Origin of the sequence: Nocardia sp. NPDC056541 (assembly GCF_042794235.1) — a bacterium.
Taxonomy (GTDB): Bacteria; Actinomycetota; Actinomycetes; order Mycobacteriales; family Mycobacteriaceae; genus Nocardia.
Window position 1 is genome coordinate 55707 of sequence record NZ_JBHTUD010000017.1, and the last position, 55766, is coordinate 111472.

Below are 55766 nucleotides of genomic sequence, written 5' to 3' on the forward strand. Positions count from 1 at the left end.
CCGCGCCGAAAGCCTGAATCTGGCTGCGGCAGCGGCTATCTGCCTCTATGCGAGCGCCCGCGTCCAGCACGCGAGGTAGTTCTCACGCCGGTGCGGCGCGGCCCCGGAGATAGTCGATCTGGGTGTGGCTGAGCTGCTCGGCCTTGCGCATGTGATCGGTGATCACCGCGAGCTCGTCCTCGGTATGGGTGTCGAGTAGCGCCTCCCAGCCCTCGCCGAGGTCGTCCCAGACGGCGGTGACGCGGGCGACGCGCTCGGGTACGGGGGAGACCAGCACCCGGCGGCGATCCTCGGCGTCGGGTTCGCGCATCACATAGCCGTCGCGTTCGAGTCGATCGACCAATCGGGTGGCGGAACCGGTGGTGAGTCCGGTCAGATCGGCGATCTGTTTGACGGTGAGTGGCTGCGGCTCCGCGGTGAGCAGGCTCAGGCATTGCAGATCGGTGGGGTGGAGGCCCAGATGGTCGGCGACTGCCTGATTGAACAGGACATACGAGGCCATGTATTGCCGTGAGACGCGCGACAACTCCGCGTAGCGGGCACGTCGACTCTGCTCTGTAATCCGGATCACACTCCTTATCAGCTGCGCGACGCAGTTAAAACGGATAGATTGCTGCATGACACAGTTAATGTGCCACGCAGCAAATCATACCGGAGGAAACATCATGCTCACCATCGCCGTGACCGGTGCCACCGGCGCACAGGGCGGCGCCACCGCTCGCGTCCTGCTCACCCTGGGTCACCGCGTCCGCGCGCTCACCCGATTTCCCGACGGCCCCGCCGCGGTGGCGTTGCGCGATCTCGGCGCCGAGATCCACTACGCCGACTTCGACGACCGTGGCTCCCTCGGCGTCGCCCTGGCCGGTGTCGACTCCCTTTTCGCCGTAACCACGCCGTTCGGCACCGACACCGCCGCCGAAACCCGCCACGGCGTCACCCTCATCGATGCCGCCGGTGCCGCACATGTCGGCCACATCGTCTTCACCTCCGCCGCGCATGCCGACCGTGCCACCGGAATCCCGCACTACGACAGCAAATTCGCGATCGAAGAGCATCTGCGGGCGAGCGGCGTCCCGTGGACCGTCATCGCGCCCGCCGCCTTCATGGACAACTACGCCACCGGCTGGACCCTCGACGGCCTCCGTGACGGCACCTTCGCCTGGCCGATGCCCGCCGATCGCCCGCTCACGCTGATCTGTGCCGAGGACATCGGCGCCTTCGCCGCGCTCGCCCTCGATCGCCGCGCCGAGTTCGCGGGCCGCCGCATCGACATCGCCGCCGACGAACTCACCCCGGACCGGCTCGCCGCCGCCCTGGCTGTCGCCCTCGACCGTCCGATCGCACACCACGAAGTCCCGCTCGACTACGTTCGCGGCCATTCCGAGGATCTGGCCGCCATGTTCGACTACTTCGCCACCGTCGGCCTCGACGTCGATGTCAGCGGCCTGCGTCGTGCGTACCCCGACGTCGCCTGGCATTCGTTCACGGACTGGGCCGATGCGCAGAACTGGTCCGCGCTGCTCGCGCGCTGACCGGCCTCAGCACGAGGGGGTGGTGGCACTGCGCAGGTCGGTGAGGATTTCGGTGGCCCAGGGGAGTGTGATCGCGTCGCTGCCCGCGACCTGCATCGCGGTCATGATGGTGAGCAGCATGCCGGTGGCGACGAAGCGGCGCGATTCCAGTGTGTCGGCGCCGGTGAGTTCCCCGATCAGGCGATAGATGCGCCCGAATCGCTCCCGCATGTGGTCGCCGATCGCCGGATCCGCGCTCGCGGCGGCGCCGTGCAGCAGTACGAGGGGGAGTTCGCGTTCGGCCAGGAAGACATCGAAGCCGTGGCCGAGGGTGCGCAATGCCTCCGAGGTGTCGGCGCCGGGGGCGATCTCGGCGTCACGGAACACCTGCTCGATGCGTGTACACACCTCCAGCAGGCAGGCGATGAACAGCTGCTGCTTGGTTCCGAACAGGCGGATCACATAGGGCTGCGACACTCCCGCCAGTCGGGCGATCTCATCGGTTTTCGTTGCGGCATAGCCGGTTTCGGCAAAGGCATGGATCGCGGCTTCGAGCACCTGGGCGCTGCGCTCGGACGCGGTCATCCGGGTTCTCGTCATGGGCGTCACTGCCTCCTCGTTCGAATGCCTCTTGACATGTTATCAGTCGATGCATAACGATAAGCGAGGAAGTTATCAGTCAATAACAACTAAGGGTTTGGCATGACGCAGACACTCGAATCCGGCGGCGCGCGAGCCGCCGTGACGCCACCGAACTCCGGGGCTAAGAACAAGCCGCTCGGCGCGGTGATCGCCGCCGTCGGCATTCCGATGTTCATGGTCACGCTGGACAATCTCGTCGTGACGAACGCCCTCCCGGTGATCAAAACCGAACTGGGAGCGTCACTGTCGGACCTGCAATGGTTCATCAACGCCTACACGCTGTCCTTCGCCGCGCTGTTGCTGTCGGCGTCGGCCCTGGGCGACAGGATCGGCCGTCGCCGGGTCTTCCTGGCCGGAATCGGCATCTTCGTCGTCGCTTCCGCGGCGTGCGCGCTGGCCACCGAGCCGTGGATGCTCATCGCCGCCCGTGCGGTGCAGGGCGTCGGTGGTGCGGCCGTCATGCCGCTGTCGCTCACCTTGCTGGCCGCCGCGGTACCCGAGAAGATGCGCAGCGCCGCGATCGGGATCTGGGGCGGCATCGCCGGCTTGGGCGTCGCCGTCGGGCCGGTCGTCGGCGGTGCGGTGGTCGACGGCCTGAACTGGCAGTGGATCTTCTGGCTCAACGTCCCGATCGGTCTGCTGGCGCTGCCCTTCGCTGCCCGCATGCTGTCCGAATCACGGGGCGCCGCACGGAAACTCGACTACTTGGGCGTGCTGCTCTCAGCTGGTGGCGTGCTGGCGCTGGTCTGGGGTGTCATCCACGGTGCCGATGACGGCTGGACCGCACCGCAGGTTCTCACCGCGCTGATCGGCGGCGCCGTGCTGCTCGTCGCGTTCGTCGTCTGGGAGACCTATGCCACCGATCCGATGCTCCCGCTACGCATGTTCCGATCCCGCGGCTTGAGCCTGAGCTTCATCGTGTCCTTCGGGTTCTCGTCCGGCGTCTTCGGCTCGATCTTCCTGCTCGCCCAGTTCTTCCAGGTGGTCCAGGGCTACTCACCGCTGGAGTCGGGCATCCGCACGATGCCGTGGACGATGGTCCCGATGGTCGTCGCACCGCTGGCCGGCCTGATCGTCGACCGCGTCGGCGCCCGCACCCTCATCGCGATCGGCCAGCTCTGCCTGGCCGTCTCCCTCGGCTGGATGGCGATGATCACCACCGCCGACGTCCCCTATCTCGCCTTCGTCGCCCCGTTCGTCCTCGGCGGCATCGGCATGGGCCTCACCTTCGCGCCCTCGTCCACCATCGTCATGGCCAGCGCTTCCCCCGCCGACCAGGGCATGGCGTCGGGCATCAGCAGCACCGTTCGCGAAGTGGGCGTCGCCATGGGCATCGCCGTCCTGGCCTCGGTCTTCGCCTCCCACGGCTCCTACACCGACCCCCAGGCCTACGTGGACGGGCTCGTTCCCGCGGTGTGGGTCGGCGCCGCCCTGGTCGCCTGCGCGGCGGTGGTGGCAGCGTTCCTGCCCCGGCACACTCAGCCCGCGCGATAGCCGCTGATCGGTTCCCTGAGCAGGTGGTTGTCGCCGAACGGCACGACAACCACCTGCTCGGCATCGTCATAGATGATGGTGCCCGGTGCGGCGCAGTCCAACCGCTCCCATTCGACGCCGTGCGCGTCGAGGATCGCGAGGTATCCCTCGACCCGCTCGATCATCGACACCGCGCTCGCCTTGAACCACGAGGCGGCACCTGGATGCCGTGCGCGGTCGTACACCCCCGGGTCGACGTCACTCGGATTCGTCAGATTCTCGCTGAACCAATCGTTGCCGCCCCGGCGGAACCGCACCTCCCCGGCACTCAGGTGCCCTGCGGTCCACAGCCCGTTCACCAGGCCGAACACGCCCGGATGTCGACCGTGTCGATTGGGCTGCGCAGCCTGGAATCGAACGTAGGACAGTGCGCTCGCCGACGTGACCCGACGGCCGCTCGGCCCTGTCATCCGACACTGTCCGGGTGCTGGCCCTGCTCGGGCGCCGCCTGCTGTTCGGGCCGGTGCGCGCACAACCCCGCCGCACGCGGGAACGGACGCCGCCCCACGGGCCGAATCCCGAAGCCACACAACGCAAGCCCGCTCCCCGCAGCGGTGAGTCGAGCACGCCGCCCCCGCGCAGACGTCGGATCGCCGGTCTGTTCAGCCATCGAGTCGTCCTGTTCTCGAGTCGAACACGCTGGTGTGTTTGCTCATTTGGACGCGCCCCGATCCCATTCGGTTCCCTCGAATTCGGACTGCTTTCCGATTGCCCTGAGAAACAGCCGATTTCAGGCACAACACCCGACGCCGCGCGCAGCTCCGATATCGCGCGGTACGGAGCGCTCCGTGGGGACCGTGGGGGAATTCGTTGCCAGGTCACCGCGGTGAGCCGGTTGATCACTGGCTCGACCAGGTCGCGGTATCGTTGACCACAGCAGTCCGCACGAATGGAGCGACCGCATGACCCTTCCCGCGATGCATCCTCGGCCAGGCAACCTTCGTGAGGTCGCCGAGGAGATCGAACGCGCGACCGGTCTGCGTGTCGAGATTCTGGGAGGGGCGCTCGTGATGTCACCGACCCCACGTGGAAAACACGCGGGTTCCATCCGCCGACTGCGTCAGCAGTTGGAGGCATCGATGCCGAATGGGCTGGCCGCATATGAGGTCACCTCGATCGCGATGCCCGATGATGACGACGATTACTGCACTCCCGACCTGGTCATCCTCCCTGACACCTGGGACACCGACGATGACTGGCTCGCCGACCCCCTCGATGTCGAACTCGCCGTCGAGGTGATCTCGAAGTCGGAGCGGGCGGCGCAGATCAACGGCAAGAACGGCTGGTACGCCGCGGCGGGCGTGCGCGCCCTGCTCGTCATCGACCCTCGCGTCGGCCGCTGGGCATTGTTCGCCGGTCCCGCCGCAGGCGGCTACGCCGAACTGATCGAAGGCATATACGGCGACCCGATCAGCCTCCTCGATCCCCTGGGGTTGTCCCTCGACACTGCCTGCCTGCCCCGATACGACGAGTAGCCGCGCACGACCCCTGACCAGATCGGTCAGGCCGCGATTGCAGGATCCATACGAAGGCTGTGCGCGAGTTTGCTCGCGAGCCACTGAACTTCCCGCACAGGATGTTCGAGTGGCATCCATGTGGTTCGCGGTCGACGACAACCCGCGCCGGAACCGGGTGCGAGAATTCGCGCGACCCGCGCTGTGGATCCGCGCCCTCCAGTGCGCTGATCGGTCTGTCTCGCGACCCTGCCGACCTGCGCTGATCGCGTCGCGAGTAATCCGGATGAATCGCGTCAACCCCATCCCATAGGATTTACGCAGCACCGATGCGGGATGGCAATGACGCGCCCGCGAACCGATCCCCAGGGGAGAGTCGAGAAGATCGTGGCCGACGACAACAGTGGAGTCGAGCAAAACGCCTCTTTGACCGAGGAGGCACTCGCGGCAGCGGCGGCGGAGGCCGAGAAGGCGTTTGCCGCGGCGGCCGATCTGGATGCGCTGGCGGTCGCCAAGACCGACTTCATCGGCGGTAAGTCGCCGATCGCGCTCGCGCAGCGCGGTCTGGGCAGTGTGCCCAAGGAGGAGAAGGCCGAGGCCGGTAAGCGGGTCAACGTCGCGCGTAAGCGGGTATCGGACGCGTTCGAGGCGCGCCGTGCCGCGCTCTTGGCCGAGCGCGATCAGGCGGTGCTCATCTCCGAGAAGATCGACGTCACGCTGCCAGCCCGTCGTCGGCCCGTGGGCGCCCGGCACCCGATCACCGTGATCTCCGAGCAGATCGCCGACTTCTTCGTCGGCATGGGCTGGGAGGTCGCCGAGGGTCCCGAGGTGGAGACCGAGCACTTCAACTTCGACGCGCTGAACTTCCTGCCCGACCACCCGGCGCGCACCATGCAGGACACCTTCCACATCGCCCCGGAGGGCTCGCGCCAGGTGCTGCGCACGCACACCTCACCGGTGCAGGTGCGGTCCATGCTCGAGCGCGAGGTGCCGATCTACGTCGCGTGCCCCGGTCGCACCTTCCGCACCGACGAGCTCGACGCCACCCACACCCCGGTGTTCTCGCAGGTGGAGGGTTTGGCGATCGACAAGGGCCTGACCATGGCGCACCTGCGCGGTGTCCTCGACGCGTTCGCCCAGGCCATGTTCGGCCCCGAGACCCGTACTCGCATGCGCCCCAACTACTTCCCCTTCACCGAGCCGTCGGCCGAGGTCGACGTGTGGTTCCCGAACAAGAAGGGCGGCGCGGGCTGGATCGAGTGGGGCGGCTGCGGCATGGTCAACCCGAAGGTCCTGATCGCCAGCGGCATCGATCCCGAGGTGTATTCCGGGTTCGCGTTCGGCATGGGCATGGAGCGCACCCTGCAGTTCCAGACCACCATCGCCGACATGCGCGACATCGTCGAGGGTGATGTGCGGTTCACCCTGCCCTTCGGTATCCGGTCTTAGAGAGAGAGCGAAACGTCAAGTGCGAGTAGCACAGTCCTGGCTGACCGAGATCCTGCAGCGCACCACCCCCGAGTGGTCGGTGTCGGCGGAAGAGCTCGACGCGGGCTTCGTCCGGGTGGGTTTGGAAGTCGAAGAGGTCGACAAGCTCGAGCCGATCGGCGGCAGTATCGACAAGCCGCTGGTCGTCGGCCGCGTCGCCGAGATCACCGAACTGACCGAGTTCAAGAAGCCGATCCGCTTCTGCAAGGTCGACGTCGGCAACCCTGAGTTGCAGGAAATCGTCTGTGGCGCGCGCAATTTCGCGGTCGGCGACCTCGTTGTGGTCGTGCTGCCCGGTGGCGTGCTGCCCGGCGGGTTCACGATCTCCTCGCGCAAGACCTACGGTCACACCTCCAACGGCATGATCTGCTCGGTCGCCGAACTCGGCATCGGCAAGGATCACGACGGCATCTTGGTGCTCGAGCCCGGTTCCGCGCAGCCCGGCGACGACGCGAACGTGCTCCTCGGCACCGATGACACGATCATCGAACTCAACATCACCCCCGATCGTGGCTACTGCTTCTCGGTGCGCGGCCTGGCCCGCGAGCTGGCCTGCGGGTTCGACCTCGAATACGCCGACCCCGCCGTGCGCACGCTGCCGGAGGCCGACTCCGAGGCCTGGCCCGTTCGCCTGGACGACGATGCGGACTGCACCCGCTTCGGCGTGCGCCGCGTCACCGGGATCAACCCGAACGCGGTGAGCCCGCTGTGGTTGCAGCGCAGGCTGATGCTGTCGGGCATGCGGCCGATCTCCCCGGCTGTCGACGTCACCAACTACGTGATGCTCGAACTCGGTCAGCCCCTGCACGCCTTCGACGCCGCGAAGCTGCACGGCGGTCTGGTGGTTCGCTCGGCGCACAAGGGCGAGACCCTGCGCACCCTCGACGACACCGAGCGCACCCTCGACGCCGAGGACGTGGTGATCGTCGATGATTCCGGCGTCATCTCCCTCGCCGGTGTCATGGGTGGTGCGAGCACCGAGGTCGGCGCGGAGACCACCGACGTGGTGCTGGAAGCCGCCGTCTGGAATCCGCTGCGGGTGTACCGGACCTCGCGCAGGCACAAGCTCTCCTCGGAGGCGGGCAAGCGCTACGAACGCGTCGTCGATCCCGAGATCAACATCGTCGCGCTCGACCGCGCCGCCACCCTGCTCGCCGACATCACCGGCGGCACCATCGAATCCGCGCTCACCGACATCCGGGTGCCGCTGGAGCCGGTCGCGCCGATCGCGATGGACATCGACCTGCCCGACCGCGTCGCCGGCGTCACCTACCCGGCGGGCACCTCCGTGCGCAGGCTGGCCCAGATCGGCGCGGGCGTCGAGATCGAGGTCAACGACGCGGGCAAGACCCAGCTGCTGGTGACCCCGCCGAGCTGGCGCCCCGATCTCTCGCAGCCCGCTGACCTGGTCGAAGAAGTCCTGCGGCTGGAGGGCCTCGAGCAGATCCCGTCCGTGCTGCCGACCGCGCCCGGCGGTCGCGGTCTGACCGCGCAGCAGCAGCGTCGTCGTGCGGTGAGCCGGGCGCTGGCCTTCGCCGGTGCCGTCGAGGTGCCGCCGCCGGCCTTCCTGCCCGGTGGCGTATTCGAGGTGTGGGGGCTCGACGCCGACGACCCGCGCCGCAACACCACCCGCGTCCTGAACCCCCTCGACAGCGACCGCCCCGAACTGGCGACCACGTTGCTGCCGGGTCTGCTGGAAGTGGCCGCCCGCAACATCTCGCGCGGTGCGCGCGACCTGACGATCTACGGCATCGCCCAGGTGGTGCAGCCCGGCGCGCAGACCCACTCGGTCGAGGCGTTGCCGGTGGACCGTCGTCCCACCGACGAGCAGATCGCCGAGCTCAAAGCGTCGCTGCCCGCTCAGCCGGTGCACGTCGTCGCGGTGCTCAGCGGTAAGCACGACCCGCGCGGGCCGTGGGGCCCCGGCCGTGCGGCCGAGGCCGCCGATGCCTTCGCGCTGGTCGACGACATCGCCGACGCGGCGGGTGTGGTCATCGAACGCCGGGCCGCGGCCTACCTCCCGTGGCACCCCGGTCGCTGCGCGGAACTGCTCGTCGACGGTGTGGTCGTCGGCCACGCGGGCGAACTCCACCCCGCCGTCCTGGAGCGCGCCGGTCTGCCGCCGCGCACCTGCGCGCTGGAAGTGGACCTCGACGCCCTGCCGCTGAGTGAATCCCTGCCCGCGCCGACGATCTCGGCGTTCCCGGCAGTCCTGCAGGACGTGTCGATCAGCGTCGAGAAGACCGTCCCGGCCGCGCAGGTCGAAACCGCGCTCCGCACCGGCGGCGGCGACCTGCTCGAGAGCATCGCTCTGTTCGACGTCTACGAAGGCGCCCAAGCAGGCGAGGGCCGCAAATCCCTCACCTACGCCCTGCGCTTCCGGGCCCCCGACCGCACCCTCACCGAAGACGAGGCCAGCGCCGCCCGCGACGCCGCCGTCGCCTCGGCCACCACCGCGGTCGGCGCCGAACTGCGCGGCTGATCCTCACCCGACATCCGAAGGCCGCCCGGTTCCGCCGGGCGGCCTTCGTCGTGAGCGGTTGTCCCTCAGGTTGTTTCACGTCTGACGAACCCGAACCCGAACCCGAACCCGAACCCGGCGCTGCGACGCGAGTGCGGCCGCTGTCGCTCACCGGTGGCGCGCCGCCGATCACGACCGGCACGCGTAGTCGGCGCAAGGATCCACCTTCGCGGCACGACGCCAGAATTCGGCGGTGGTGCGCGGGGAGTGGGGGCGAGCGGTTGGGCTCGGACCGGGGGCGGGCTAGGTTGGAGGGTGTGTCGATGATGAAAGGTGCCAATGTCGCGGTGCCTGCTTCCGCGGTCCGCGTCGAATTGGGTTGGCAGTCGGGGCCGGGTGTGCCCGATGCCGACGCGTCCGCGCTGTTGCTCGCCGGGGCGAAGGTGCGCTCCGATGACGACTTCGTGTTCTACAACCAGGCCGTGCATCCCTCGGGCGCGGTGCGGCACGAAGGAAAACAGCAGGGACACACCGTTGTCGACGCGCTCTCGGTGAATCTCGGGCAGGTCGAGCCGCAGATCGAGACGATCGTGCTCGCCGCGTCCGCCGACGGGGGGACCTTCGGTCAGTTCCACGGGCTCTACATCCGGGTGATCGACACCGCGACCGGCGCCGAGGTTGCGCGGTTCGACAGCAGCGGGGCGACCACGGAAACCGCGTTCGTGCTCGGCGAGCTGTACCGCCGCCAGGGTGCGTGGAAGTTCCGTGCGGTCGGCCAGGGTTATGACAGCGGATTGGCCGGGCTCGCTACCGATTTCGGCATCTCCGTCGACGATGCTCCCGCGCCTCCCGCGCCTCCCGCGCCTCCCGCGCCTCCCGCGCCCCCGCAGCCGTTCGGCTCGGGGCAGCCGACTCCGCAACAGTCGTACGCCCCGCCGACACAGCCCTTCATCCCCGCGCCTCAGCCGAACCGGCCCCACACCCCGCCGCCGAGCCCGCCGACCCCGGTGTTCCCGCCGAATCAGCAGCAGTACGCGCCGCCGCCGAACCAGCCCGGCATCCCACCCCAGCGCAACCCCCAGTTCGCCCCGCCCCCACCACCTCCGGTCGACCTCGCCAAGGTCTCGCTCACCAAAGAAGCCCCGTCGGTCTCCCTGACGAAACACGGCGCCACCGGCGGCGTCATGCGCGTGAACCTCAATTGGACCTCGATGGCCGCCACCGGCCGCCTCTTCGGGAAACTCCGCGGCAAGAACATCGACCTCGACCTGTGCTGCTTCTTCGAATTGGTCAACGGCGCGATCGGTTCCGTGCGCGCCCTCGACCGCCGCTTCGGCGCCCTCTACGAACCGCCGTTCATCCACCTCGATCAGGACGACCGCACCGGTGCCAGCATCACCGGCGAGAACCTGTCGGTCAATCTCGACTACACCCAGTTCATCCGCCGCATCCTCGTGTTCGCCTCGATCTACGACGGTGCCAGCGATTTCCGCAATGTGCACGCCACCGTCACCCTGCACACCGTGAATTCCGCGCCCATCGAGATGACGCTCGACGGCTGCACCGACAACTCCCGCGACGCGGTGCTGTTCGCGCTCGAGAACGTCGACGGCGAGTTCGTGGTGCGCCGCGAGGGCAGCTTCGTCCGCCCGCCCGCCGGGCAACCGGGCGGCGGTGTCGTGGAGATCGCGCGCCTGTACAACTGGGACTTCGGCTTCCAGGCGGGCCGCGGCAAATGATCCGGCATCCCGCGACGCGCGTGCTCAACGCGCTGGTCTACCACCCCGACAAGCACGTCGCCCAGACCCCGGCGGCGCTCGGCCTGGACTATCGCGATCTGACCATGCGCACCGCCGATGGCGTCGATGTGCACGGCTGGTTCGTGCGGGCCGAGCGCCCCCGCGGTCACATCCTCTACGCGCACGGCAACGCGGGCACCATCGGCGACCGCGTCTCGATCATCGCGCTGCTGGTCGACGCCGGCTTCGACGTGCTCGCCTTCGACTACCGCGGTTTCGGCCACAGCACGGGCACCCCGAGCGAACAGGGCACTTACCTCGACGCCAGAGCTGCCCGCCAAGCCCTGCTCGAGCAATCCGAAGTCGATCCCGATCGGGTCTACTACCTGGGCAAATCTCTCGGTGGCGGGGTACTGCTCGAACTGGCGGGCGAATATCCGCCCGCGGGCATGATCCTCATGTCGACGTTCAGCGGCATGCGCGCCGCCGCGCGTTCGGTCTACCCGTTCCTGCCCGCGCCGCTGATCCCGAACGCGTATCCGAGCCTGCGGCACATCGCGAACCTGCGCGTCCCGGTCCTGATGATGCACGGTGACCGCGACGAACTCCTCCCGCTGCGCCACGCCGAACGCCTGTACGCGGCGGCGCGGGAACCGAAACAGCTGATCGTGGTGCCCGGCGCGGGTCACAACGATGTGATCGACACGCTCGGCGCCCAGTGGCCGAAGATCATCGCCGACTGGGCGGCTCGATAACGCCGCAGCCCGGTCGTCGTCGAGGGTCGCTGATTCTGCGTAGCCTGGCGGTATGAGCGAAACGAGCGAACTCCTCGGCCGCCTGGCTGCGCTGCCCGACGACGAGCTGGTGTCGGTGCTGCGCGCCGCGGTCGCCGGACGCCCCGGGCTCGGCGCGGTCGCCGCCGCGCTGGCCCAGGCTGAGATCGGTCATGCCGAAACCGGATCGCCTGTGACTCTGGACACGAACGTCATCGACGCGGATGTGGTGCCCGTCGCATCCGGGCAGGTCGGAGGCGCGATGCCGGTACCGCCGGTACCGTCCGGGCTACCGGTGACCGGCGCACCCACCGCCACCGGCGGATATTCCACTTCCGGAGTGCCGACATTCGACTCGGTTCGGGATAAGGTCGAGCAGCGTTTCGGCACCGCGCAGGGAATGGACGAGCTCGACCGGCAGACTCCCGCGGGTCGCAGCGTCGACGAGCAATGGGAGGCGCGGGAGAAGGCCGCGCGTGAGCGGCTGGATCAGATCCGGAAATCGGTGCAGGGCAACGATTCCGGCGAGAAGTAGCCACGCGTCCTCCCTTCCGGTAACGACGTGATGGGTGGACACACAGATGACGCAGGCGCGCCAGATCGCCGACCGACTACTCGATGCGCAGGTGGAATTCCTGCTCGCCGAGGTGACCGGTGAACGGTTCGCCGAGGTGATCGCCCGCGATGTGGCCGCCGTGCTGGCCGTCGGCGAGTCGATCAGGTTCGGTGACGTGGTTTCCCTGGAACAGGGCGAGCAGACGGTGGCCACCGTGTTCGACCGCATCGGCGGCAGCCCCGTGATCGCCGATACCGTCGGTATCTTCTCCGACGCCATCTACGACCACATCGCCTCGAACACCGAATACACCCTTGGCGACGTGGTCGACCGCGAACCGGTGGAAGCATTGCTGGAGAAGATCTTCGGCATGCACCAGGCCCAGGAGCGGATCCTGGACCGGCTCACCGAGAGCCCGCTCGTCGCCACGGTGGCCTCGCGCTTCGTCGACAAGCTGATCGGCGATTTCATGCAGGCCAATCGCGAGCGCGCCGAGAAGATTCCGGGCGTCTCCTCGCTGATGTCGCTGGGTCAGTCCGCTGCCAACCGGGCCAAGAAGGTCGCCGCCGACAGCACCTTCGTCGGTGACCTCGCGGGCAAGGGCGCGCTGTTCGCGCTCAAGCGCACCAACAACGCCATCCGCGACATGCTGCGCGACGCGCCCGTGCACTCGGCGGCGATGGAATTCTGGGACCTGCACGCCGACGAACCCGTCGCGGGCCTGCGCGAATACCTCACCCAGAAGGACCTCAACGAGCTGGTCCAGATCTGCTACGAGATCGCGGTGACGACCAGGGAGAAGGAGTACTTCGGCCTGCTCGTGCGCGAGTGCGTCGAGGTGTTCTACGCCAGGTACAGCGACCACACGCTCTCGGCGATGCTGCCCGAACTCGGTCTCGATGCCGACGACATCAGTACCGAGATCCTGCGCTACGGGCCGGCTGTCATCGAGGCGGCCAAGCGCAACGGTGTGTTGGCCGGGCTGATCCGGGAGCGGCTCGAGCCCTTCTTCTACTCCGATCAGGTGCTGGGAATTCTCGGCGGCGAGTAATTCTCTCGAATACCGTTCGGCAACGCGAATTGATCGATACGACTTTGCTTCTCGATTTGCGTGACATCGCCGCAACCGGTAGTGATGTCGAGCATTCGAATTGCCGCTTCTGATCGGTCGCATCACATGTGCTGTGTGTCACGCTCTCTGGTGACCTGTATGTATCCGGCAGTGAACCGGCCGACCAACTCGTCGCCGGTGCGGCTGTGAGCATTCGGCTACACAAAGCCCGCTGGATTTCCGGCATGTTTAGATCAGTGCACGAATTGCTGCTTTACACCGTTCCGCATTGACCGCGCACTGCGCGGAGTGCAAGTTTGCACCTGACTTTCCGTGAGCCACCGTGACCGACGTTGCGGTGGCATTGCCAAGGAGTAGGTGTGCGTGCACGTTCCCGGCCGAACCCGACCGGAACCCGATCGGATGGCGGCGCTCGAGGGCAGCGGGCCGGCGCCGGGCTGATCCGGCCGCGCACCATCTCCGGACAGCTCGCCCGGATCCTGGTGGTGTCGCTGGTGCTGGTGCTCGCACTGCTCGGGCTGACCATGTCGACACAGGTCAGCGCCTACCGCCGCAGTGGGGAGACCGTGGACGCGGTGGCGGTCGCGCTGGCCGCGCAGGACCTCGTGCATCAGGTGCAGCGCGAACGCGGTCTGAGCAACGGTCTGCTCGGCGGTGATCAGCGCCTGCGCCAACCCGTCACCGACCAGCGCACGGGTACCGACGCCGCCCTGCATGCCCTGGTGAACGCCGTCGTGGGGAACCCGCCCGGTGCGGGGGAGGTGCGCTCGGCGCTGGGTCATCTGGCGGGTCTGCCCGCGATCCGCTCCCAGGTCGACAATCGCAATGTCACCCGGCAGGCGGCGTTCCAGTTCTACACCGACGGCATCGACGCGCTGAACCGTCTCTCGCTCGGTCTCGACCAGGCGCGTGACCCGGCCGTCCGGCACGGCCTGCAAGCGCTCTACGCACTCGGTGACGCGAAGGAATTCGCGGCTCGTGAACGCGGTTTCCTCAACGGCGTTTTCGCCGCCGGAGAATTCGCGCCGGGGGAGTACGTGCAGTTCCTCGACATCCGCGCTGCCCGCAATGCCGCGCTCACCGCCTTCGGCCACGACGCGACGCCCGCCCAGCAGGCACGTCTGGACGCGGTGCTGGCAAGTGAGAACGCCACGCGGGCAACCGAATCGGAGAACGTCGCGATCGCCTCGACGCTGGGACCGCTGGTTCAGCAGGTCGACCCGGCCGTGTGGTGGACGCAGATGACCGCGGTCATCGACGAGCAACGCAGGGTCCAGCAGGTCATCGGCGACGACGTCGGCGCGCGGGCCGAGACACTGCGCCGCGACGCCGCGCTGATGCTGGCCGCCTTCGCGCTGGCCGCACTGTTGGCGATCGCCGCCGAGTTTGCGCTCGTCTTCGCCAGCATCAGGGCCATCGTCCGCCCCCTGGCCCAGCTGGCGACCGAAGCCGACGACGTCGCCTCCACCCGGCTACCCGAGGTGATCGCGGCCTGGCACAGTGCCGCCGACGCTCAACCCGATCCGCCCGCCTCCGTGCGCACGCCTCCCGGCGCGAGCGTGGAGATCGCCGCTGTCGCGGGTGCGTTGGATCGCGTGCAGACCACCGCGTTCGACCTCGCCTCCGAGCAGGCGCTGGTGCGGCGCAACACCACCGAATCGATGGCGAATCTGGCCCGCCGCAATCAGAACCTGGTGCGCCGTCAGCTGGGATTGATCAGCGAGTTCGAACGCGAGGAGCTCGACCCGAAGGCACTGTCGAACCTGTTCGAACTCGACCACCTGGCCACCCGCATGCGGCGCAACGCCGAAAGTCTGCTGGTGCTGGTCGGCGAGGCGAGTCCGCGCCGGTGGGCCGAGCCGATCGCGCTCACCGACGTGATCCGGGCCGGGCTGTCCGAGGTCGACGACTACCGGCGGGTGGTGCTGCGCCGGATCGACGACATCGCGGTGACCGGCGCCGTCGTCAGCGAACTGGCGCACATCCTGGCCGAACTCATCGAGAACGGGCTGGCCTTCTCGCCGCCCGATCTCGAGGTCGAGGTGTACGGCCGCAAGGTCGCGGGCGGCTACCTGCTCGCCGTCGTCGATCACGGCGTCGGCATGCCCGCCGAGCAACTCGCCGAAGCCAATGCCCGGCTGCGCGGCGAGCAGGACTTCATCGTGGCCTCCACCCGCTACCTGGGCCACTACGTGGTCGGTCGGCTGGCGGGGCGCCTCGGCATCGACGTGGAACTGAACACGTCACCGGTCAGCGGCATTGTCGCCCGCCTGCTCCTCCCGCCGTCGCTGCTCGCCGACGGAAAAGCCGGGCAGGCAGCGGATCCGCGAGAGGGCGCCGCCCGCGGCCCCGCAAGTCAGGATCTGGCCGAACCCGCAACCCTGGAGCGCACGGACACCTCCGTCGCCGTGGGTCACACGGTGGCACCCGCACACACTGGGGCCACGATCGGTTCGGCGACACCGGGCCACCACGCGATCCCGGCCGGCGTGCCAGGTGCGGACCGTAGCGATGATCGACCGGTCGGCTTCCTCGGCGAGACGTCGCACGCCATCCGCGGTGGCTCGGCGTCGCCGACCGGCACCAACGGGCGGTCGCGGCACAGCCGGAATCCGGAATCGGGAGCCGGCAACAGCACCAACGGCAGTGGTCCGGCCGCGGCGAACCATTCGTCCACCGGCTCCGTCTACGCGCAGTTCCTCAGCAGTTCCACCGATTCCGCGCGTCCGCGCAACGGTGCGGCCCCCAACGGGGCGTCGGCTGCGGACCACTACGGCGTGGTAGCCCCGGAACGCTCGGAGGGGCAGGCCCGAGGACACACCAGCTCGCCGGTACCGCCATCGCGTGAACTGCCCGCCGTGGAGTCCATCGGCGCACCCGCCGTCGAACGCACCCGCAACGGCCTGGTCAAACGCAGCAAGCGCGCCAAGATCACCGGTGCGCCCGAGCGGCCCCGCCGCGATCCGGCCGCAGGCCAGGCCCGGCCCCCGGTTGTCGAACGGACCCCCGACCAGACCCGCAGCATGCTCTCCTCGTTCCGCACCGGCCACGAACGCGGCGGCGAGACCGAATCCCCTTCCGCTCCACTCGATCCCACCCGCTGACCGATCGGACAAGACCCCAGGAGACCCGGTGACCACCCACCTACCGACCGCCGATCCACACACCTTCAACTGGTTGCTCGGCAACTTCGTCCGCAATACCGACGGCGTGCGTGACACCGTCGCCGTCTCCTCCGACGGGCTGCTGATCGCGATGTCGGACGGACTCGACCGCACCGGCGCCGACCGGCTCGCCGCGATGGTGTCGGGCCTGGCCAGCCTCGCCCGGAGTGCCTCGCGCAGTTACGATTTCGACGGCCTCAAACTGATCATGATCGAGATGAAGCGCGGCTTCCTGCTGGTGTCGGCGCTGGGCGACGGCAGCTGCCTCGGCGTGATCGCCGACGGCGGCTGTGATGTCGGCCTGGTCGGCTACGAGATGGCGATCCTCGCCGAACGCGCCGGATCACTGCTGGACCCGCTGCTGATCAGCGAATTGCGAGAGTCGTTGCGCAGATGAGAGATTTCGATCTCCCGCGGCTGCCGGACCCGCGCATGATCCCGATGAACCAGCCGGCGGGGTGGCGTGGTCTCGTCCCGTCGGTGCCGGTGACCCCCACCGACCACGACGATGTCGACGACCGCTTCGTTCGCCCGTTCGTGGTCACCGCGGGCCGCACCGTCCCGGTGCTGGACGGCCTGCGCATCGAAACCCTCGTCCAGGCACCGCCGTCCGCACTGTCGGCGCCGCTGCGGTTCGAAGAACGCACCGTGGTGCAGCTGTGTCTGACGCCGCACTCCATCGCCGAAATCGGTGCCGCCCTGCGGGTTCCGGTCGGCATCGCCAAGGTGATCGTCAGCGATCTGGCGGCGGCGGGGCATGTGACCGTCCGTGACGCGCCGGAACTGTCGACCGCCGCCATCGAGAGGATCCGCGACCTTGTCCGCGCACTTTGAGGCACCAGCCATGCCGTCGTCGGTGAAGATCGTGATCAGCGGCGGCTTCGGCGTCGGTAAGACCACCTTCATCGGCGCCATCTCCGAAATCGAGCCACTGGTCACCGAAGCGTCGATGACCGAAGTCTCCATCGGTGTCGACGACCCCGGTCGTCGCGCCGAAAAGACCGCGACCACAGTGGCTTTGGACTTCGGCCGGATCACCCTCGACCGGTCGCTGATCCTCTACCTCTTCGGCACTCCCGGCCAGGATCGATTCGTGTTCCTCTGGGACGACCTGGTCGACGGCGCCCTCGGCGCGGTGATCGTCGTCGACACCGGCCGGGTCGAAGACTGCTACCCCGTCCTGGACTACTTCGAGGAACACCACACGCCCTTCGTCGTGGTGGTGAACCGCTTCGCCGACGCGACCCGCTTCGATCTCGGTGAAGTCCGTGAAGCGCTCGGCCTCGACGACTGGATCCCGGTGCTGGACTGCGATGCCCGCGACCGCGACTCCGTGCGCGATGTCCTGGTCGCGCTGCTCGAACAGGTCCTGCTGCACCGCGTCCAACCTCGTCAACGGGAGGTGAGCTGAGCCCACCTCCCGTCGCACCGGTCAGCGTCGATGCAGTGTGAGGTCCGACAGGGCCAGGTGGAACCGCGTGTCGGTGACATCGACCGAGGTGTCGGTGAATCGCTTGGCGCCCAGCGTGTTCCGCAGGAAGTCGCGCACGACGCTCGGCTGCGCGTCTATGGAGGCGAGAAGTTCCCGCGGTACTTCGATGGTCCCGTCGAAGAACCGCGGCTGCGCGGTGATCCCGGGCTGCTGCGGTGTCTGCCGCAAGCCGTCGACGGTGTGCAGCACGACGTCCAGCCCGCTCCCGTCACCGAATTCGATCCGCAGCGGTGTGGGGGAGACGGCCGGATCGAAGGACTGGATGCGTGCGGTCCACCCCTGGGCCGAAACGCCCTGGTAGTCGTACTCGGACACAGGACCGAGCGTCTCGTGAGCGCGGTGCACCGGCGAGTTCTCCAGTGCCGCCCCGGAAAGCGGCTGATCGGTGACGACGAAGGTCCACGACGCGTCGGTGAGCATCTTGCGCCAGAACCCGGTCCGGCCACCGTCGCGCCCTTCGACGCGCAGCTCTCGTGCCGCCGAGCCGGGCCCGGTCCGGTGGACGGAGATGCGGTCGGTGATCTCACCGGGCACCTTCGGCTGCGCGACCCAGTCCGGTGCGGGCAGCTGGATGGCGGCGTAGCGAGGATCGATGCGCTCCGACAGCATGTCCGGCGCTTCGGGTAGGCCGCGCTGGTCCTCGTAGGAGTAGCGGAAGAAGACCTTGTCCGCGCCGGAGATGTCGAAATCGTAGAGGCGCGTGTAGAAGTCGCCGTACCGGTTGACGACCAGCGAGGTCGACGCGCTGGTGGACAACGCGACAGCCTGGAACCGCCCACCGAGCGGAGTGCTCATCTCGTAGCTGTGGTCCACCGGTAGCCACGGGTCGACGTACTGGATCCGCTGACCGCCGTGGGTCAGCGCGAAGACGTGCGACACCTTCGCCCCGCCGACGGGGTGTTCGTTGCCCGCGGTATCTGTCCACACGTGATCCTCGGTGGGCGACAACACCGACCACGACCAGGCCGGCGCGCCCGGCGGCAGCGTGTTGCCGGGCCCGGTCCACAGCGGGGCGCCGTAGCGGCTGCTCCAGTTCCAGTCCGCGGGAGCGCTGAGTGCGTGATCCATCGTGACGAACCGGCCGTCGCGGTCGATCATCATCACTTCGTCGTCGTCGGCCGAGACACCGGCGATCGTGCCCGCCAGGCAGCCCGGCAGCGCGATCATGCGCCAACCACCCGGCGCGGCAGCCGGTTTCACGTACACCTGACCGTCGCGGGTTGCGAAGGTCCAGCGGCGGTTGAACGACTCGGTGGTGGTGCGGAAATACACCCGCTCGGGCAGCGCGACCGTTGCCGGGGCGAACGCCGCCAGTCCGGCGTCGGATGCGTCGACGCTCACCTCCGGGGTGCCGACCGTACCCACCGGCAGACACCCCGGATCGGCGATGGCCGCCGATTGTGTTGTCACTCCGGCGAATACCAGTCCGGCTGCCGCGATCAGCGCTGTACGCCGGACGGCGTGCCCGCGCCTCACAGCCATCCCGCCGCACCGAAACCGATCAGGGCGATCGCGTCGATCCCGAAGATCGTGCCGACCACCAGCGCCTTGCTCCGCACGCTCGGTAGATCGTGCACGAAGAAGCAGGCCGCGAAGAACGGCACGTACCCGATGATCCAGATCAGGAACGGGAAGCTCGGCTGCCACCACGACCAATCCCAGGTCAGCACGCCGGCCTTGTTGAGCAGTATCTCGACACCCACCGCCGCGATCGAGTTGATCGCGATCAGCACCGGCCGGTTCGGCAGCCCGAAGATCCGGGTTTCCTTCGGCGGCAACATCTTCGCGGCCGCGATGCCCATGATCGCGAACATGAAGCAGATCTCGATGTTCAGCCCGATCAGGATCTGGTAGGCCGTCGGTCCGCTCGCCGCCCAGACCGGTGCCCGCTCGGTGAAGTGGAAGACCAGCGCGTTCCAGATCTCGTTGAACCAGTCCATGCCCCACAGCGCGAGCCCGGCGAACAGCACATTCCAGTTACGCCGCTCGACTTCGACCGCGTAGATGTAGATGACCACCAGTAACAGCGGAATGACATACCACTTGAACTGGCTCGCATCGCGAAGAATCTCCAGCGCGGCCCGCGCGTTGTCGGTCAACGGGGCACCTCCTGCTCATGATCGACGAACTCGGCGAGTATGATACAAATCAACATCGAACGTCAATGTGTATCGCCGAGTTCGCCGATTCGTCGAGTCAGCGGCTCCCGAGCGGCATGCCGAACAGGGATGCGAACTTCGCGGCGAGCGAGTCGCCGAGGAAGTCCAGGGCGCCGGGGGTCGCGGCCATGGTGCCCGCGTCGGAGGTGGTGCAGCCGGGGGCGGCGGGGACGCCGTCGAGGCGGTCGCGCAGCCAGATCAGCGCGGCCGGACCGCCGACCACTTCCGCGACGATGTGTTCGCTGGCGTGGTCGCGGGTGTAGGTCAGCGAGGTGTTCGGATCGCTGCAGTAGGTGTCGACCAAGGTGTCGGTCGCGGCCAGCGGCAGGATCTCGTCCCACGCGGAATGCCAGACGAACAGCGGCATGCCGGGGACGGACTTGCCCATGCGGGTGTCGTCGAGCATTTCCGCGACCGGCGGATCGTCGAGGGGATTACCGTCGGAACCGATCATGCCGGTCAGATTCAGAAACGGCAGCAGCGCCGACTGATACTGCACGCACAGCGGCGATTTGATCGCGAACAGGGCCTTGCCGAGCGGATCGAGCCGCTGATCGAGGTAGGCGGCGAAATCGGGATATTCGCGGGTGAGTCCCAGCACGGCGGCGAACACCAGACCCGAGGTCGCCTGGTTGTTCGCCATGCTCAAGGCGGCGCCGAGATCGGCCCCGACCCCGCCCTCTGCCGCGCCCACGATGTTCAGTTCGGGCGCGTAGCTGCTGTGCAGTTCGGCGGCGTGACCGGTCGCGATGGAACCGCCGGAGTAGCCGTAGAGGCCCACCGGTGCGGTCGGTCCCGCCTCGAGCGGGGCGAAGTTGGTCGCGGCGCGAATGCCGTCGAGGGTGATCCGGCCCGCCAGTGGTCCGGCCGCGTAGGCCGAATCGGGGCCCTGATGGTCCGGAACGACCACGGCCCAGCCCTGTGACAGCGCTGCCTGCGCGAACAGGAACTCGGCGGGCACCACGATCTGGCCCGCTACCGCGGCCGCCGAGAGATGTTGCAGCGCATAGGAGGGTGCGCAGTAGCCCGCGGTCGAGTCCTCGGCCAGCTGCACCGACAGCAGCTTGCGCGGGTTCGGCGCCTGCCCGCGCGGCTTGATCAGGGTGGCGACCGCGGGGATCGCCTCGTCACGGCTGTTGTTGGAGCGATACGACACCTGCCATGCGTCGACATCGATCGGCAGCAGACCGAAATCGGCGACTCGCACCTGCCGGACCGCGATGATCGCACCCGGCGCGGTCGCCGCCACCACGTCCGCGGGCGGTAGGTAGAAGCCCGGATCCCATTCGGGCGGTAGTGGAATCACCGGCGGGGGCGCCGCCGGCGGCTCGGCCGCGACCGGCCCGGCGGTCATCACCGTTGCCGCCGCGAGCACACCGGTGGCAAGGGCAAGCCATCGCTGAACGAAGGGAGATCTCATCGCGCACAGTCCTCACATGAATTGAGACGCCTTCGTCTCAATAGCGGCAACTATGACATGGGTGTGGCGCAGATCGCAATCACGCGCCAGGGGGCGTCGCTGAGATCAGGCTGTTCAGGATGGTGGAGAACACGTCGACCAGTTCGTCGACGGGTGGTCTCGGGTCGTCCAGGCTCCACTGGTGCACGGCGCCGTTCACCGCCCCGATGAACGCCGCCATCGGCACCCGCCAGCCGCCGGGCGGCATCCGCACCCCGTCGCGACCGGCCGCGATCGCGGTGACCACCTCGCCCCACCGATCCCTGACCTGCGCCCGATACGCCTCGATCTCGGGGCTCACCCCGACGATGTCGACGAAAGCGACTTTGGCGCATCGGATGTCGTCGGTGATCGCCGTCGTGTACGCCCGTACGGCCGCGTCGATCAGCGTGCGCAGTTCGTCGGAGTCCGCCGCTGCCAGCGCGGCGGCCACCGCCGCCCCGGCCTTGTCCTGCACGGAGTCGTACACCGCGACGAGCAGTTCCTCGCGCCCGGCGAACTGTTCGTAGAACTGCCGACGCGAGAGCCCCGCGGCCGCGCACACATCGGTCAGCGAACTGTTGACGTACGACTTCTCCGCGAACACGGTCAGTCCCGCGTCGATGAACAGCGCCCGGCGCTCGACCTGTCGTTCGGCGACCGAGGTGCCGGTGTAGTTGTGTCGAGTCCGCCCAGAGGTCACCCCATGACCCTACTGTTCAGGCTTCGGTCGAGGCGCCGGCGTCGACGGGGCCGATCGGGACCACCAGCGGAGTGCCGGTGACCGGGTCGTCGATCACCTTGGCGCGCAGTCCGAACACCTGCGCCACCACGTCCTCGGTGAGCACGTCGGCGGGCGTACCCGCGGCAACCACCCGGCCCGCGCGCATCGCGACCAGTCGATGCGCGTACCGCGCGGCGAGATTCAAGTCGTGCAGCACCATCACCACCGTCCGGCCCGCTTCGGCGTGCAGGCGCCGGACCAGGTCGAGAACCTCGATCTGGTGGGCGAGGTCGAGGAAGGTGGTGGGTTCGTCGAGCAGGAGCAGGTCGGTGTTCTGGGCCAGCGCCATCGAGATCCACGCGCGCTGGCGTTGGCCGCCGGACAACTCGTCGAGGGAGCGATCGGCGAACTCGACCATGTCGGTCCAGGTCAGCGCCTCGGTGATGGCGGCTTCGTCGTCGTCGGACCACTGGCGGTACCAGCGCTGGTGCGGGTGCCTGCCGCGGGCGACCAGGTCGGTGACGGTGAGACCCTCCGGAGCCAGCGGGGATTGGGGCAGGATGCCCAGCACGCGTGCCACGTCCTTGGTCGACATGCGGTCGATCCGTTTGCCGTCCAGGTGGACATGACCACCGGCGGGCCGCAGCAGCCGGGCCATCGCGCGCAACAGGGTGGATTTGCCGCACCCGTTGGGCCCGATCACCGCGGTGACGGTGCCACCGGTGATGTCCAGATCCAGACCGTCCACGACGGTTGTCGGCCCGTAGCCGAGGGTCAGCTCGCTGGCCTGCAGCCGAACGGTCATCACACGCCCGCTTTCCCGACGCGATTGCGCCGCATCAACAGATAGATCAGATAGGGCGCGCCGAGGACAGCGGTGATCACCCCGACGGGCAGTTCGCCGGCGGGCAGCAGGGTGCGCGCGACCAGATCGGCGGCGACCGTGAAGGCCGCGCCGAGCACCACCGAGGTGAGCAGCGGTGGTTGTGCCGAACCGGTGAGACGCAGTGCTACCTGCGGCACTGCGAGCGCGATGAAGATGATGGCGCCCGCCGAGGCGGTGGCGACTCCGGCGAGCAACACGGCCAGCACCAGGAGCGTCAGCCGGGCGGCGTTGAGCCGCACGCCGAGTGAGCGGGCGGTGTCGTCGCCGAAATGCAGCGCGCCGAGCAGATGGGTGCCCCCGAGGACGACCGGCACCAGGACAGCCAGGGCGATCGCCACCGGTGTCACCTGGATCCAGCTGCTGCCGTTGAGGCTGCCGGTCAGCCAGGTCACCGCCCGCGTCGCGATATCCACGTCGCCGACGCTGAGGAGCCAGAAGGTCACGCTGGACAGCAGCGAACCGGCGCCGAGACCGACGAGCACGAGCCGATAGCCCTCGATACCGCCGCGCCAGGCCAGGAGGAAAACGCCGAGCGCGGCGAGTAGGCCGCCGAGCATGGACGCGATCGGCACCCCGATCTCGGCGGCGGCGCCGCTGATCTGGCCACGGCTGCCCGACAGCGCGATCACCGCGACCGCGGCCACGCTCGAGCCCGCCGTGACGCCGAGAATATCGGGACTGGACAACGGGTTTCGGGCAATGCCCTGCGTGATCGCGCCGGACAGCGCCAGTGCCGCGCCGACCAGCGCCCCGGTGAGAATCCGCGGCAGCCGCAGATCCCACACCACATAGGCCAGGCCGTCGTCGCCGCCACCGCCGAGCACCGCGAGCACGTCCCACGGCGTGACCGGACCGCCGTCGGGCATCGTGTAGGTGCCCAGCGCCAGCGCGACGCAACTCGCGGCGCCGAGAATCGCGAGCCCGACGACCAGGACCGCCGTCGTGCGCAGTCGCAGTTGCCAGGACACCGGTCCCAGCCGGACCGCCCGGACGGTACTCATATGCTCACCAGCTTTCGGCGGCGGACCAACACGATGAAGAACGGGACGCCGACGAAGGCCAGCATGATGCCCGCCGGAAGTTCGCCCTTGTCCAGCACCAGCCGCCCCGCGATGTCGGCGACCAGCACCATGACCACGCCGAGCAACCCGGCGACCGGGACCAGCCAGCGGTAGTCGGGCCCGGTGATACCGCGGGCCAGGTGCGGGACGACGAGCCCGACGAAGCCGAGCGGTCCCGCGATCGCCACGACCGCGCCGGTGAGCAGCACGATCGAGCCGATGCCGACGGCGCGCGCCAGCGAAACGCGATGGCCCAGCGCACGGGCGGTGTCCTCGCCGAGGCTGAGCGCGTTGAGCGCGGAGGTGTTGGCCAGCGCGAGGACGATCCCGACCAGGATGAACGGGGTGGCCTTACCGAGGAGGTCCAGGTTGGATCCGACCAGCGAACCGGCCTTCCAGAAGCGGTAGATGTCGGTGACGTCGGTGTCGAACAGCACCACTGCCGAGATCAGGCCCTGCAGCAGGTAGCTCACGGCGGCGCCCGCCAGGGCGAGGGTCACCGGGGTCGGTCCGCCGCGGCCCGTCGCGCCGATGACGAACACGGTGATGGTGGCGATCAGCGCGCCGGCGAAGCCGAACCACACGTAGCCGAACAGGCTGGAGATGCCGCCGATCATCACCGCCAGGACGATGCCGAGCGCCGCGCCCTGGGTGATGCCGAGCAGCGCGGGGTCGGCGAGAGGGTTTCTGGTGTGACCCTGGATCACCGCGCCCGCGATGCCGAGCGCGAGACCGGCGAGGACCCCCAGCAGCGTGCGTGGCAGGCGCAGACCGTTGACGATGGCGCCGGTCTCGGTGTCGGTCGTGCCGCCGAGTGCATGCAGAACATCAAGGGGAGCAATGAATTTGGAACCGATGGCCAAACTGAGCAGGACGGTCGCGAACACCGCGGCCACGAGTCCGGCGATGAGTAGCAACCGGCGAGACCGTGTGTTGGCGAACACGACTCCGGGCGGCGATGCGGGCACTGTCCCTCTTCATAGTTGGTAATTAGGTAAGGCTTCGCTAGGTTAGCAACCCTAAAGAACTCTGAACCACTCGGGAGACCTCGATGAACACCCCACTGAGCCGTCGGCTCGCCGCCGCCGCGGCAGTCGCCGCCGCCGTCCTGAGCCTGTCCGCGTGTGGCCAGGACCGGTCGGCCACCGGCGCCGCGAGCAGCGATTGCGATACCGCGAGCAACCTCGACGGCGGCGCGTACCCGCGCACCATCGAGGCCGGGGCGGTCAAGGACAAGGCGGGCACGAATGTCGGCACGGTCGTCGACCCGGCGACCATCACCACCCGGCCGGTTCGGGTCGCGGCGCTGGATCAGACGTTCGTCGACGCCGCCCTGGTGCTGAACACCGAAGTCGTCGCGTACACGACCTACCAGTCCATGGGCGAGAAGCTGCCCGCGTTCCTCGGCGCGGCCGCTCAGACCTGCGGCGGGCGAGCGGTGAACATCGGCAATCTGCAGACCCCGGATATCGAGAAACTGGCCGGCGCCCGGCCGGATCTGATCGTGTCGGCGAAGGTGCGCCACGAGAAGCAGTACGAGCAGTTCAAGGGCATCAAGCTCGGTTCGGGCACCGTGCCGGTGGTGTTCAGCCAGACCACCGGCGCCACCTGGAAGGAGAACCTGCTGCTGCTCGCCAAGGCGGTCGACAAGGAGAACCTGGCGCAGGCCAAGCTGGCGGCATACCAGGACCGTGCCACCAAGATCGGGGCGGCGATCAAGGCGAAGAACGGTGGCAACGCGCCGACCGTGTCGCTACTGCGCTTCCTGCCCAAGGAAGACCGGCTGATGCAGCGGGTCAGCTTTGTCGGCGACATCTTCGCCGACGCCGGTCTGAACCAGCTCGACAAGTCCGACGACCCCAAGAACGACTTCTCGATCACCCTCAGCCCTGAGCGGCTCCTCGACGCCGACGCCGACTACGTCTTCCTCACCAGCAACGGCGAGGACGCCGCCGCACAGCGCAAGGCGGCCGCCGAGGCCAACCCGCTGTGGAACCAGCTGCGCGGCAAGGTCACTCCGGTCGACGACCTGGTCTGGCTGACCTCGGTCGGCCTCACCGGCGCCCACGCGGTCCTCGACGACATCGCCGAGACCTTCGAGGTCGACCCGGCCAAGTAGGTCGAACGCGCCGTGTTCGCCCACCCCTACACTCGGCGGGGTGGGCGAACAGAAGCAGCGGATGCTGGCCGGCGAGCTGTACAAGGACATCGATCCGGAACTGGTGGCCGAACGGCAACGGGCACAACGGTTGTGCGACGAGTTCAATCGCACCGGGCCCGACGAGACCGGGCGGCGCACCGAGTTGCTGGGTGATCTCCTCGGCAAGCTGGGGGAGGGTTCGTGGATCATGCCGCGGTTCCAGTGTGACTACGGATACCTGATCGAGATCGGGGCGAACAGCTTCCTCAACTACGACGCGATCCTGCTCGACTGCGCGCCGATCACCATCGGCGACGACTGTTCGATCGGGCCGCGCTGTCAGCTGCTCACCGCGCTGCATCCGATGCAGGATCACGAAAAGCGCAGGCAGCGCTGGGAATCGGCGGCGCCGATCCGGATCGGGAACAATGCCTGGTTCGGTGGCGGGGTGATCGTGTGCCCGGGTGTGACCATCGGTGATGACGTGGTGGTCGGCGCGGGCGCCGTGGTGACCAGCGATCTGCCCGACCGGGTGTTCGCGGCGGGCAATCCGGCGCGGGTGATCCGGCAACTCTAGGTTCGCTGGCTACGCTGGAACGCAGGCGCCTGCGCACCGCTGACGCCCGACCCAAGGAGACCGGATGCGCCACGGCGAAGATCTCTCCCTGACCCACGTCATGCTGCTCGTGGGCGACCAGGACCAGGCCCTCACCTTCTATCGGGACCTGATCGGCCTGCAGGTCCGCACCGACATGCCGTTCGGCGACAACACGCGCTGGCTGACGGTCGGCCCGGTCGACCAGAAGAACCTGGAATTCGTGCTCGAGGTCCCGGAGATGGCCCCCGACCCCGCCTACCGGGCGGCCGCGCTCGCGCGCATCGACAGCGGTGCCCAGTCCACCGTCATCTTCGCCACCGACGACATCGACGCCACCTTCACCCGTATCCGCGACGCCGGGGCCGAAGTCGCCCAGGAGATCGTGAACCAGCAATACGGCCGCGACTGCGCGTTCCGTGACCCGTGGGGCAATCAGATCCGCTTCACCGCTCGCCACCACGGCTGAGCGCGACATGCGGTGCGGGTGCGGCGTCGGGTCGCGCCCGCGGCCCGGCGGCAATACTGTTCGACCATGGGCGAATCGCGAATCGAGATGGAACCCGAAGCTACCCGGCCGCTGCGCGAGGACATCCGCTTCCTCGGCGGCATCCTGGGCGACACCATCCGCGACCACGAAGGTCCCGAGGTGTTCGACCTGATCGAGCGCGTCCGCATCGAGGCGTTCCGGGTGCGCCGCGAGGAGGTCGAGCGCAGCGCCGTCGCCGACATGCTCGACGGCACCCCCACCGAGGTCGCGATCCCGCTGATCCGGGCGTTCAGCTACTTCGTGCTGCTGGCCAACCTGGCCGAGGACATCCAGCGTGATCGACGCCGCGCCGTGCACGTGGCGGCGGGCGAGCCACCCCAGGACTCCTCCCTGGCCGCCACCTACGACAAACTCGACGCGGCCGGCCTGGACGGCACCGTGGTGGCCGACCTGCTCACCGACGCGCTCGTCTCCCCGGTGATCACGGCGCATCCGACCGAAACCCGCAGGCGCACCGTCTTCGACGTGCAGTCCAAGATCACCGAGCTGATGCGCCTGCGCCGGCGCCTCGAACCCGGCGAGCCCGGCCTCGACGAATCCGAACAGCGGATCCGCCGCGAAGTGCTCACCCTGTGGCGCACGGCGCTGATCCGGTTGGCGCGCTTGCGGATCCAGGACGAGATCTCCGTCGGTCTGCGCTATTACGACCTGACCCTCTACGACGTGATCCCCGCGATCAACGCGCAGGTGCGCGCGGCGCTGCGGACGCGCTGGCCCGCCGAAGACCTCCTGCCGCGCCCGATCCTGCGTCCCGGCTCGTGGATCGGCGGCGACCGTGACGGAAACCCGTTCGTGACAGCCGAAGTCGTGCACACCGCCGCCGAGCAGGCCGCCGCCTACGCCTTCGGCCGCTACCTGGACGAGCTGGTCGAACTCGAGAAGACCCTGTCGCAATCGGCCCGCCTGGTGCGGGTGACACCCCGGGTCGCAGAACTCGCGGCAGCGGGTTACCCCGACCCCGGCCTGTTCGCCGACGAGCCGTATCGCCGTGCGCTGCACGCGATTCGGGCCCGGCTCAGTGCCACTGCCGAGCTCGCGCTCGGTGAACTGCCCGAACACGGCCTCGACACCGGCGCGGCGCCGTATCCGACACCGCAATCGGTCCTCGACGACCTCGACGCGATCGACGAGTCCATGCGCGCCAGCGGTGACGGACTGCTCGCCGACGACCGTCTCGCCGCGCTGCGCCACGCCATCGAGACCTTCGGTTTCCACCTGCAGGGCCTGGACATGCGGCAGAACTCCGAGGTCCACGAGCAGGTGGTCACCGAACTGCTGGCGTGGTCGGGCGTGCATCCCGACTATCCGAGCCTGTCCGAAGCCCAGCGGGTGGAGCTGCTCGCCGCGGAATTGCGCACGCGCCGACCACTTCTCGGGCCGAACGCGCAGCTGAGCGAACTCGCCGCCAAGGAACTCGGGGTCCTGGGCGCCGCCAAGGAGGTCATCGATACCTTCGGTGCCGCCGCCGTCCCGAACTACATCATCAGCATGTGCACCTCGGTCAGTGACATGCTCGAAGCGGCGTTGCTGCTGAAGGAATCCGGCATTCTCGATCCGGGCACCGCCGACACCGCGCCGAGCTGTCCCGTCGGCATCGTTCCGCTGTTCGAAACCATCGAGGACCTCAGCGCCGGTGCGTCGACGCTGGCCGCGGTGCTGGAGGTTCCGGTCTATCGCGAGCTGGTCGAGGCGGCGGGCATGCGCCAGGAAGTGATGCTCGGCTACTCCGATTCCAACAAGGACGGCGGATATCTCGCCGCGAACTGGGCGCTCTACCGCGCGGAACTGGACCTGGTGGAGGTGGCCAGGAAGTCGGGTATTCGGTTGCGGCTGTTCCACGGTCGCGGCGGCACCGTCGGTCGCGGCGGCGGCCGCAGCTACGACGCCATCCTGGCGCAGCCCGCGGGCGCGGTGCGGGGTTCGCTGCGACTGACCGAACAGGGTGAGGTGATCGCCGCGAAATACTCCGAATCCGGTGCGGCACACCGCAATCTGGAGTCGCTGATCGCGGGCACCCTGGAGTCGACGCTACTGGACGTGGAAGGTCTCGGCGACGATGCCGAACCGGCCTACGAACTCCTCGACGACCTCGCCGCCCGCGCTCGCGCCGCCTACGCGAACCTGGTGCACGACACCCCCGGCTTCGTCGAGTATTTCCGCGAATCCACCCCGGTCGCCGAGGTCGGCGACCTCAATATCGGCAGCCGCCCCGCCTCCCGTAAACCCACCAATTCGGTCTCGGACCTGCGCGCGATCCCCTGGGTGATGGCCTGGAGCCAGGCCAGGGTCATGCTGCCCGGCTGGTACGGCACCGGTACCGCGCTCGAAGACTGGGTCGGCGACGATCCGGCCCGCCTCGCGCGTCTCACCGACCTCTACCAGCGGTGGCCGTTCTTCAATACCGTGCTGTCGAACCTGGCCCAGGTGATGGCCAAGAGCGACCTCGACATCGCCGCCCGCTACGCCGAGCTCGTCACCGACGAAACATTGCGCGCGAAGATCTTCGCCATGATCGCCGACGAACACGCCCGCACCGTCCGCATGTACCTCGCGGTCACCGGCCACGCCGAACTCCTCAGCGACAACCCGTCGCTGGCCGAGTCGATCCACAACCGCTTCCCCTACCTGGAGCCGCTGAACCAGCTCCAGGTCGACCTGCTGGCCCGGCTGCGCGGCGGCGACGATTCCGAACTGGTGAAGCGGGGCATCCTGCTCACCATGAACGGCCTGGCCACCGCGCTGCGCAACTCGGGGTAGCGGCAACTCGGGGTAGCGGCTACAGGCAGACGCTGATGGTGAAGGGCCCGACCGGGATGCCGGTGCAGATCGACACCGAGCCGACGACCGGCTGTGCGGGGGCGGCCGATGCGGTTGCGGCGCCGATCCCGGTTACGGACAGGGCAAGGGCGGCGACGGCGAGCGGGCGGGCGATCTTGGCGAACATAGGCTGATCCTCGGGTAGAACGGGGTGAACACCCCCGTGCGGGGGCGAACCCATCTCAACACGATGCGCCGACGGCGTCCACGACATGGCGGGATTCGCGGTGGCTCAGCCGGTTACGACGGCGATCGCGTCGATCTCGACCAGCATCTCCGCGCGCGGCAGGCCGGTGAAAACGGTGGTGCGCGAGGGCAGCACGCCGTTGCTGGTGTGTTTCGTGACGAACTCGCCGTATGCCTCGTTCATGATCGCGAAGTCCTCGCGCTTGGTGAGGTAGACACGCAGCATCATCACATCGTCGAAGGTGGCGCCGGACGCGTCGATGATCGCCTTGACGTTCATCAGGGTGCGCGTGGTCTGGGCGGCGACATCGCCCTGATGCAGGTACTCGTTGGTCTCGGGGTCCACGGGTCCCTGGCCGGACACCTGGACGAACGGGCCCTTGCGCACACCCTGGGAGAAGGTGTGGGCGGGCGCCGGGGCGTCGGAGGTGCGCACGGCGGTCTTGTCGGACATGGGTTCAGCCTTTCCTCGCGGTGACGTCTCGGCGGGGGTCCCAGCCGAGTTCGGTGGAGATGGCGTCGGCCGTCGCCCTGAGCTGCGGCAACAGTGCCAGCACTTGGTCATGGTCGAGCAGCACGTCGGGAACGGAGACCGACACGGCGGCGACGACGGCGCCGATGCCGTCGCGGACGCCGACGCCGATGCAGTTGACGAAGCTCTCGTGTTCTTCGTGGTCCTCGGCGAAGCCCTGCGCGGCAACGAGTTTCAATTCGGTCAGGTACTGCTCGGGGGTGCGCAGGGTACGGGTGGTGAAGGGGTGGTAGTCCAATCGGGCTGCCACTGCCGCCCATTCGCTGCGTGGCAGCGCGGCGACGAGCACCTTGCCGACCGCGGTGCAGTGCAGGGGCGCGGGCCTGCCGATCCGCGAGTACATCCGCACCGCCTGCTCGGCGTCGACCTTGTCGATGTAGACGGCGTCGCCCGATTCGTAGGCCGCCAGGTGTACGGTCTGCCCGGTGGCCGCGCCCAGCGCACTCAGATGCCGGCGGGCTACGGTGCGCACGTCACGGTTCTCCAGTGCGCGACTGGCCAATTCGAACATGCGGGTGCCGAGCGAGTAGCGGTGCGCGTTGTCGCGCACGACGAACCGATCGGCCTGCATGGTCTGCAGGATTCGCAGCACCGTCGACTTGTGGACGCCGAGCCGGACAGCCAACTCGTCGAGGGACTGCGAGTTCTCGCCGAGGGCGATGAGAATGGACAGGGCCCGCGACACGCTTTGACTCATGCGCTGATCGTTTCATCCAGTGCCGCCGGATAGCGCAGCGTGGCCCAGATATCGTCAGGAAGCAGCGCCAGGCGCTGAATATCTTGGGGCGGTGGCAGTTTCGCCGAATCGCCGGTCGCGGTCAGCGCTGCCGCCGCGCACAGATGGCCGTATCGAAGCCGGGTGCGCAGGTCGGCGCCGTGCAGCAGGGCGGCGAGATAACCGCCGGCGAAGGCATCGCCGGCGCCGATGCGCTCGGTGATCTCCAGTGTCAACGCGGGCACCTCGATTGAGGAATCGCCGTCGAATCCCGTGACGGTGTGCTTGTCGTTCTTGACGATCAGCTGGGCGGGTTCGGGAAACAACGCGCGCAGGGCGGCCGGTTCGCCGGTGCCGAAGATCTCCTCTGCCTCGTCGGCGCCGAGGAACGCCACATCGGCGCCGCGAAGATGCGCGGCGAGTTCGTCGGTGGCCTCGTCGACGCGCGAACCCCACACTGCCGGGCGGTAATTCAGGTCGAAGCTGACCAGCGCACGACGGGGCCTGGCGAGCAGCGCGCGGGTGAGTTCGGTCGCCGATGCCGACAGCGCCGGGGTGATGCCGGTGAAGTGCACCAGATCGGCGCCCTCGAGCAACCCCGCCCGGTCCGTGAGATCGGCGGGCGACAGTGCGCTGGCAGCCGAACCCGTGCGGTAGTAGTGCATGCGGCTGGCATCGGCGTCCAGATCGTTGGCCAGGCCGGAGCCCGCACCACGTTCCTTGACGTACAGGCCGGTGGGCCGCATCGGGTCGACCGCGACCGCCGCGACATCCACGCCCTGCGCGCTGAGCTCGGCGACCAGATATCGCCCGAATCCGTCGTCGCCGACCCGCGACAGCCAGGCCGCCGACACGTCGAGCTGGGCGAGCACCACGGCCACATTGGCCTCCGCGCCGCCCGCGCCTCGATCGAACCGCGCGGACAGTTCCAGGGGGCCCGCGCCCGCGATCAGCACGGCCAGCCCCTCGCCGACAGTGACCGCCCTGGGCGGAGTGGATGTTGCCTGGGTCACCTTGTTCGCCCTTTCGTGCTTGCGGTCACTGCCTTCGAGATGCACAATAACGAGCAGAAACATTCAGCGCAACCACCGTTGCATACTGTGCAATGTTTGTTCGATATGACTGATCGAGCCGCCATCCCGGGCTCGGTCGACAGAAAGGGATGCTGTGATCATCGACAACGACGTCGTGGACGCCCTCGCCGACGAGTTGCTCGGACCCCACGACAAGAGCGCGCCGCCCGCGGCGTGGGGCAGCGCCGTGCGCGAATATCTCACCGGCGCACCGCGACTCGACCAGTGGCAGACGCCGTTGCTCACCCTCGACCGCGGCAGGCTCGACGCGAACCGCGACCTCATGGCCGAGTGGACCGCCACGGCGGGCGTCGCGCTCGCCCCGCACGGCAAGACGACGATGGCGCCGCAGCTGTGGCGCGAGCAGCTCGTGGCCGGATCGTGGGGGATCACCGTGGCCACCGCGTGGCAGGCGCAGCTCGCGCGCTCGTTCGGTGTCGGCCGGATCATGCTCGCCAATACCCTGCTCGACCCGGTCGGGTTGGCCTGGGCCGCAGCGGAATCCGCACGCGAGGCAGATTTCGAGTTGTGCTGCTGGGCCGACGGCGTCGCCACCGTCGAACTGATGGACAAGATCCTGCGCGAGACCGCTGCGGGTTCGCGGGTGCGCGTGCTGGTCGAGCTGGGGGGACCGCACGGCCGCACCGGTGCCCGCACCCGGGCCCAGGCGCACGCGGTCGCCGCCGCCATCGGTGCGAGCGAGCGGCTGAGCCTGGCCGGAGTCGCGGGCTACGAGGGCGCGCTGGCTCACGATCGCAGCGTCGAGGGTGTCGCGGCGGTGCGCGGCTATTTGCGCGAACTGGCCGCGCTGCACACCGAACTCGGTGCGGCAGGCGCCTATTCGGGTCCCGCGGTGGTCACCGCGGGCGGCAGCGCCTACCCCGAGCTCGTGGTCGAGGAACTCGCCGGACTGGGCGACCCCGAGGGTGCGCGCGGTGTGCCGACCACGGTGGTTCTGCGCAGTGGCGCTTACGTCGTCCACGACGACGGCTTCTACGCGGGAATCTCCCCGCTCGCCGCACCCGCGAAGGAGCCCGGCCTCCGGTCCGCCATGCACGGCTGGGCCAGGGTGGTCTCGCGGCCCGAACCGGAGCTGGCCTTGCTCGACGGCGGCAAACGCGATTTCCCCTTCGACGAGGGTCTGCCGGTGCCCCAACTGGTGGTCGGCGGCACTCTTCCACCGAACGCGGTGGTCACCGCGCTCAACGATCAGCACACCTTCCTACGGTTGCCCGGCGCCGACGCGGCTGATCTCCCGGTCGGCTCCGTCGTGCGCCTGGGTCTCTCACACCCGTGCACCGCATTCGACAAGTGGCGCCTGATCCCGGTGATCGACAGCGTCGACGCGCCCGATCCGCGCGTGATCGATCTGATCCGCACCTACTTCTGACGGATGACCATGACGCACCTGCTCTTTCGTGACATCGACATCGTCGACGGCACCGGCGCCCCACGCACCAGGGGCGATGTGCTGGTCCGCGACGGCCGCATCGCCGACATCGCGCCACCCGGCACCGTCGACTCCGGTGCGAGAGTCGTTCCGGTGCAGCCTGGTTCGGTTCTCGCGCCCGGATTCATCGACATGCACGCGCATTCGGACCTCTACCTGCTCACCCATCCCGATCACTTCCCGAAGATCACCCAGGGCGTCACCACCGAGGTGATCGGCCAGGACGGGCTGTCCTACGCGCCGATCGACGATGCCGCACTCGCGGTGGTACGCAAGCAGATCGCGGGCTGGAACGGTAACCCGGGGGACTTCGACTTCAGCTGGCGCACCGTCGCGCAATACCTGGACCGCCTCGATCAGGGCATCACGCCCAACGCCGCCTACCTCGTCCCCCAGGGCACGCTGCGCATGCTCGTGGTCGGCAGCGAGCAGCGGGTCGCCACTGCCGCCGAGATCGACCGGATGTGCGCGCTGCTGGCCGAGGGGTTCGACCAGGGCGCGGTCGGCATGTCCAGCGGTCTCACCTACACACCCGGAATGTACGCCGACACCGGCGAACTCGCCGCGTTGTGCTCGGTGGTCGCGTCCTACGGCGGCTTCTACGCACCGCATACCCGCTCCTACGGCGCGGGCGCGCTCGAGGCCTACGCGGAGATGATCGGCCTGGCGACAGCGACCGGCTGCGCGCTGCACCTGACCCACGCCACCATGAACTTCGGCGTGAACCGCGGCCGCGCACCGGAATTCCTCGCGATGCTCGCCGCGGCTCGCGCCGACGGCTGCGACATCACCCTCGACACCTACCCCTATCTGCCCGGCTCGACCACCCTGTCCGCACTGCTGCCCAGCTGGGCGATGTCGGGCGGTCCCGACGCCGCACTCGCTCGGCTCGACGATCCGGCCGAGCGCGCCAGGATCACCGAAGATGTCGACGTCAACGGCTCCGACGGCTGCCACGGCGTCACCGTCGAATGGGAGACCATCCAGATCAGCGGGGTCGGCGACGACGCGCTCTCGGACGCGGTGGGCCGCACCATCGCCGAGCTCGCGACCGAGCGCGGCACCGCCCCGGCGGAGGTGTTCTTCGACCTGCTGCGCCGCGACCAGCTCGCCACGACGATCCTGCAGCACGTCGGCCACGAGGAGAACGTGCGCGCCATCATGGTCGACCCCGGCCACATGGGCGGCAGCGACGGCCTGCTCGTCGGCGCGCGACCGCACCCGCGCGCCTGGGGCACCTTCCCGCGCTATCTGTCGCGCTATGTCCGGGAACTGGGTGTGCTCGATCTCGAGGACTGCGTGCATCACCTCACCGGCCGCCCGGCCGCCCGGCTCCGCCTGGCCGAACGCGGCCTCGTCCGGCCCGGTTATGCCGCCGACCTGGTCGTCTTCGATCCGGCGACGATCCACGACACGGCGACATTCGAGCATCCCCAGCAGCAGGCCCGTGGCATCCAGCACGTACTGGTCAACGGTGAATTCGCGCTGGAGAACGGCACCGCGACCGGCGTGCGTGCCGGTCGCTCCCTGCGCCTGGACCCCACGAAGGAGGAAACCCGATGAACCCGTTGCTGAGCTCGTCGTCGGAGGCCATGGACGTGATCCGCGCGGATCGTGCCCTCACCGTGGTCCGCGCCCCCGATATCCCAGACCCGGCCGCGCTGGCCGAAGCGCTCGCCGGCGCCGGTCTTCGCGCGGTCGAACTGACCTTCACCACTCTCGGTGTGCTCGACGCGATCAGCAAGGCGAGCGCGGTCACCGACGCCGTGATCGGGGTCGGCACCGTCACCACCCGTGCGCAGGCCGAAGCGGCCATCGAGGTCGGCGCCCGCTTCCTGGTGACGCCCGCGCTGCGCCCCGAGGTCGCCGAAGTGGCAGCGGCACACACGATTCCGGTGATCATGGGCGCGTTCACGCCGTCGGAGGTGCTCGCCGCGGCGGAGCTGGGGGCGGCGGCGGTGAAGATCTTCCCGGCTCGCGCGCTCGGCCCGCAGTACTTCAAGGATCTGCTCGGGCCGTTCCCGCACATGCTCCTGATCCCCTCCGGCGGTGTCAATTCCCACAACGCCCGCGATTTCCTCCGAGCGGGCGCGATCGCCGTCACCGCGGGCACCGAAGTGGTCGCCCCGGCCGACGTCGAGGCCGCGCGCTGGTCCCACATCGGCTCCAAAGCCGCGCATTTCGTTCATTCGCTGGATTGAGAGGTTTTCCATGGGCGCCACCATCGACTGGTTGCGCACCACCACCCCCGGGTTGCTGGTGCTGTGCGGTCTCGCGATCGCTGTCCTGCTCATCGCCATCATCAAGGTCAAACTGGAGCCGTTCGTCGCGCTGCTGCTGACCGGACTCCTGCTGGCGCTGGCCGCCGGGCTGCCGATCTCCCAGATCGTCGGCACACCGCTGAAAGCCGGTGAGTCACTGCTGGAAACAGGCTTCGGTGGCATCCTCGGTCACATCGCGGTGATCATCGGTCTGGGAACCGTGCTCGGCGCGATCCTCGAAAGATCCGGTGGCGCCGATGTTCTCACCGACAAACTGCTGAAGATGTTCGGCGAGAAGGGCGCTCCGGTCGCGATGGGCCTGCTCGGGCTCATCTTCGGCATCCCGGTGTTCTTCGACATCGGCATCTTCGTGCTCGCGCCACTGGTCTATGTCGCGGCCAAGCGCGGCGGGCGCTCGCTGGTCCTCTACGCCATGCCGATGCTCGCCGGTCTGTCGATGACACACGCCTTCCTGCCGCCGCACCCCGGCCCCGTCGCGCTCGGTGGGCTGCTCGGGGTGAGCCTGGGCTGGCTGATTCTCATGGGCTTCGTCTGTGGCATTCCGGGTTTCATCGCCGCGGGCATCGTGTGGGGCAGCTATATCGGTAAGCGCGTGCAGGTGTCGGTGCCCGAGGAGTTCGTTCCGTTGGAGCCCGAGCCCGAGCCCGAGCCCGAGCAGGCCGACGGTTCGGGTGGGACCGCGGTGCTCACGAAATCGCCGCCCTCGGTCGCGCTGATCGGCGGCATCATCGCGATCCCGCTGGTCTTGATCCTGGGCGCCACATTCGGCTACCAGCTGCTGGACAAGGATTCGACGCTGCTGCAGGTGCTCACCTTCTTCGGCACCCCGGCGGTCGCGCTGCTCATCACCGTGCTCGTCGCGTTCTATCTCCTCGGGATCCGGCGCGGCTCGACGGTGCAGGAACTGAGCACCATCACCGCCGAGTCGCTCAAGCCGGTCGGCATGGTGTTGCTGGTGGTCGGCGCAGGCGCCTTCTTCGGCAAGGTCATCTCGGCCACCGGCATCGGCACGGCCCTGGCCGACACGATGTCGGCGGCGGGACTGCCGATCATCGTGCTCGCCTACCTGATCAGCTGCGGACTGCGCATCGCCCAGGGTTCGGCCACGGTCGCCATCGTCACCACCGGCGGCATCGTCGCGCCGCTGGTGGCCGAGCAGGGCTACTCGCAGATGTCGATCGCGCTGATCGCCATGGCGATCGCGGCGGGCTCGATCATCCTCAGCCACGTCAACGACGGCGGCTTCTGGATCATCGCGAAGTACTTCAACATGACGGTGAAGCAGACCCTGCAGACCTGGACGGTTCTCGAAACCATTCTGTCGGTGGTCAGTTTCGCGGTCGCGGCCCTGTTGTTCTCGATCGTCTGACACCTACCGCGAAGCCGGGCTGTCCCCACGGGGCAGCCCGGCTTCGTGTTGGGCCGAGCACGGATCCGCGACCGGCCCGGACGAAGTCGGGACCTGCCGGGCGCGCAGCCGCTGGTGCCCACGATGCACCGACTCGGCAAGAATGGGCGTCGTCTGCGACTCGCCGAACAGCGCCGAGCGCGCCTGCGTGCGGACGCCGTTCGTGTCGTACTCGAAACGAGGGAGTGTGCGATGTCCACAGCAATCGTCGTCGGTGGCGGAATCGGCGGAACGGCCGCGGCGCTCGCGCTCGTTCGGAAGGGGTGGTCGGTTCAGGTACTGGAACGGGCGCCGGAGATCGCCGACGTGGGATCCGGGATTTCCCTGTGGTCCAATGCCTTACGGGCGCTGGATGCCCTCGGTGTGGGTGACACGGTCCGTGCGCAGGGTCTGGCGGAGGTGTCGGCCGGAATCAGGGACGACCGTGGGCGATGGCTCGCACGCACCGATGTGGCGACCCTGCGCGAGCGATTCGGTGCGCCGGTCGTGATCCACCGCGCCCGGCTGCTGGACATTCTGCGCGCGGCGCTTCCGGAAGGGATGGTGCGCACCGGGATCTCGGTGCGCGAGGCGACGACCGACGGCGCGGTCGTGCACTCCTCGGGCACCTCCTCCGCCGACCTGGTCGTGGGTGCCGACGGCATTCGCAGCGTCGTCCGGCGTGCGGTGTGCGGCGAAGTCGCGCCACGCTACGCCGGCTACACCGCCTGGCGCGCGGTGGTCGACATCGACGAGCCGCTCACCGAATTCGGTGAAACCTGGGGTCGCGGCGCACGGTTCGGCATGGCCCCGCTCGCGGACGGTCGCGTCTACTGCTTCGCCGTCTACGACGCCCCAGAGAACGCCCCCGGCAGCCTCGCCGAAGTGCGCGACCGCTTCGACAACTGGCACCACCCGATCCCGGCCCTCCTCGCCGCCGCGGACCAGAACACGGTGCTGCACAACGACATCTATGACCTACCGGCGCTACCGACCTTCACCGCCGGCCGCATCGCCCTCCTCGGCGACGCCGCCCACGCGATGACGCCGAACCTCGGCCAGGGCGGCTGCCAGGCCCTGGAAGACGCGGTGATCCTGGCCCGCTCGGCGGGCGAGCCGGACGGCCTCGCCCGCTACGACCGAGAGCGCCGCCCCCGAACCCAGATGATCACCGCCCGCTCCGCCCGGATCGGCACCATCGCCCAGCTGTCCGCGCGCCCCCTGGTCACCCTCCGCAACACGGCCCTACGCCTGACCCCCACCTCGACCCAGTTGCGTTCCATGGCAGAGATTCTCGACTGGAAGTCGTGAGGTCACAGCTGCCTCGACCGCAGTGCTCGCGAGTCCTCGTGCCACGCGCACGCCGCCCGATGGTCGTGACTGGGAATGATGCGAACCGCGCTGCGGATCGCGTGCAGCCGGTGGACAGTACGCCAGGTCTCGGTGCGGTCGTTGTCGGCCAGCATGCCGGGATAGCCGGACTTCTGCCGTAGCTCCTCGGTCTGGAGGTTGTGCCAGATCGCGTCCCCCGCGAGCAGGACCGGACCGTGTTCGGTGCGTAAGAGCACACCGACGCTGCCCGGGGTGTGGCCGGACAGGTCGACGAGGACCACCGCGCCGTCCCCGAAGAGATCGCGGCTGCGGGCGAAGGTGAGAACGGGTGGACCGTCCAGATCGTAGACATCGAGAGGTCGTTCGCGAACGGCTCGCCGCACGCCGCCGACCGGCGCCACCGGACCCTCCATCGCCCACGCGTGCTCCGGTCGGTGCAGGCGCAGTGCCAGCCCGGGGAGATCGAGCAGGCCGGCGATATGGTCCCAGTGCAGATGTGTCGGCAGCGCGAAGTCGAGGGCGTTCGCCTCGATTCCACTGCGATGCAGTGACTCGCGGATGTCGAGTACGTCCTTCGGAGGCGTCACCGCGAGCCGCAATATCCGGGGGAGTTCCACCACCGCCCGGTCGTGGACGTCGACGCAGATGCCCGGGTCCACGAGAAAAGTCGCCTTCGGATGCCGGACCACGAAAGCCGTCATCGCGGAATCGATCCGTCGCGGGGCGAACAGGCCTTCGACGATCGCTGCCGTCGGCACACTCTTGGCATTCTGTGCCAGAACTGTCAGCTCGACCGTCATTGTGCCGCGTGGTAGGTCGTGATCGGGCAACGAGGCCAGGAACCTGCGGTCGGGTTGTCGTGGCCGCAGAGCGCCCGTCACCGCCGATCCCACGGATCGGCAACAGCGCCACAAGTCCGGTGTCGCGACCGAGTCGATCAATGGAGTCCGATTGTCGTTGTGTCCCATGCGAAGTACGCTAAAACTTCAGGTCGACCTGAAGTAAAGGGGTGAATATGCCGCATGCCGACGGGCTGCGCCGCATCGGTGACGCCGCCGCCGAATTGGGCGTCGCCGCTCATGTCCTGCGGCACTGGGAGGACGCCGGTGTCCTGGTTCCGCCCCGCGCGCCCGGCGGGCAACGGATCTACAACGGCGCACTGATCGTTCAGGCCCGCCTCGTCCAGCTCTGTCAACGAGCGGGGCTGTCCCTGGCGCAGATCAAAGATCTTTTCGACACGAGGTCGAGGGCCCGGCGGGTAGCGCTCTTCGCCGACAAGCAAGCCGAACTGCGAGCGCACGTCGACGACCTCACCCGAACCATCGACTTCCTCGGTCACGTGCTGCGCTGTACTCACCCGATCGTCGACGAATGCCCTGACTGCGTCGAGTTCAGCCGGCCGGGCACCTCGCAGTCGGTGTAGGTTTCGCGGTGCTCGGGTGCCTAGGTCGCCGTCGGTCGCCGGTAGCGGGCGAGCATGGCTGCGGCGATGGCGGTCATGCTCGCGCGGAGCTCGGGTGGGGTGAGGACTTCGATGTGTGCACCGAGGGGGAGCAGGGCGTGGGCCAGGACTTCGTAGGACTCGGCGGGGATGGTGATGTCGGCCCAGCCGTCCGCGTCGGGGGTGCCCGTCGAGGCGAGGGCTTCGCGGACGGCGGCGGGGTCGTTCATGAGGCGCAGCAGGCTCAGGTGGTCGATGGAGATCCGGCAGTGTGCGCTCACGCGCAGCATGGATCGGGCGAACTCCTCGGCGGCGGACTGCCAGTGCTCGGCCAGGTCGAAAGGCGCTGGGCGGATGAATGATTCGCCGGTGTGGACTGCGGTGGCGATGCGGCTCGCCCGGTACGAGCGGATGTCGGTGTGTTCGCGGGCGATCAGATACCAGGTGCCTGCCTTCATGACCAGGCCGAGTGGGTCGAGGGTCCGTTCCACCGTGCGATCGCGGCGGCGGTAGGTGATCGCGAGGCGGCGGTCGTGCCAGAGGGCGTCGGCCACCGTGGCCAGGGTGGGGGTGTCGTCGGGGCGCTGGAACCAGCCGGGCATGTCGATGTGGACGCGTTCGGCGATGCGGGTCGCCCGGCCGCGGAGTTCCGGTGGCAGGGCGGCGAGCATTTTCAGCTGGGCGGTGGCCAGCACGGTCCCCAGGCCGAGGTCGGCGGCGGCGCCGGGGAGGCCGGCGAGCAGGACGGCGTCGGCTTCGTCGGAGGTGAGGCCGGTGAGCCGGGTGCGGTAGCCGTCGATCAGCCGGACACCGCCGCCGCGCCCCTGCTCGCTGTACACCGGAACGCCTGCCGCCGAGAGTGCTTCCACGTCCCGATACACCGTGCGTACCGACACCTCGAGCTCGCGTGCCAACTCGCTCGCGGTCGCGCCGCCGCCCGCTTGTAACAGCAGCAGCAACTGCACCAACCTGCTCGCTCGCATATTCGGAGACTAGCCGCGAAACCTGACACAAGATGTCAAGGTTGGGTCGTACCGTACGAGATATGACCACGTGGAGCCAGTTCACCGAAGAAGCACCGAGCATCGCGGCCTTGTTCCAGCGCAGACACCAGGCCACCGGCAAACTGTGCATGCTCGGCACCCTGCGCGCCGACGGATCGCCACGCATCAGCCCGATCGAGCCGATGGTCTTCGAGGACATGCTGGTCCTGGCCGGCATGCCCGATACCCGAAAATTCGACGATCTCGCGCGTGACCCACGCTTCTGCCTGCACACCGCCACCGTCGACACCATGGTCTCCGACGGCGACGCGAAACTCTTCGGCACCGTCACCGACCTGAAGGACGAAACCGTCCACGCCCGCTTCGCCCAAAAGCTCTTCGACGACAGCGGTTTCGACATCCGCGGCGAGAAATTCGACCACTTCTACGTCGCCGACCTCACCGGAGCCTCCACCGTCGAAACCAACGACGACCACCTCGACATCACCGTCTGGAAACCGGGCGCGGGCGAAACTGTCGTCCGCAAGCACTGAGTCATCCCTGCGCGCGCGGTGGTGTGACCGATCGCCCGCGCGCGGTTTCGGGGATCGGGCATGCCGCTGTGCCACGATGACCTGCATGGATCTGCTCGCTTCCGAGGGTGTCGGCGATCCCTCGCCGATCGTCTCGCTGTTCTTGATCGCGCTCATCGCGGTGGTCGCACCGCTGCTGTCGCGGCTGGTGCGCGGGTATCTGCCGGATGTGGTGATCCTGCTGGTGGCCGGGGCGGTGGTCGGACCGCACGTGCTCGGGTGGGCGAGCAGCGCGGGCGGGGTCGACCTGGTCAGCGAGTTGGGCCTGGGGATGCTGTTCCTGCTGGCGGGCTACGAGCTCGATCCGCGGTTGCTGCGCGGCCGCTCCGGGCGGACGGCGTGGGTGGTGTGGATCGTGTGTCTGCTGTTCGCGTTCGTGATCGTCATGGTGGCGACGGACACCTCCAACGGCACCCGCGTCGCGGTCGCGATCGCGTTGACCTCCACCGCGCTCGGCACCCTGCTGCCGATTCTGAAGCAGGCGGGAATCCTCGACTCGCGGCTGGGCCGGGCGGTGATGACGCACGGCGCGGTGGGCGAGCTGGGGCCCATCGTGGCGATGTCGGTGCTGCTCACCAGTCGCGATGCGGGCAGCGCGGTGGTGGTCGTCGTGATGTTCGTGGTGGCGGCCGTGGTGGTCGGATTCGTGCCGGTGCGGATGTTCGATCGCATGCCGGATCTGGGCGCCGGGCTGGCCAAGCTGGGCGGTGGCACGTCGCAGCTGCCCGTGCGCGGGGTGGTGCTGCTGCTGTTGGTGCTGATGGTGGTCGCCGAGGTCTTCGATCTGGACGTGGTTCTCGGCGCGTTCGCCGCGGGCATGATTCTGCGGCGGCTCATCGCGGCGGGGCATCCGGATGTGGACTCCTCGCTCGAGGCCATCGGGTACGGATTGCTGATCCCGGTGTTCTTCGTGGTGTCGGGCATGGGCATCGATGTGGCGGCGGTCGGCCGGAATCCGGCACTGTGGTTGTGGTTCGTGGTCACCATCGCGATCGCCCGCGGGTTGCCCGTCTGGCTGAGTGAGCGGTTCGTGCCGCGCGCGGACACCCTGCCGACCGCACGGGAACGCGTCGAATTGGCGCTCTTTGCCGCGACGGGCCTGCCGATCATCGTCGCGGTGACCCAGGTGGCCACCCAAACGGGCTTGCTGACCGCCGAGGTCGCCTCGATCCTGGTCGCGGCGGGCGCGACGACCGTTCTGGTGTTTCCGCTGGTCGCACGCCTGATCGGGGCGTCGGAGGCGAAGTCGGTCACACCCGCTCATGAATGAGCTTGCATAGTCGTGCATAATCATCACATGGTTGATTCGTCGGGAGGACCCGTGTTGCGGGTGGCGGTTGCCGGTGCGAGTGGATACGCCGGTGGCGAAGTGTTGCGTCTACTGCTCGGTCATCCCGAATACCGAGCGGGGCGCCTCGCGATCGGGGCGCTGACCGCCGGTTCCAACGCGGGTACCGCACTGGGCGCGCTGCAGCCGCATCTGCTGCCCCTGGCGGACCGGATTCTCGAGGAGACCACTCCCGAGGTCCTGGCCGGTCACGACATCGTGTTCCTCGGCCTCCCCCACGGTCAGTCCGGCGCCATCGCGGCGGCCCTGCCCGACGAGACCGTCATCATCGACTGCGGCGCCGACTACCGGCTCACCGACGCCGCCGCCTGGGAGAAGTACTACGGCAGCCCCCACGCGGGCAGCTGGCCCTACGGCCTGCCGGAACTGCCCGGCGGCCGGGCGAAGCTCACCGGTGCCCGGCGGATCGCCGTGCCCGGCTGCTACCCGACCGTGTCGAGTGTGGCGCTGGCCCCGGCGATCGCCGCCGGGATCATCGAGCCAGCGGTGAATGTCGTTGCGGTGAGCGGTACTTCGGGTGCCGGTCGCAAACTCGATGTCGGCCTGCTCGGGTCCGAAGTGATGGGCAGTGTCCGGGCCTACGGCATCGCGGGCGCGCACCGGCATACCCCCGAGATCGCGCAGAACCTGAAAGCCGCAGGCGGCGTGGATGTCTCGGTGTCGTTCACGCCGGTGCTGGCCCCGATGCCGCGCGGCATCCTGGCCACCTGCACCGCACCGACGAAGGTCGATGCCGCGCAGGCACGTGCCGTCTACGAAAAAGCTTATGCCGAAGAACCTTTCGTGCACCTGCTGCCCGAAGGCGTACTGCCGCAGACCGGTTCGGTGCTCGGATCCAACGCCATCACCCTGCAGGTCACCGTCGACGTCGACGCGGGTCTGCTCGTGGTGATCGGCGCGATCGACAACTTGACCAAGGGCACCGCGGGCGCCGCGGTGCAATCGATGAATCTGGCCGTCGGATTCGACGAGACCGCAGGACTTTCCACCGTAGGAGTGGCACCGTGACGACCCCTGATCCGCAGACCCCGGACCACGGCAAACTGATCCACACCCAGGGCGTCACCGCGCCACTGGGATTCCGCGCGGCGGGCATCGCGGCCGGTATCAAGGCCAGCGGCAAGCCCGACCTCGCGCTGGTGCTCAACGAGGGCCCCGAATACGCGGCGGCCGGCGTCTTCACCAGCAACCAGGTCAAGGCCGCGCCGGTGCTGTGGTCGCAGCAGGTGCTGAAGACCGGTCATCTGCGCGCGGTGATCCTGAACTCCGGTGGCGCGAACGCCTGCACCGGCCACGGCGGTTTCCAGGACACCCACAAGACCGCCGAGGAACTCGCCGCGGCACTGAGCAATTGGGGCACCGAGACCGGTGCGGGCGAGATCGCGGTCTGCTCCACCGGTCTCATCGGTGACCGCCTGCCGATGGACAAGCTCGTCCCGGCGATCACCGAGATCGTGCACGAGATGGGCGGCGGCATGTCGGGTGGCTCCGACGCCGCCCACGCCATCATGACCACCGACACCGTGCCGAAGGAGTCGGCATTCCACAGCGAGGACAAGTGGAATGTGGGCGGCATGGCCAAGGGTGCGGGCATGCTCGCGCCGTCGCTGGCCACCATGCTCGTCGTGCTCACGACCGACGCTGTGGCCACACCCGAGCAGCTCGATTCCGCCCTGCGTAAGGCCACGAAATACACCTTCGACCGGCTCGACGTCGACGGTTCCTGCTCCACCAACGACACCGTGCTGCTGCTGGCCAACGGCGCCAGCGGCGTCGCGCCCGCGCAGGAGGATCTCGACGCCGCGGTGTTCACGGTGTGTGACGACCTGGCCGCGCAGCTGATGGCCGACGCCGAGGGCGTCACCAAGCGGGTCCAGGTCACCGTCACCGGCGCGGCCTCCGAGGACGAGGCGCTCACCGTCGCCCGCGCGGTCGCCCGCGACAGTCTGGTCAAGACCGCGCTGTTCGGCTCCGACCCGAACTGGGGTCGCGTGCTCGCCGCCGTCGGCATCGCACCGGTGACCCTCGACCCGAACCGGATCGCGGTGTCGTTCAACGGCAATCCGGTCTGCGTCGACAGTGTCGGCGCGCCCGGCGCCCGCGAGGTCGACCTGTCCGGCGAGGACGTCGACGTGCTGATCGAGCTCAATGTGGGGGAGGGCGCCGCGATGGTGCGCACCACCGACCTCTCGCACGCCTACGTCGAAGAGAACTCGGCGTACAGCTCATGAGTAACAGTGTGGTGCACACTCTTTCGGCGCTGGACAAGGCGCACGTGCTCGCCGACGCGCTGCCGTGGCTGCAGAAGTTCCGCGACAAGATCGTGGTCGTGAAGTACGGCGGCAACGCCATGGTCGACGACGAACTCAAGTCGGCCTTCGCCGCCGACATGGCCTTCCTGCGCACCGTCGGCGTGCATCCCGTCGTCGTGCACGGCGGTGGCCCGCAGATCAACGCCATGCTGAAAAGGCTGGGCATGGAAGGCGAATTCCGCGGCGGCTTCCGCGTCACCACCCCCGAGGTGATGGACGTGGTCCGGATGGTGCTGTTCGGTCAGGTGGGCCGTGAGCTCGTCGGGCTCATCAACGCGCACGGCCCGTACGCGGTCGGCATCTCCGGTGAGGACGCGCACCTGTTCACCGCCACCCGGCGCACCGTCGCCGTGGCGGGCGTCGCCACCGACATCGGCCTGGTCGGCGACGTCACCGAGGTCAACCCCGGCGCCGTGCTCGACCTGATCGACGCGGGCCGCATCCCGGTGGTCTCCACCATCGCCCCCGACGCCGACGGCGTGGTGCACAACATCAACGCCGACACCGCCGCCGCCGCGCTGGCCGAGGGCATCGGCGCCGAGAAACTCGTCGTGCTCACCGATGTCGAGGGCCTCTACACCGACTGGCCGGACCGCTCCTCGCTGACCAGCCGGATCGACGCCGACGCGTTGGCGAAGTTGCTGCCGCGCCTGGATGCGGGCATGGTGCCGAAGATGGAAGCGTGTCTGCGCGCCGTGCTCGGCGGGGTCCCCAGTGCCCACGTGATCGACGGGCGCGTCCCGCATTCGGTACTACTGGAGCTGTTCACCGGAGAAGGAATCGGAACCATGGTGACCCCTGCCGGGTCGCCGGATGGAACGCAATCATGAGCGAAACAGAGATGCTGCAGCAGCGGTGGTCGGCCGCGATGATGGACAACTACGGCACCCCGAAGGTCGCGCTGGTGCGCGGCGCCGGTGCGGTGCTCTACGACGCCGATGGCAAGCGCTACATCGACTTCCTCGGTGGCATCGCGGTCAACAGCCTCGGCCACGCCCACCCCGCCATCCTGGAAGCGGTCACCCAGCAACTGGGCACCCTCGGCCACGTGTCGAATCTGTACGCCAGCGAGCCCGTGATCGAGCTGGCCGAGAAGCTCCTGGCCCACTTCGGCGACGGTGAGGGCAAGGCGTTCTTCTGCAACTCCGGCACCGAGGCCAACGAGGCCGCGTTCAAGATCGCGCGGCTCACCGGGCGGTCCAAGATCGTCGCCGCCGAGGAGGCGTTCCACGGACGCACCATGGGCGCGCTCGCCCTGACCGGTCAGCCCGCCAAGCGGACACCGTTCGAGCCGATGCCGCCCGGCGTCGTGCACGTGCCCTACGGTGACGCCGCCGCGCTCGAAGCCGTGGTCGATTCCGACACCGCCGCGGTGTTCCTCGAACCGATGATGGGGGAGAGCGGTGTGGTCGTCCCGCCGTTCGACTATCTCGCCAAGGCGCGGGAGATCACGTCCAGGGCCGGGGCGCTGCTGATCCTCGATGAGGTCCAGACCGGAATCGGGCGCACCGGAACATTTTTCGCGCACCAGGCGGCGGGCATCGTGCCCGACGCGATCACCCTGGCCAAGGGGCTCGGCGGCGGCCTGCCGATCGGCGCGGTGCTGGCCCAGGGCCGCGCCGCCGAACTGCTCACGCCGGGTCTGCACGGCACCACCTTCGGCGGCAATCCCGTCTGTGCCGCAGCGGCTTTGGCCGTGCTGCGCACGATCGACTCCGACAACCTGCTGACCCACGTGGAGTGGGTGGGCAAGAAGCTCAGCGACGGCATCGCGTTGCTCGAGCATCCGGAGATCGACCACGTGCGTGGTGCGGGTCTGCTCATCGGCATCGTGCTGAAGAACGACATCTCCGCCTACGTCGACGAACGGGCGCGCGAGGCCGGCTACCTGCTGAACCCCGCCAAGCCCGACGTGATCCGGTTGGCGCCACCCCTGGTGCTCACCGAAACCCAGGCCGACAATTTCGTCGCCGACCTGCCCGAGATCCTCGACAAGGCCGCCGCCGATGCTAAGGGAGCGACCAAGTGACCCTGCGTCATTTCTTGCGCGACGACGATGTGACGCAGGCCGAACAGGCCGAGATCCTCGCCATCGCCGCCGAATTGAAGAAGGACCCCTTCGCGCACCGGCCGCTAGACGGCCCGCGCGGAGTCGGGGTGATCTTCGAGAAGAACTCCACCCGCACCCGCTTCTCGTTCGAGCTGGGCATCGCTCAGCTCGGCGGGCATGCGGTGGTCGTCGACGGTCGCGACACCCAGCTGGGTCGTGAGGAGACCCTCGGCGACACCGGCAGCGTGCTCTCGCGCTACGTCGACGCCATCGTGTGGCGGACCTTCGAACAGTCCCGTCTCGACGAGATGGCCGTCACCGCGACGGTTCCCGTGGTGAACGCGCTGTCCAACGAGTTCCACCCTTGTCAGGTGCTCGCCGATCTGCAGACGATCAGCGAGCGCAAGGGCTCGCTCGCCGGGCTGAACCTCACCTACTTCGGCGACGGCGCCAACAATATGGCGCACTCGCTGTTGCTCGGTGGCGTGACGGCGGGCATGAACGTGACCGTGGCCGCGCCCGCCGGATTCGAACCGCTGCCGTGGATCCTCGACGCCGCCGCCAAGCGTGCCGCGGAAACCGGTGCGACCGTGTCGGTCACGGGCGACCCGGTGGTCGGTGCCACCGGTGCCGACGTGCTCGTCACCGACACCTGGACCTCCATGGGCCAGGAGAACGACGGTCTCGACCGCGTCGGCCCGTTCCGCCCGTTCCAGCTGAACACCGAGCTGCTCGCCCACGCGACTCCGGAAGTGATTGTGCTGCACTGTCTTCCGGCGCACCGGGGCGAAGAGATCACCGACGAGGTGCTCGACGGTGGGCACAGTGTGGTCTGGGACGAAGCCGAGAATCGCCTGCACGCGCAGAAGGCGCTGCTGGTGTGGCTGCTCGCGAAAGCCGCCGCGTGAGACCGCGAACCGGGGCCGGCGTGGGGGCTGGGCGATGAGCGCGCCCGAAAAGGGCTCGCCCGCGATCGCTCGCACCCGCGCCGGCCGCCAGTCACGCATCATCGAACTGCTGACCTCGCATTCGGTCCGCAGTCAGACCGAACTCGCCGCGCTGCTGTCGGCCGAGGGGATCGAGACCACCCAGGCCACCCTGTCGCGTGACCTCGACGAACTCGGCGCGGTGAAACTGCGCGCGGCCGACGGTGGCGCGGGCGTCTACATCGTTCCCGAGGACGGCAGCCCCGTGCGTGGGGTCACCGGCGGCACCGGCCGCCTGTCCAAACTCCTCGGTGACCTGCTCGTCTCCACCGACGCCAGCGGCAACCTCGCCGTCCTGCGCACCCCGCCCGGCGCCGCCCACTTCCTGGCCAGCGCCCTCGACCGCGCCGCCCTGCCCTACATCGTCGGCACGATCGCCGGCGACGACACCATCGCCGTCATCGCCCGCGAGCCGCTCACCGGCGCCGAACTGGCGGCGAAAATCGAAGACCTGGCCTGAGCGCCGCTAGCGCTGGGCGCGAAGGCCGGCCAGCGCCACGTCGATGAGCAGTGGGGCGGACTCCGGGGCGGCCTGGCAGCCCGCGCCGATGCCGTGGCCGAGGCGCAGGATGTCGCGGGGGCTCACCTCGGGGCGGATCTCGCCTGCCTCCTGTACCGGGATCAGAACGCTGCCCGCGGCCTCGGCCAGCAGGGCGGAGCAGGCGGCGAAAGTGTCCGAGGTCCGGTCGATGGCGGCTTTGAGAGTGGTTGCCAGGCCGTGCTTTTCAAGAATGTAGGTGACCAGCTCGCCGAACCAGGCGTCGAACGCGTCGAGGGGGGCGTGCGTTCGGCGTAGTTCGTCTGCCCGCGCGGCGAGTGTCTCGATATTGGCGCGATACACCGCTTCCATCAGCGTGGTGCGATTCGGGAAGTGGCGATACAGCGTTCCGGGACCGACCCCCGCGCGTCGCGCGATGTCGTCCAGCGGTGCGTCGGTGCCGTGCTCGGCGAACGCGTCGCGGGCGCAGTCGACGATGCGCTCGTAATTGCGGCGTGCGTCGGCGCGCATCGGCCGCGACGGTGCGTCCACAAGATCCTCCACTGGAAACGGATGAAGTCTCCGTTTAGTCTTGCGGAACCGGAGACTTTCTCCCTATGCTAGCTCTGTCATAAACGGAGACTCTCTCCGTTTGAGTTCCTTTCTGATGGAGCGTTCTTGACTACCACCACTTTCTTGGAAAAACCCCAGGTGGACCGGGTTCGGCCACGGCTCGTCCTGGTCACTTTGCTGACCTGTCAGCTCATGATCATCCTCGACATCACCGTGATGAATGTGGCGCTGCCGCACATCAGGGCCGATCTCGAGTTCAGTGCAACCGGCCTGTCCTGGGTGATGAACTCCTACACGCTGGTCTTCGGTGGCCTGCTGCTGCTCGGCGGTCGAGCCGGCGACCTGTTCGGCAGGCGCCGGATGTTCATCGCGGGCGCGCTGCTGTTCACCCTCGCCTCGCTGGCCGGCGGGCTGGCGCCTTCGGCTGGATGGTTGCTCGCGGCCCGCGTGCTCCAGGGCATCGGCGGGGCAATGGCCGGTCCCAATACCCTTGCGCTGCTGACTACTACGTTCACCGAGCCCAAGGTGCGGATTCGAGTGCTCGCTCTGTTCTCCGGCATGTCGAGCGCCGGTTTCGCGATCGGCTTGATCGTCGGCGGGTTGCTCACGGAATGGTTCGGCTGGCGCTCGGTGCTGTTCATCAATGTGCCGTTCGGCCTGGTCATCGCGGTACTCGCACTGCGGTACCTGCCTGATTTGCCGCGTCGCGCCGCTCGGCTCGACCTGCCGGGCGCGGTGACGGCGACCGCGGGCGTGGCCGCCCTGGTCTACGGTTTCATCAGTGCCGCCTCGCACGGTTGGGGCGCGGCGGGCACCGATATCTGGCTCGCGATCGGGGCGGCCTTGCTGGCCGCCTTCATAGCGATCGAACTGCGTGCGCCACAACCACTTCTGCCCCTGCACCTGTTCGCCGATCGCAACCGCGCCGCCGGCTATCTGAACATGTTCCTCGGGCCGATGGCAGGCATGTCGATGTTCTTCTTCCTCACCCAGTATCTGCAAGATGTGCTGGGGATGAGTTCGCTGGCAACAGGTTTCGCGTTCCTGCCGACGGCGGTGCTGATGTTCGCGATGATCCGACTGATCCCGCGGCTGCTGGCGCGTTTCGGCCCCAAGCCGGTGACGTTGACCGGCGCCGTCGCCATGGTCACCGGACTCGTGCTACTGACCAGGCTTTCGGAGGACTCCGGCTACTTCCCCCTGCTGTTCGTGGCGATGGTCGCGATGGGCTGCGGTATCGGGCTGGCGTTCTCGCCGCTGAACGTGATCATCATGTCCACGGTCTCGCCCGACGAGGCGGGTGCGGCGGGCGGCGCCCTGCAGACCATGCAGCAGACCGGCGGCGCGCTGGGCTTGGCGATCCTGGTGACGATCTTCGGCACCGCCGCGCGCGACGCGGGCGGTTCACCGACCCACGCCCTGGTCGGCGGCATGACCGCCGCCTTCGCGGCAGCCGCCGTCATCGCCGCCCTGACCTTCCTGGTCGCGCTCACCTTCCGCAGCGTCCGCTCGCCGCGGTGAGCGCACGCGACCTGCGCCGAGGTGCCAGAGCGCGGCGTAGACGGCCCAGGCGACAACCGTCGCCCGAGCCGCACCGACGATCGTGTGTCGGATCAGGTCGTAGGTACTGACCCGGATGACCGGGTCGTCGACGGCGAGTGCCACACCGATGACCGGCGCGGCGAGCAGCACGGCGACGACGGCCCGGTGCGTCCACGTGGGTGGGCGAACCTTGCGCCGGGTGCGGCGCACCACGAGGTAGGTGAGGACCGCCGTTCCGGCGAGAGAGGAGAGATAGCCGAGGACGTTGTAGGTCTTGTGCGGCTCGATGACCGACGTCCGCAACAGAGCCGAGTGCTGGACCACGAAACCTGTTGTCTGAGTGAAAGAATCCCAGACCACGTGTGTCGCGGCACCGAGTACCAGGGCGGTGACCGTCGAAACCGCCGCGAGCCCCGCTGATCTGGGATCGGGGGACGAGGCGGGCGCCAGGCCGAGAAGCGCCGAGGCCGGGCCGGCGGAAAGCCGGAAAGCGACGAGTAGCACCAGGCCGATCAGCAGGTCCCAGCACAGAACGCCGACAACCGAGTGGGTTGTGGTGCCGGACAGGGGACCGGGCAGGTAGTAGACGACGTCGGGGGCGATGGATCCCGCGACGAGTGCGGGAAGGGGGAGATATCGAGCGAAGGGCAGCACCGCGACGGGATGGGCGAACGTGATCGGCACGCAATCACCGTAATCGGCGGTGGTGCTGGGCTACTCGGGCTGCGGAGTCGTTCGGTTCCGCGACAGGCGTTGCCATGTCCAGTCGACGTGGACATCGAGTGGAGAGTCGGGTGTGACCATCCGGGGTGCGGTGTTCAGGCCGTTGGGTGGGCCGGACTGGGCCTCCACCGACAGGGATTGCTCCGGCAGGGTCCAGACGACTACGTCGTGGACGGGGCTGGTGATGGTGAATGCCAGGAATCCGGGCCAGGTGAGGCGGGCGAGAACGCCGTCGGGCATGCCGAAGCAGTCGTCCCACGGTGGCGGCGTCGGCGCGATCTCGCGGCCGGTGGGCAGGTAGTCGTCGCCGCGTTCGTACTGCCATGCCGGGTCGAAATCGAGCCGCACCGGCCCGGTCGCGGGCGGGACTTCGCGCAGGAACCACGGATGCCAGCCGCCCTGGGCGGGGAAGGCGTCGTGGTCGGTGGCGATGCGCATCGCCAGGGTGAGGCCGGTGTCGGTGAGGGTGAACGTCTGGGTGACCGTGCCCGCGAACGGCCACGGATCACCGAGGCGATGGCTGATGGTCGCCTCGGTCGGCGAAGCCGCGACCACCTCCCACACTCCGTCGCGGGCGGTGCCGTGAATGCTGTGCGGCGGGTTGTTGATCGGCATCTGATACGTGTGGTCGCCGACGGTCAGTTCGCCGTCGCCGAGCCGACCTGCCCACGGCGCCATGACGAAACAGCCGGTGCCCGGATCCTGCCGGAGCAGTTCGGTGCCGTCGACGGTCAGGCTGTGGATCGCGCCGCCGTCGCCGGGGGCGATCGTGAGACCCGCGGAGCCGACATCGAGCCGCACATCGTCGGTCATGATTCGCACACTAGCCGCGTGACTGTGCCTTCAGCGGTAACTCACGCCGAAAGCTGGGATGTGGTCTTCAGTTGAACGGGTACTGCCCGCCGCCCGCGCCGCCACCGCGATTATTCGGCGTGGCGATGTCGATGATGTTCTGGACCAGCTCGACGACTGCTCTACCGACATCGAGAACACCGTTGCCGAGGGTCGAGAATTCCTGCGCGATGTAGTGGAGCATCTTGTTCGTCCTCACGTGTGGCGAGCCGAATAGTGCTCTCCCAGAGTGCCACAGGTGAGGAGTCAGGAGTTGAGGAAGTTTAGGATCAGCAGGGTCAGTGGGGCGGTGATCTCGAAGACGGCACGGCCGACATAGAGGCCGAGGGCGGCGCCTGCCTCGTAATTGTCGGAGAGGAACTGCAGGACTTCATCCATGATGTGCTCCCTGGATTCGAGGTCGGTGAGTCAGGCGAAGAATCCCTGGAGCAGGGGAGTGCCGAGGTCGATGACAGCCTTGGCCACCGTCAGGCTGAGGTTCCCGAGTCCGATGACAACCGTTCCGATCAGGTCGTAGTTGGCCTCGGCGAAATCACGTAGCGACTGCATGATGGCTCTCCTTCGGTCCCGACCTGATGGCTATCTGCTGTGACCAGCGTCTCATAGCTGAGAGTACTCGCCAAGGGCTGCGCTGGTGTCGTCGCAGGTGATCGGCTATTTCGCCGGCGTACGTCCGAGGCCGTACCCCCCGGTTATGAATGAGATTGCATCATCATGCATAATCATTTGTAGCAACGGCGTGAGCCGACCGGCGGCCGGAGCATCCATACTGCTCAGGGCAGCCCTTTTTACGTACCAGACTTCGAGGAGCACAACAGACATGTCCGATCGCGTCGTACTCGCCTACTCCGGTGGGCTTGACACCTCCGTCGCCATCAGCTGGATCGCGAAGGAGACCGGTTCCGAGGTGGTGGCCGTGGCCATCGACCTGGGCCAGGGCGGCGAGGACATGAGCGCGATCCGACAGCGCGCACTCGACTGCGGCGCCGTGGAGGCCATCGTGGTCGACGCGCGCGACGAGTTCGCCGACGAGTACTGCCTGCCCACCATCCAGGCCAACGCCATGTACATGGGCCAGTACCCGCTCGTCTCGGCCATCAGCCGCCCGCTGATCGTCAAGCACCTGGTCGAGGCCGCGAAGTTCCACAACGCCACCACCGTCTCGCACGGCTGCACCGGCAAGGGCAACGACCAGGTCCGCTTCGAGGTCGGCATCGGCGCGCTCGCGCCCGACCTCGAGGTCATCGCCCCGGTCCGCGACTACGCCTGGACCCGGGAGAAGGCCATCGCCTTCGCCGAGCAGAACAGCCTGCCGATCAACGTCACCAAGAAGTCGCCGTTCTCCATCGACCAGAACGTGTGGGGCCGCGCGGTCGAGACCGGGTTCCTCGAGGACCTGTGGAACGCGCCCACCAAGGACGTCTACGACTACACCGCCGACCCGACGGTGAACTTCGAGGCGCCGGACGAGGTCATCATCACCTTCGAGAAGGGTGTGCCGGTCGCCATCGACGGCCGTCCCGTCTCGGTGCTGCAGGCCATCGAGGAGATGAACACCCGCGCCGGTCGTCAGGGCGTGGGCCGTCTCGACATGGTCGAGGACCGCCTCGTCGGCATCAAGAGCCGCGAGATCTACGAGGCGCCGGGCGCCATCGCGCTGATCACCGCGCACCAGGCGCTCGAAGCCGTCACCGTCGAGCGCGAGCTGGCCCGCTACAAGCGGCAGGTCGAGCAGCGCTGGGGCGAGCTGGCCTACGACGGCCTGTGGTTCTCTCCGCTCAAGCGTGCACTCGACGCCTTCATCTCCGACACCCAGCAGACCGTCACCGGCGAGATCCGGATGGTGCTGCACGGCGGGTCCGCGGTGGTCAACGGCCGTCGCTCCGAGCAGTCGCTCTACGACTTCAACCTGGCCACCTACGACGAGGGCGACACCTTCGACCAGTCGCTGGCCAAGGGCTTCGTGCAGATCCACGGCCTGTCCTCCAAGGTCGCCGCCCGCCGCGACCTGAACCAGAAGTAAGCACGCCCGCCGCCTTCCCGCCTCCCCGCGACTTCTGCCGGTCGTAGGGGGGCGGTTGGCGTCGGTTCCGGGCTCGCCTGAGGTGTACACCTGTTCTGGGCGTGCCCGATGAGTTACCCATGTTCTCGCTAGATCAGTCGGCAACCGTAGGCTCGATTCGGTTGCCCTTCGTGCGCTGGCAGCCGATGTGCGACTGTGAGCGCGACCGCCTATACCCAGGAGAGGGCACACGATGACCCATAGTGGAACCAACGAAGGTGCGCTCTGGGGTGGGCGATTCGCTTCCGGGCCGGCCGAGGCGATGGCGGCGCTGAGCAAGTCGACCCACTTCGACTGGGTGCTGGCTCCGTATGACATCCGCGCGTCCAAGGCGCATGCTCGCGTGCTGCACAAGGCCGGGCTGCTCGCCGACGAGGATCTGCCCGCCATGCTGGCCGGTCTCGACGCGCTCGCGGCCGATGTCGCCTCCGGTGCCTACGGCCCCGCCGACTCCGACGAGGATGTGCACGGTGCGCTCGAGCGTGGGCTGATCGAGCGGGTCGGGACCGAGCTCGGTGGTCGGCTGCGGGCCGGTCGTTCGCGCAACGACCAGGTGGCGACCCTGTTCCGGATGTGGCTGCGCGACGGTGTGCGTCGCGTCGCCGCCGGTG

The 55766-nt window shown here is 68.4% G+C and carries 57 protein-coding genes (2 of these 57 cut by a window edge); 35 read left to right on the top strand and 22 right to left on the bottom strand.

Annotated features, from left to right (window positions below):
* Positions 1-79 carry the end of a TrmH family RNA methyltransferase gene (locus ACFQ9R_RS26800; protein ID WP_378994132.1) on the top strand. Its footprint begins 719 nt before the window's first position, so only the last 79 of its 798 coding nucleotides appear in the window; its start codon lies beyond the left edge, outside the window; it ends in the stop codon at positions 77-79.
* 3 nt (positions 80-82) lie between these two features.
* On the opposite strand, the gene ACFQ9R_RS26805 is transcribed toward ACFQ9R_RS26800, so the two are convergent.
* On the bottom strand, positions 83-571 hold the full coding sequence (locus tag ACFQ9R_RS26805) for a MarR family winged helix-turn-helix transcriptional regulator (RefSeq protein WP_378994134.1): 489 nt from the start codon (positions 569-571) through the stop codon (positions 83-85).
* A gap of 94 nt (positions 572-665) precedes the next feature.
* Between ACFQ9R_RS26805 and ACFQ9R_RS26810 the strand changes: the two genes are divergently transcribed.
* The gene (locus ACFQ9R_RS26810) at positions 666-1532 is read left to right on the top strand and encodes an NmrA/HSCARG family protein (protein WP_378994137.1); all 867 of its coding nucleotides are present in this window, start codon (positions 666-668) and stop codon (positions 1530-1532) included.
* Between the two features lie 6 nt (positions 1533-1538).
* On the opposite strand, the gene ACFQ9R_RS26815 is transcribed toward ACFQ9R_RS26810, so the two are convergent.
* On the bottom strand, positions 1539-2111 hold the full coding sequence (locus ACFQ9R_RS26815; protein ID WP_378994139.1) for a TetR/AcrR family transcriptional regulator: 573 nt from the start codon (positions 2109-2111) through the stop codon (positions 1539-1541).
* A gap of 102 nt (positions 2112-2213) precedes the next feature.
* Between ACFQ9R_RS26815 and ACFQ9R_RS26820 the strand changes: the two genes are divergently transcribed.
* The gene (locus ACFQ9R_RS26820; protein WP_378994141.1) at positions 2214-3647 is read left to right on the top strand and encodes a DHA2 family efflux MFS transporter permease subunit; all 1434 of its coding nucleotides are present in this window, start codon (positions 2214-2216) and stop codon (positions 3645-3647) included.
* Here the strand turns inward: ACFQ9R_RS26820 and ACFQ9R_RS26825 are convergent.
* The gene (locus tag ACFQ9R_RS26825) at positions 3632-4096 is read right to left on the bottom strand and encodes a hypothetical protein (RefSeq protein WP_378994143.1); all 465 of its coding nucleotides are present in this window, start codon (positions 4094-4096) and stop codon (positions 3632-3634) included. The genes ACFQ9R_RS26820 and ACFQ9R_RS26825 overlap by 16 nt on opposite strands.
* 492 nt (positions 4097-4588) lie before the next feature.
* Here ACFQ9R_RS26825 and ACFQ9R_RS26830 point away from each other — a divergent pair, with 492 nt between their 5' ends.
* From ACFQ9R_RS26830 to ACFQ9R_RS26880, 11 genes are all read left to right on the top strand, one after another.
* The gene (locus ACFQ9R_RS26830) at positions 4589-5161 is read left to right on the top strand and encodes a Uma2 family endonuclease (protein ID WP_378994145.1); all 573 of its coding nucleotides are present in this window, start codon (positions 4589-4591) and stop codon (positions 5159-5161) included.
* Between the two features lie 366 nt (positions 5162-5527).
* Complete coding sequence (gene pheS, locus ACFQ9R_RS26835) at positions 5528-6589, top strand: phenylalanine--tRNA ligase subunit alpha (protein ID WP_067457595.1); 1062 nt, start codon at positions 5528-5530, stop codon at positions 6587-6589.
* Between the two features lie 19 nt (positions 6590-6608).
* Entirely contained in the window at positions 6609-9110 is a 2502-nt protein-coding gene (gene pheT / locus ACFQ9R_RS26840) for a phenylalanine--tRNA ligase subunit beta (protein ID WP_378994147.1), read from the top strand.
* Between the two features lie 302 nt (positions 9111-9412).
* A complete protein-coding gene (locus tag ACFQ9R_RS26845) occupies positions 9413-10828 on the top strand; it encodes a TerD family protein (protein WP_378994149.1) in 1416 nt (471 codons plus the stop codon).
* Positions 10825-11583: an alpha/beta hydrolase gene (locus ACFQ9R_RS26850; RefSeq protein WP_378994151.1), complete on the top strand. Its 759-nt coding sequence runs from the start codon at positions 10825-10827 to the stop codon at positions 11581-11583. The genes ACFQ9R_RS26845 and ACFQ9R_RS26850 overlap by 4 nt, the downstream gene beginning before the upstream one ends.
* A gap of 52 nt (positions 11584-11635) precedes the next feature.
* A complete protein-coding gene (locus ACFQ9R_RS26855) occupies positions 11636-12136 on the top strand; it encodes a PspA/IM30 family protein (protein WP_378994153.1) in 501 nt (166 codons plus the stop codon).
* Positions 12137-12182: 46 nt separating this feature from the next.
* Positions 12183-13208, top strand: a complete 1026-nt coding sequence (locus ACFQ9R_RS26860; RefSeq protein ID WP_378994155.1) for a hypothetical protein — start codon at positions 12183-12185, stop codon at positions 13206-13208.
* 380 nt (positions 13209-13588) lie between these two features.
* Positions 13589-16333, top strand: coding sequence for a nitrate- and nitrite sensing domain-containing protein (locus ACFQ9R_RS26865; protein WP_378994157.1), 2745 nt, complete (start codon positions 13589-13591; stop codon positions 16331-16333).
* 28 nt (positions 16334-16361) lie between these two features.
* On the top strand, positions 16362-16790 hold the full coding sequence (locus ACFQ9R_RS26870) for a roadblock/LC7 domain-containing protein (RefSeq protein ID WP_378994159.1): 429 nt from the start codon (positions 16362-16364) through the stop codon (positions 16788-16790).
* Complete coding sequence (locus ACFQ9R_RS26875; protein WP_378994161.1) at positions 16787-17227, top strand: DUF742 domain-containing protein; 441 nt, start codon at positions 16787-16789, stop codon at positions 17225-17227. The genes ACFQ9R_RS26870 and ACFQ9R_RS26875 overlap by 4 nt, the downstream gene beginning before the upstream one ends.
* 10 nt (positions 17228-17237) lie before the next feature.
* Positions 17238-17804, top strand: a complete 567-nt coding sequence (locus ACFQ9R_RS26880) for an ATP/GTP-binding protein (protein WP_378994296.1) — start codon at positions 17238-17240, stop codon at positions 17802-17804.
* A 21-nt stretch (positions 17805-17825) separates the two neighbouring features.
* On the opposite strand, the gene ACFQ9R_RS26885 is transcribed toward ACFQ9R_RS26880, so the two are convergent.
* From ACFQ9R_RS26885 to ACFQ9R_RS26915, 7 genes are all read right to left on the bottom strand, one after another.
* On the bottom strand, positions 17826-19367 hold the full coding sequence (locus ACFQ9R_RS26885; RefSeq protein ID WP_378994163.1) for a hypothetical protein: 1542 nt from the start codon (positions 19365-19367) through the stop codon (positions 17826-17828).
* Positions 19358-19984 carry a hypothetical protein gene (locus ACFQ9R_RS26890; RefSeq protein WP_378994165.1) on the bottom strand — a complete coding sequence of 209 codons (627 nt, stop codon included), beginning with the start codon at positions 19982-19984 and terminating at the stop codon, positions 19358-19360. The genes ACFQ9R_RS26885 and ACFQ9R_RS26890 overlap by 10 nt, the downstream gene beginning before the upstream one ends.
* A 97-nt stretch (positions 19985-20081) precedes the next feature.
* A complete protein-coding gene (locus ACFQ9R_RS26895) occupies positions 20082-21464 on the bottom strand; it encodes a lipase family protein (RefSeq protein ID WP_378994167.1) in 1383 nt (460 codons plus the stop codon).
* Positions 21465-21543: 79 nt separating this feature from the next.
* Positions 21544-22185 carry a TetR/AcrR family transcriptional regulator gene (locus ACFQ9R_RS26900; RefSeq protein ID WP_378994169.1) on the bottom strand — a complete coding sequence of 214 codons (642 nt, stop codon included), beginning with the start codon at positions 22183-22185 and terminating at the stop codon, positions 21544-21546.
* 16 nt (positions 22186-22201) lie between these two features.
* Entirely contained in the window at positions 22202-23011 is an 810-nt protein-coding gene (locus ACFQ9R_RS26905) for an ABC transporter ATP-binding protein (protein WP_378994172.1), read from the bottom strand.
* Positions 23011-24093 carry a FecCD family ABC transporter permease gene (locus tag ACFQ9R_RS26910; RefSeq protein WP_378994174.1) on the bottom strand — a complete coding sequence of 361 codons (1083 nt, stop codon included), beginning with the start codon at positions 24091-24093 and terminating at the stop codon, positions 23011-23013. The genes ACFQ9R_RS26905 and ACFQ9R_RS26910 overlap by 1 nt, the downstream gene beginning before the upstream one ends.
* Positions 24090-25097, bottom strand: a complete 1008-nt coding sequence (locus tag ACFQ9R_RS26915) for a FecCD family ABC transporter permease (protein ID WP_378994176.1) — start codon at positions 25095-25097, stop codon at positions 24090-24092. The genes ACFQ9R_RS26910 and ACFQ9R_RS26915 overlap by 4 nt, the downstream gene beginning before the upstream one ends.
* A gap of 107 nt (positions 25098-25204) precedes the next feature.
* Here ACFQ9R_RS26915 and ACFQ9R_RS26920 point away from each other — a divergent pair, with 107 nt between their 5' ends.
* The 4 genes from ACFQ9R_RS26920 to ppc all read left to right on the top strand — a co-directional run bounded on the left by ACFQ9R_RS26920 (position 25205) and on the right by ppc (position 30195).
* Positions 25205-26272, top strand: a complete 1068-nt coding sequence (locus ACFQ9R_RS26920) for an ABC transporter substrate-binding protein (RefSeq protein ID WP_378994178.1) — start codon at positions 25205-25207, stop codon at positions 26270-26272.
* A gap of 40 nt (positions 26273-26312) precedes the next feature.
* Positions 26313-26870, top strand: coding sequence for a sugar O-acetyltransferase (locus tag ACFQ9R_RS26925; protein ID WP_378994180.1), 558 nt, complete (start codon positions 26313-26315; stop codon positions 26868-26870).
* A gap of 64 nt (positions 26871-26934) precedes the next feature.
* Positions 26935-27357, top strand: a complete 423-nt coding sequence (locus ACFQ9R_RS26930) for a VOC family protein (RefSeq protein WP_378994182.1) — start codon at positions 26935-26937, stop codon at positions 27355-27357.
* A 66-nt stretch (positions 27358-27423) separates the two neighbouring features.
* A complete protein-coding gene (ppc, locus tag ACFQ9R_RS26935) occupies positions 27424-30195 on the top strand; it encodes a phosphoenolpyruvate carboxylase (protein WP_378994184.1) in 2772 nt (923 codons plus the stop codon).
* A gap of 19 nt (positions 30196-30214) precedes the next feature.
* Here the strand turns inward: ppc and ACFQ9R_RS26940 are convergent, their stop codons facing one another.
* From ACFQ9R_RS26940 to ACFQ9R_RS26955, 4 genes are all read right to left on the bottom strand, one after another.
* A complete protein-coding gene (locus tag ACFQ9R_RS26940) occupies positions 30215-30382 on the bottom strand; it encodes a hypothetical protein (RefSeq protein ID WP_378994186.1) in 168 nt (55 codons plus the stop codon).
* A 105-nt stretch (positions 30383-30487) separates the two neighbouring features.
* Entirely contained in the window at positions 30488-30895 is a 408-nt protein-coding gene (locus tag ACFQ9R_RS26945; protein WP_378994188.1) for a RidA family protein, read from the bottom strand.
* Positions 30896-30899: 4 nt separating this feature from the next.
* The gene (locus ACFQ9R_RS26950; RefSeq protein ID WP_378994190.1) at positions 30900-31670 is read right to left on the bottom strand and encodes an IclR family transcriptional regulator; all 771 of its coding nucleotides are present in this window, start codon (positions 31668-31670) and stop codon (positions 30900-30902) included.
* Positions 31667-32701 (bottom strand): sugar kinase, encoded by a 1035-nt coding sequence (locus tag ACFQ9R_RS26955; RefSeq protein WP_378994192.1) that lies wholly within the window; start codon positions 32699-32701, stop codon positions 31667-31669. The genes ACFQ9R_RS26950 and ACFQ9R_RS26955 overlap by 4 nt, the downstream gene beginning before the upstream one ends.
* 154 nt (positions 32702-32855) lie before the next feature.
* On the opposite strand from ACFQ9R_RS26955, the gene ACFQ9R_RS26960 reads away from it, so the two are divergent.
* The 5 genes from ACFQ9R_RS26960 to ACFQ9R_RS26980 all read left to right on the top strand — a co-directional run bounded on the left by ACFQ9R_RS26960 (position 32856) and on the right by ACFQ9R_RS26980 (position 39191).
* Positions 32856-34151, top strand: a complete 1296-nt coding sequence (locus ACFQ9R_RS26960; RefSeq protein ID WP_378994194.1) for an amino acid deaminase — start codon at positions 32856-32858, stop codon at positions 34149-34151.
* A 9-nt stretch (positions 34152-34160) separates the two neighbouring features.
* Positions 34161-35774 carry an amidohydrolase family protein gene (locus ACFQ9R_RS26965; RefSeq protein WP_378994298.1) on the top strand — a complete coding sequence of 538 codons (1614 nt, stop codon included), beginning with the start codon at positions 34161-34163 and terminating at the stop codon, positions 35772-35774.
* A complete protein-coding gene (locus tag ACFQ9R_RS26970) occupies positions 35771-36412 on the top strand; it encodes a bifunctional 4-hydroxy-2-oxoglutarate aldolase/2-dehydro-3-deoxy-phosphogluconate aldolase (protein WP_378994197.1) in 642 nt (213 codons plus the stop codon). The genes ACFQ9R_RS26965 and ACFQ9R_RS26970 overlap by 4 nt, the downstream gene beginning before the upstream one ends.
* 10 nt (positions 36413-36422) lie before the next feature.
* A complete protein-coding gene (locus ACFQ9R_RS26975; protein WP_378994199.1) occupies positions 36423-37862 on the top strand; it encodes a GntP family permease in 1440 nt (479 codons plus the stop codon).
* Between the two features lie 231 nt (positions 37863-38093).
* Positions 38094-39191 carry an FAD-dependent monooxygenase gene (locus ACFQ9R_RS26980; RefSeq protein ID WP_378994201.1) on the top strand — a complete coding sequence of 366 codons (1098 nt, stop codon included), beginning with the start codon at positions 38094-38096 and terminating at the stop codon, positions 39189-39191.
* A 2-nt stretch (positions 39192-39193) separates the two neighbouring features.
* Here ACFQ9R_RS26980 and ACFQ9R_RS26985 read toward each other — a convergent pair whose 3' ends face one another.
* Complete coding sequence (locus ACFQ9R_RS26985) at positions 39194-40012, bottom strand: MBL fold metallo-hydrolase (RefSeq protein WP_378994203.1); 819 nt, start codon at positions 40010-40012, stop codon at positions 39194-39196.
* A 215-nt stretch (positions 40013-40227) separates the two neighbouring features.
* Here ACFQ9R_RS26985 and ACFQ9R_RS26990 point away from each other — a divergent pair, with 215 nt between their 5' ends.
* Positions 40228-40635 carry a MerR family transcriptional regulator gene (locus ACFQ9R_RS26990; RefSeq protein ID WP_378994205.1) on the top strand — a complete coding sequence of 136 codons (408 nt, stop codon included), beginning with the start codon at positions 40228-40230 and terminating at the stop codon, positions 40633-40635.
* A 20-nt stretch (positions 40636-40655) separates the two neighbouring features.
* On the opposite strand, the gene ACFQ9R_RS26995 is transcribed toward ACFQ9R_RS26990, so the two are convergent.
* On the bottom strand, positions 40656-41636 hold the full coding sequence (locus ACFQ9R_RS26995) for a helix-turn-helix transcriptional regulator (protein WP_378994207.1): 981 nt from the start codon (positions 41634-41636) through the stop codon (positions 40656-40658).
* Positions 41637-41698: 62 nt separating this feature from the next.
* Between ACFQ9R_RS26995 and ACFQ9R_RS27000 the strand changes: the two genes are divergently transcribed.
* The 8 genes from ACFQ9R_RS27000 (at position 41699) to ACFQ9R_RS27035 (ending at position 49385) form a co-directional block, all read left to right on the top strand.
* Positions 41699-42190, top strand: coding sequence for a pyridoxamine 5'-phosphate oxidase family protein (locus ACFQ9R_RS27000; RefSeq protein WP_378994209.1), 492 nt, complete (start codon positions 41699-41701; stop codon positions 42188-42190).
* 85 nt (positions 42191-42275) lie between these two features.
* Positions 42276-43499: a cation:proton antiporter gene (locus ACFQ9R_RS27005; RefSeq protein WP_378994211.1), complete on the top strand. Its 1224-nt coding sequence runs from the start codon at positions 42276-42278 to the stop codon at positions 43497-43499.
* A gap of 27 nt (positions 43500-43526) precedes the next feature.
* Complete coding sequence (gene argC / locus ACFQ9R_RS27010) at positions 43527-44585, top strand: N-acetyl-gamma-glutamyl-phosphate reductase (protein WP_378994213.1); 1059 nt, start codon at positions 43527-43529, stop codon at positions 44583-44585.
* On the top strand, positions 44582-45808 hold the full coding sequence (gene argJ, locus ACFQ9R_RS27015; RefSeq protein WP_378994215.1) for a bifunctional glutamate N-acetyltransferase/amino-acid acetyltransferase ArgJ: 1227 nt from the start codon (positions 44582-44584) through the stop codon (positions 45806-45808). The genes argC and argJ overlap by 4 nt, the downstream gene beginning before the upstream one ends.
* Positions 45805-46719, top strand: a complete 915-nt coding sequence (argB, locus tag ACFQ9R_RS27020; RefSeq protein ID WP_378994217.1) for an acetylglutamate kinase — start codon at positions 45805-45807, stop codon at positions 46717-46719. The genes argJ and argB overlap by 4 nt, the downstream gene beginning before the upstream one ends.
* Positions 46716-47918 carry an acetylornithine transaminase gene (locus ACFQ9R_RS27025; RefSeq protein WP_378994219.1) on the top strand — a complete coding sequence of 401 codons (1203 nt, stop codon included), beginning with the start codon at positions 46716-46718 and terminating at the stop codon, positions 47916-47918. Before argB ends, ACFQ9R_RS27025 begins: the two co-directional genes overlap by 4 nt.
* Positions 47915-48847 (top strand): ornithine carbamoyltransferase, encoded by a 933-nt coding sequence (gene argF / locus ACFQ9R_RS27030; RefSeq protein WP_378994221.1) that lies wholly within the window; start codon positions 47915-47917, stop codon positions 48845-48847. The genes ACFQ9R_RS27025 and argF overlap by 4 nt, the downstream gene beginning before the upstream one ends.
* A 34-nt stretch (positions 48848-48881) precedes the next feature.
* Positions 48882-49385, top strand: a complete 504-nt coding sequence (locus ACFQ9R_RS27035; protein WP_056824335.1) for an arginine repressor — start codon at positions 48882-48884, stop codon at positions 49383-49385.
* Positions 49386-49391: 6 nt separating this feature from the next.
* Here ACFQ9R_RS27035 and ACFQ9R_RS27040 read toward each other — a convergent pair whose 3' ends face one another.
* Positions 49392-49955: a TetR/AcrR family transcriptional regulator gene (locus tag ACFQ9R_RS27040; protein ID WP_378994223.1), complete on the bottom strand. Its 564-nt coding sequence runs from the start codon at positions 49953-49955 to the stop codon at positions 49392-49394.
* A gap of 126 nt (positions 49956-50081) precedes the next feature.
* On the opposite strand from ACFQ9R_RS27040, the gene ACFQ9R_RS27045 reads away from it, so the two are divergent.
* A complete protein-coding gene (locus ACFQ9R_RS27045; RefSeq protein WP_378994225.1) occupies positions 50082-51497 on the top strand; it encodes an MFS transporter in 1416 nt (471 codons plus the stop codon).
* Here the strand turns inward: ACFQ9R_RS27045 and ACFQ9R_RS27050 are convergent.
* The 5 genes from ACFQ9R_RS27050 to ACFQ9R_RS27070 form a co-directional block, all read right to left on the bottom strand.
* A complete protein-coding gene (locus tag ACFQ9R_RS27050; RefSeq protein ID WP_378994227.1) occupies positions 51381-52202 on the bottom strand; it encodes a DUF4184 family protein in 822 nt (273 codons plus the stop codon). The genes ACFQ9R_RS27045 and ACFQ9R_RS27050 overlap by 117 nt on opposite strands.
* A 30-nt stretch (positions 52203-52232) precedes the next feature.
* Positions 52233-53054 carry an aldose 1-epimerase gene (locus ACFQ9R_RS27055; RefSeq protein ID WP_378994229.1) on the bottom strand — a complete coding sequence of 274 codons (822 nt, stop codon included), beginning with the start codon at positions 53052-53054 and terminating at the stop codon, positions 52233-52235.
* 67 nt (positions 53055-53121) lie between these two features.
* Entirely contained in the window at positions 53122-53277 is a 156-nt protein-coding gene (locus ACFQ9R_RS27060) for a hypothetical protein (RefSeq protein ID WP_378994231.1), read from the bottom strand.
* A gap of 62 nt (positions 53278-53339) precedes the next feature.
* Positions 53340-53471 (bottom strand): hypothetical protein, encoded by a 132-nt coding sequence (locus ACFQ9R_RS27065; RefSeq protein ID WP_255284563.1) that lies wholly within the window; start codon positions 53469-53471, stop codon positions 53340-53342.
* A 30-nt stretch (positions 53472-53501) separates the two neighbouring features.
* Positions 53502-53642: a hypothetical protein gene (locus ACFQ9R_RS27070; protein WP_266287497.1), complete on the bottom strand. Its 141-nt coding sequence runs from the start codon at positions 53640-53642 to the stop codon at positions 53502-53504.
* A gap of 271 nt (positions 53643-53913) precedes the next feature.
* Between ACFQ9R_RS27070 and ACFQ9R_RS27075 the strand changes: the two genes are divergently transcribed.
* Both ACFQ9R_RS27075 and argH read left to right on the top strand, forming a co-directional pair.
* A complete protein-coding gene (locus ACFQ9R_RS27075) occupies positions 53914-55116 on the top strand; it encodes an argininosuccinate synthase (protein ID WP_378994234.1) in 1203 nt (400 codons plus the stop codon).
* A 232-nt stretch (positions 55117-55348) separates the two neighbouring features.
* Positions 55349-55766, top strand: the start of a protein-coding gene (gene argH / locus ACFQ9R_RS27080) for an argininosuccinate lyase (protein WP_378636916.1). 1001 nt of this gene lie beyond the right edge of the window; the window shows 418 of its 1419 coding nt (coding positions 1-418); it begins with the start codon at positions 55349-55351; its stop codon lies beyond the right edge, outside the window.

What these genes read in the sequence shown, in the direction of transcription:
- ppc (WP_378994184.1), top strand. Translation starts at nt 27,424, where the DNA reads ATGGGCGAATCGCGAATCGAGATGGAACCCGAAGCTACCCGGCCGCTG.
- ACFQ9R_RS26990 (WP_378994205.1), top strand. Translation starts at nt 40,228, where the DNA reads ATGCCGCATGCCGACGGGCTGCGCCGCATCGGTGACGCCGCCGCCGAA.
- ACFQ9R_RS27000 (WP_378994209.1), top strand. Translation starts at nt 41,699, where the DNA reads ATGACCACGTGGAGCCAGTTCACCGAAGAAGCACCGAGCATCGCGGCC.
- ACFQ9R_RS26910 (WP_378994174.1), bottom strand. Translation starts at nt 24,093, where the DNA reads ATGAGTACCGTCCGGGCGGTCCGGCTGGGACCGGTGTCCTGGCAACTG.
- ACFQ9R_RS26880 (WP_378994296.1), top strand. Translation starts at nt 17,238, where the DNA reads ATGCCGTCGTCGGTGAAGATCGTGATCAGCGGCGGCTTCGGCGTCGGT.
- ACFQ9R_RS27055 (WP_378994229.1), bottom strand. Translation starts at nt 53,054, where the DNA reads ATGACCGACGATGTGCGGCTCGATGTCGGCTCCGCGGGTCTCACGATC.
- argB (WP_378994217.1), top strand. Translation starts at nt 45,805, where the DNA reads ATGAGTAACAGTGTGGTGCACACTCTTTCGGCGCTGGACAAGGCGCAC.
- ACFQ9R_RS26830 (WP_378994145.1), top strand. Translation starts at nt 4,589, where the DNA reads ATGACCCTTCCCGCGATGCATCCTCGGCCAGGCAACCTTCGTGAGGTC.
- ACFQ9R_RS27075 (WP_378994234.1), top strand. Translation starts at nt 53,914, where the DNA reads ATGTCCGATCGCGTCGTACTCGCCTACTCCGGTGGGCTTGACACCTCC.
- ACFQ9R_RS26875 (WP_378994161.1), top strand. Translation starts at nt 16,787, where the DNA reads ATGAGAGATTTCGATCTCCCGCGGCTGCCGGACCCGCGCATGATCCCG.
- ACFQ9R_RS27070 (WP_266287497.1), bottom strand. Translation starts at nt 53,642, where the DNA reads ATGCAGTCGCTACGTGATTTCGCCGAGGCCAACTACGACCTGATCGGA.
- ACFQ9R_RS26810 (WP_378994137.1), top strand. Translation starts at nt 666, where the DNA reads ATGCTCACCATCGCCGTGACCGGTGCCACCGGCGCACAGGGCGGCGCC.
- ACFQ9R_RS26965 (WP_378994298.1), top strand. Translation starts at nt 34,161, where the DNA reads ATGACGCACCTGCTCTTTCGTGACATCGACATCGTCGACGGCACCGGC.
- ACFQ9R_RS26855 (WP_378994153.1), top strand. Translation starts at nt 11,636, where the DNA reads ATGAGCGAAACGAGCGAACTCCTCGGCCGCCTGGCTGCGCTGCCCGAC.
- ACFQ9R_RS26975 (WP_378994199.1), top strand. Translation starts at nt 36,423, where the DNA reads ATGGGCGCCACCATCGACTGGTTGCGCACCACCACCCCCGGGTTGCTG.
- ACFQ9R_RS26940 (WP_378994186.1), bottom strand. Translation starts at nt 30,382, where the DNA reads ATGTTCGCCAAGATCGCCCGCCCGCTCGCCGTCGCCGCCCTTGCCCTG.
- ACFQ9R_RS26945 (WP_378994188.1), bottom strand. Translation starts at nt 30,895, where the DNA reads ATGTCCGACAAGACCGCCGTGCGCACCTCCGACGCCCCGGCGCCCGCC.
- ACFQ9R_RS26995 (WP_378994207.1), bottom strand. Translation starts at nt 41,636, where the DNA reads ATGCGAGCGAGCAGGTTGGTGCAGTTGCTGCTGCTGTTACAAGCGGGC.
- ACFQ9R_RS26860 (WP_378994155.1), top strand. Translation starts at nt 12,183, where the DNA reads ATGACGCAGGCGCGCCAGATCGCCGACCGACTACTCGATGCGCAGGTG.
- ACFQ9R_RS27005 (WP_378994211.1), top strand. Translation starts at nt 42,276, where the DNA reads ATGGATCTGCTCGCTTCCGAGGGTGTCGGCGATCCCTCGCCGATCGTC.
- ACFQ9R_RS26980 (WP_378994201.1), top strand. Translation starts at nt 38,094, where the DNA reads ATGTCCACAGCAATCGTCGTCGGTGGCGGAATCGGCGGAACGGCCGCG.
- ACFQ9R_RS27065 (WP_255284563.1), bottom strand. Translation starts at nt 53,471, where the DNA reads ATGGATGAAGTCCTGCAGTTCCTCTCCGACAATTACGAGGCAGGCGCC.
- ACFQ9R_RS27060 (WP_378994231.1), bottom strand. Translation starts at nt 53,277, where the DNA reads ATGCTCCACTACATCGCGCAGGAATTCTCGACCCTCGGCAACGGTGTT.
- ACFQ9R_RS26950 (WP_378994190.1), bottom strand. Translation starts at nt 31,670, where the DNA reads ATGAGTCAAAGCGTGTCGCGGGCCCTGTCCATTCTCATCGCCCTCGGC.
- ACFQ9R_RS26885 (WP_378994163.1), bottom strand. Translation starts at nt 19,367, where the DNA reads ATGGCTGTGAGGCGCGGGCACGCCGTCCGGCGTACAGCGCTGATCGCG.
- ACFQ9R_RS26905 (WP_378994172.1), bottom strand. Translation starts at nt 23,011, where the DNA reads ATGACCGTTCGGCTGCAGGCCAGCGAGCTGACCCTCGGCTACGGGCCG.
- ACFQ9R_RS26970 (WP_378994197.1), top strand. Translation starts at nt 35,771, where the DNA reads ATGAACCCGTTGCTGAGCTCGTCGTCGGAGGCCATGGACGTGATCCGC.
- ACFQ9R_RS27035 (WP_056824335.1), top strand. Translation starts at nt 48,882, where the DNA reads ATGAGCGCGCCCGAAAAGGGCTCGCCCGCGATCGCTCGCACCCGCGCC.
- ACFQ9R_RS26930 (WP_378994182.1), top strand. Translation starts at nt 26,935, where the DNA reads ATGCGCCACGGCGAAGATCTCTCCCTGACCCACGTCATGCTGCTCGTG.
- argC (WP_378994213.1), top strand. Translation starts at nt 43,527, where the DNA reads ATGGTTGATTCGTCGGGAGGACCCGTGTTGCGGGTGGCGGTTGCCGGT.
- ACFQ9R_RS26825 (WP_378994143.1), bottom strand. Translation starts at nt 4,096, where the DNA reads ATGACAGGGCCGAGCGGCCGTCGGGTCACGTCGGCGAGCGCACTGTCC.
- ACFQ9R_RS26815 (WP_378994139.1), bottom strand. Translation starts at nt 2,111, where the DNA reads ATGACGAGAACCCGGATGACCGCGTCCGAGCGCAGCGCCCAGGTGCTC.
- ACFQ9R_RS26820 (WP_378994141.1), top strand. Translation starts at nt 2,214, where the DNA reads ATGACGCAGACACTCGAATCCGGCGGCGCGCGAGCCGCCGTGACGCCA.
- ACFQ9R_RS26920 (WP_378994178.1), top strand. Translation starts at nt 25,205, where the DNA reads ATGAACACCCCACTGAGCCGTCGGCTCGCCGCCGCCGCGGCAGTCGCC.
- ACFQ9R_RS26985 (WP_378994203.1), bottom strand. Translation starts at nt 40,012, where the DNA reads ATGACGGTCGAGCTGACAGTTCTGGCACAGAATGCCAAGAGTGTGCCG.
- ACFQ9R_RS26845 (WP_378994149.1), top strand. Translation starts at nt 9,413, where the DNA reads ATGATGAAAGGTGCCAATGTCGCGGTGCCTGCTTCCGCGGTCCGCGTC.
- ACFQ9R_RS27025 (WP_378994219.1), top strand. Translation starts at nt 46,716, where the DNA reads ATGAGCGAAACAGAGATGCTGCAGCAGCGGTGGTCGGCCGCGATGATG.
- ACFQ9R_RS26850 (WP_378994151.1), top strand. Translation starts at nt 10,825, where the DNA reads ATGATCCGGCATCCCGCGACGCGCGTGCTCAACGCGCTGGTCTACCAC.
- ACFQ9R_RS26895 (WP_378994167.1), bottom strand. Translation starts at nt 21,464, where the DNA reads ATGAGATCTCCCTTCGTTCAGCGATGGCTTGCCCTTGCCACCGGTGTG.